The organism is Mesorhizobium sp. dw_380 (assembly GCF_018588885.1).
Taxonomy (GTDB): Bacteria; Pseudomonadota; Alphaproteobacteria; order Rhizobiales; family Rhizobiaceae; genus Mesorhizobium.
The window spans coordinates 1-56110 of the sequence record NZ_JAFFIW010000015.1 but is presented as its reverse complement, the minus strand read 5'-3'; the positions used below and the strand labels follow the sequence as shown (position 1 = coordinate 56110).

Here is a 56110-nt window from a genome sequence, read left to right as displayed (position 1 = left end):
TTGAGCAAGGAGGCCAGGCGGGCGGAAGAAATATCCATCATGCCCCCGATCGAGCGCTTTTCAGCCTGTCGTAACGCATCAGCATTGTCTGAGGCTTGTCGTATGCTTGACCCGGCCGCAGATTTGTGGCGATGAACTCTGCATGACACTCGGCACCACCGCATGATGAACCGTTTCGAAGGCCCGGGCGGCAAGGAAGCCCGCATCCGCTACCTCGATGGCGATTTCCAGGTCACCAGCCCGGGCTCGTTCGTGCGCTGCGCCGTGACCGGGGAAAGCATCCCATTGGACGAGCTGAAATACTGGAGCGTCGCCAGGCAGGAGCCCTACCTCAATGCGACCGCTTCGCTGCGCCGCGAAATCGAGGTGCATCCGGAATTACGCAAACGGGGTTAGCCCTTCAGCTTGCGCTGCCGCCAGGCATCGAGCGTTTCCTCGATGATGCGTTCGGGAACGTGGTCCAGCTCGAAAACCGTGTCGATCTCCAGCACCTGGAGACGGTCGAGAAAGTCCTGCGGGGCACCGTGGCGCAACCGGGCGGCGTCCTTGGCCGTGGTGATGAGGCCGAGGCCTTTGGCGCGCGCCGTGGTGGCCAGTTCGGCCAGTTCATCCTCGGCGTAGAAATGATGGTCCGGAAAGGGCCTGGAGAGAACCACCTCGCCGCCGGCCTCGCGCACCGTATCGAAGAACTTGTCGGGATGGCCAATGCCGGCGAAGGCCAGGAACCGCTTGCCGGTAAGCCCCGTCTTGCCGCTCGGCTCGGTGTGGGCCTCGAAGATCGGCCGGCCGGCGCGCGCGGCCTGGCGCACCACGGCGTCCGCGGCAGTGCCCTCGCCCATCTTCAACAGCCCGCTGGTGAAGACCAGTTGGTCGACGATTTTGGCCCGGAGCGGACCGCCCGGGATGACGCGGCCATTGCCGATCCCGTAGCGGGCATCCACCACGACCAGCGCATAGTCGATGTGGATTCGCGCGCTCTGAAATCCATCATCCATGATCAGGAAATCGCAGCCGTGTTTTTCAAGCAACAGCCGGGCGCCGGCGGCGCGGTTCGGCGTCACCGCCACCGGAGCGTGGTCGGCCAGCAGCAGCGGCTCGTCGCCGACATGCCTGGCGCTGTCGTGATGGGCATCGACAACATGCGGTTCGGCGAAAGAGCCGCCATGGCCCCGCGACAGGAAGCCTGGCTTCAGATGCATGCGTTTGGCCTGTTCGGCGAGCGCGATGGCCACCGGGGTCTTGCCGGTGCCGCCGACGGTGAAATTGCCGATGCACAGAACCGGTGCCTCGATCTTCTCGCGCCGGGCCCGCCGCATGCCGCGGCCGGCGACAAGCGCATAGACGGCCGACAGCGGCGACAGCGCCAGGACTTTCCAGTCCGGCTCTTCCCACCAGAATGGTGGTGCTTCGGAGGCCACGCTAGCGCCCGTTGGCGCCCTTCAGGCGCGACTTGACGACCAGCGGCTGGATATAGGGTTCAAGCGATTTCAGCGTGCGCGCCAGCGCGCCGCGCATCTCATCGACGGTCGCGACCCCTGCCGCCATCATCTCGTGGCGCGCCACTTCGTTGGTCAGGAGGAAGTTGACGGCGCCGGCCAGCATGTCGCGATCGCGCACCAGCTTGGCGCCGCCGCTGTCGATCAGGCGCTGATAGGCCTCGCGAAAATTCTGCACATTGCGCCCTGCAAGTACCGCCGTGTCGAGCATGGCCGGTTCGAGCGGATTCTGGCCGCCTTCAGAGGTCAGCGAGCGGCCGACGAAAGCGATCTCGGTCAGCCTGAGATAAAGCCCCATTTCGCCGATCGTGTCGCCGAGCAGGATATCGGTGTCGGGGGCGATACGGTCGCCCTTGCTGCGCCGCGCGACCTTCAGGCCCATACCGGAAATCTGCGCGGCAAGGGCCCCGGCGCGATCGGGATGGCGCGGAACGACGATCGTCAGCAGGCCGTGGTGACGCTTGTGCAGCATCGCGTGGACTTCCGCCGCGACCACCTCCTCGCCATCGTGGGTCGAGATCGCCGCCCAGGTCGGCCGGTCGCCGATCTGCCGCTGCAACGTGGCCAGCGCCCGTTCGTCGACCGGCGGCGGCCTGGTATCGACCTTGAGGTTACCCGACACGGTGACCGGCCTGGCACCGAGGGCGCGAAAACGCTCGCCGTCGACATCGGACTGGGCAACGACATGGGCGAGGTTCTCAAACAGCGCCTCGGCGATGTTGGCCCGCTTCTTCCACGACCTGAAAGAGCGGTCGGAAAGCCTGCCATTGACCAGCACCTGCGGCACGTGGCGCGCGCCAAGCTCGAGGATGGTCATCGGCCAGATCTCGGATTCGGCGATGATTGCCAGGTCCGGCTGCCAGTGATCGAGGAACCGGCTGACCGCCGGCTTCAGATCGAGCGGCACATATTGGTGGATGATGCGGTCGCCGAGCCGCTCGTCGGCAACCTGGGCCGATGTCACGGTGCCGGTCGTCAGCACGATGTTGACGCCATAGTCGAGAATGCTTTCGACCAGCGGCACGACGGCTATGGTCTCGCCGACGCTCGCGGCATGGATCCAGATGACAGGCCCTTCGGGGCGCGGCCGGCCGGCGACGCCATAGCGCTCCCGGCGACGGTTGCGGTCTTCCTTGCCGCGCGAGGTGCGCCAGGCGACATAGGGCCCGACCAGCGGATAGGCCGCGGCTCCCGCGAAACGATATGCCGACAGCATGGCGCGCGCCCAGCGACCGCTCATCGCCGACGGTCCACGAGACGGTAGGCCTCGGCCGTCGCGGCATTGAGGGCGGTGGTGACTTCCTGGCGTTTGCGCTCCATTTCGGCATCGTCCGCGTCAGCCGCCACAAAGATAGGCGTGCCGATGGTGACGGCGGAACGGCCGAACGGCAAGTTGATGGTGGTCTTGTCCCAGCTTTTTTTCAGCACCTTGCGGCGGCTGGTGGCGATGGCGACAGGCAGGAGCGGCCTGCCCGAGAGGCGCGCCAGGAGAACGATACCAAGGCCAGCGTCGCGCGGCGTGCCGTGCGGAATGTCCGCGATCATGGCGACGTTCTTGCCTGATGTGAGCGATTTTTTGAGCGCGATCAGCGCCTTGGCCCCGCCCTTGTCGAGATGCCTGGCATTCTCGCGCCCGCCCGAACCGCGCACGGCCTCGATGCCGAATTTCTCCAGCATCAGCGCATTGAGTTCGGCATCGGCGCTGCGCGACACCATGGCGACCAGCGGCTTGCGCTTGGGGTAATAGGCCGGCGTCAAGAGATGCTGGCCATGCCAAAGCGCGATGATACCGGGTTCGAACTCGGCGTAGGCGCCGGCCGAAAAGCGTGCCGATCCGTCAACCAGGGGGCTGGTCAGGCGAACCAGCCGCACGAATTGCGCGAGCAGGCTGGCTATGGCGTTCTTGACGAATCGCGACTGCGCGAGCGGTTCGCGTATCTTGCGCCAGAAGGTCTTGGTCGTGCGGCTGCGGCCCCTGCCCGAGGGCGCGGCCTCGCTGGCTGGCTCTTTCGCCAGATCATTCTCCATCGAAATCAACCGGCGGCCTTGCTGTCGGGATCCAGCAGACGGTGTAGATGAACGACGAAATAACGCATATGGGCATTGTCCACGCTGGCTTGCGCCTTGGCTTTCCACGCGGTGTGCGCGGATTGATAGTCCGGATAGATGCCGACAATGTCGAGCCCGTCGAGATCGCGGAACTCGGTGCCGCCAAGCTTCTTCAGTTCGCCGCCGAACACCAGATGCAAAAGCTGTTTCTTTCCGTCTTCCGCGGTCATGTCGGTCCTTCACATATCGTGAGTTTGTGACAGGTCTAGACCAAAGCCGCCGACTTTGGAACCTTCGAAAATGCTTTCACAGCCCGGCGATGACATCGACGAGCGCCGCCAGCAATTCACCGCTGCCGGCGGCGAGCGCGCCGTGACGGGTGACCTCGCCGGCATAGAGCGGCGCGCGGCCATGCGGATCGAGCAGCTGGCCGCCCGCCTCGCGCAAGATAAGATCGGCGGCGGCGATGTCCCAGTCATGCGCATTCGGCTTGACGAAGGTGGCGTCGAGCGAGCCGTTGGCGATCATCGCCAGGCGGTAGGCGAGCGAGGGACTGTAAGGCGCCCGTGTCAGCCGCTTCTGCCAGTCGGCCGGCACCAGATCGATCAACTGCTTCAGCCCGGAAATTTCAGCCGTGTCCCCAGGCTGGCGCACCGCAATGCGCTTGCCGTTGCGGAACGCGCCCTGACCGGGCAGCGCCCAGTAGGTCTCGTCCAACGCCGGACATTCGAGCACGCCGGCGAGCGTGCGGCCTTGCTCGACGACGGCGACGCTGACGCACCAGGTGCGCTGGCCTTCCAGGAAGCCGCGCGTGCCGTCGATCGGGTCGACGACGAAGGTGCGGCGCGCCGAAAGCCGCACCGGATCGTCGACCGTCTCTTCCGACAACCAGCCATAGTCGGGCCGCGCCGCCAGCAGCGTTTCGCGCAGATAGGCGTCCGCCGCGTGATCGGCTTCGCTGACCGGCGAGGTGCCCCCCTTCATCCAGACTTGCGGACTTTGGCCGAAGTAGCGCATGGCGATGAGACCCGCCTCGCGGGCGGCATCGCGCAGCAGCGGCAGATCGTCGGTGGTACCGGCAGCGGTCAGGTCAAGCTCCGGCAAGGGTCATGCCTTCGATCAGGAGTGTTGGGGCGGCGGTGCCGAAATTGCGGTCGAGGTCATCAGCCGGCACCATGTTGAGGAACATCGTCTTCAGGTTCGAGGCAATGGTGACTTCGGCGACGGGGTAGGAAAGCTCGCCATTTTCGATCCAGAAGCCGGAGGCGCCACGGCTGTACTCGCCTGTCACCATGTCGACGCCCTGGCCGAACACTTCGGTGACATAGAAGCCGGTCTTGAGCGACTTGATCAGGTCCTCCGGCGAGCGTTCGCCCGGCTCGATGGCGAGATTGGTGGAGGACGGCGAAACGGAGGAGCCGCTGCGCGATCCGCGCCCGTTGGTGACGAGCCCAAGCTCACGCGCGGCGGACGTCGACAGGAACCAATGGTTGAGGACGCCCTTTTCGACCATCAACAGCTTCTCGCCCTCGATGCCTTCACCGTCGAACGGGCGCGAGGCCTGGCCGCGCAGCCTGAGCGGTTCGTCTGTGACCGTGATCGCGGCAGCCGCCACCCGCTTGCCCATCATGTCGCGCAGGAACGAGGTCTTGCGCGCGACGGAGGCGCCATTGATGGCGCCGGCGAGATGGCCGGCGATGCCGCGCGCGACACGCGGGTCGAACACAACGTCGACCGGGCCGGTCGCCGCCTTGCGCGCGCCGATGCGGCGCACGGCGCGTTCGCCGGCCTTGCGGCCGATATCTTCCGGCGCATCGAGATCGGCAAAATGCAGGCGCGAGGAGAATTCATAGTCGCGCTCCATGCCGGTGCCCTCGCCGGCAATGACACTGGCGGAACGCGAGAAACGCGAGCCGACATAGTGGCCAAGGAATCCATGCGAGGTGGCCAGCACCAAACCGCCAAGACCGGCACCGGCGCTGGCGCCGGACGAATTGGTAACGCCCTTGACGGCGAGGGCCGCCGCTTCCGCCGCCAATGCCGCCTCTTTCAACTGATCGGCGGAAACTTCGGTGGCGTCGAACAGGTCGAGATCGCGCGTATGTTTCGCAAGCAGCGACGGATCGGCAAGGCCCTGATAAGGATCCTGCGGCGACACTTTCGCCATGGCCACGGCGCGTTCGGCGAGTGCTGTCGGGTCGGATGCTGCTGTGGCCGAGACGCTCGCCACTCTCTGGCCGACGAAGACGCGCAGCGAAACATCCTCGGCCTCCGACGATTCGGTGGCTTCGACCTTGCCGAGCCGCACCGACACGCCGGTGGAACGGCCGCGCACGGCCACTGCGTCGGCGGCATCGGCGCCGGCCTTTTTGGCGGCCTCGACCAGCGCCGCGACGCGATCGGTCAGTTTTGCAGCGTCTGCTATATCGGCCATGCCTGTGATTCCTGCTGTTGCGGCCAGCGTCTGACCGCTGCCCACCCATCTATTGTTCCAGTCCGGCTTGTGCAATGGCATAGGCCTCTATCAAAATGCAGGTTCACGGCTTCCGTCGGGAACCGAGTGAAGCAAAAAACCCTCCCGCAGCTTGCACGGAGCATCTTCGATGACGCCTTTCCATCTCGCCTTTCCGGTCCGTGATCTCGATGAAACCCGCATTTTCTATGGCGAGGTGCTGGGCTGCGCGATCGGCCGCTCCTCGGCGACCTGGGTCGATTTCGATCTCTTCGGCCACCAGATGTCGGCGCATTTGCGGCCACAAGCCGCGCCGGCCGCAAGCGACGGCAAGGTCGATGGCATTTTGGTGCCGATCCCGCATTTCGGCGCAGTGCTGTTGATGGACGACTGGCAGCGCCTGGCGGCACGGCTGGAAGCGCGCGACGACATCGACTGGCTGGAACGGCCAATGGTCCGCTTCAAGGGCGAACCCGGCGAGCAGGCGACACTGTTCATCCGCGATCCCTCGGGCAACGCCTTGGAGTTCAAGGGCTTTCGCTCGCTGGAGCAGGTTTTCGCGCATTGAGGTGGAGCGAGCCCGGACTCAAGACTAGAGCAATTCCAGGAAAAGTGTGAAACGGTTTTCCGTCCGGAATTGCGTCAAGACAAAGAGATAGAGGGTTTCACCGTTTCCGTAAAACGGTGAAACCCTCTAGGCCACCGGCGTCCAGATCACATCCTCGATCTTTTGCGCACCTGTCGCCAGCATCGCCAGCCGGTCGAAGCCGAGCGCGATGCCGCTGGCCTGCGGCATGATGGCAAGGGCAGCGAGGAAATCCTCGTCCAGCGGGTAGCGCTCGCCATAGATGCGCTCTTTCTCATCCATCTCGAGGATGAACCGCCGGCGCTGCTCGGCCGCATCGGTCAGTTCGCCAAAGCCATTAGCAAGCTCGACCCCGCAGCAATAGAGCTCGAAGCGCTCGGCGACGCGCGGGTCGCGCGGGCTCGGCCGGGCAAGTGCGGCCTCGGCGACCGGATATTCGTACAGGATTTTGGCCCGGCCGATGCCGAGATTGGGCTCGATCTTTTCCACCATCACGCGGCTGAACAGGTCGGTCCAGCTATCGTCGGGCGCCGTGCGCAGGCCGGCCTTGATCAAGAGAGCGTAGAGCGCGTCGCGGTCGGTGCTACCATCGGCGGCGACGGTGGCCAGGAGATCGATGCCGGCATGGCGGGTGAAGGCGTCGGCCACCGTCAGCCGCTCGGGCTCGGCGAACGGATCGCAGTCGCGGCCACGAAAGGCAAAACGCGTTGCCCCTGCCCTCGTCGCGGTGAGCACCAGCAGATCAGCGCAATCGCGCATCAGGCTCTCATAGGTCTCGCCCACGCGGTACCATTCGAGCATGGTGAATTCGGGATGGTGCAAGGGACCGCGCTCGCGGTTGCGCCAGACGGCGCTCAGGCTGAAAATCCTGACTTCGCCGGCGGCAAGCAGCTTCTTGCAGGCGAATTCCGGCGAAGTGTGGAGGTAAAGCGGCGAACGCGTGCCGTCCGGCCCGACCGCTTCCGTGGCGAAAGCCGCCAGATGTGCCTCATTGCCGGGCGAGACCTGCAGCGCCGCCGTTTCCACCTCGATGAAATCGTGGCGGGCGAACCAGTCACGCAAGGCCGCCGTGAGGCTGTTGCGCAGTATCAGGCGCGGGCGGCGGTCGGCGTGGACATGCGGCGTCCACCAAGGCGATGCGGCGGTCATGAGCGGATTGAGGGCATGCCGGTTCGCCCCATGTCAGTTCGCCCCATGTCAGTTGGCATTGGGGGCTGGCGGTTCGCGCCAAGATGCGCTAGGCCCCCTTCCAGCGCCGCACAAGCCGGCAAACGCCCGTCAACTCTCGCAGGATAAAAAACCGTGGTGAAAGTCATCGCCAGTTCGCTCCGCAAAGGCAATGTCGTCGACAAGGACGGCAAGCTTTATGTGATCCTCTTTGCCGAAAACATCCATCCAGGCAAGGGCACGCCGGTGACGCAGCTCGACATGCGCCGCATCGGCGACGGGGTGAAGGTTTCGGAGCGCTACCGCACCACCGAACAGGTGGAGCGCGCCTATGTCGAGGAGCGCGAGCACACCTTCCTCTACGCCGACGGCGAAGGCTACCACTTCATGAACCCGGAGACCTACGACCAGGTGGCGGTGTCGGAAGCCGTGGTTGGCGACGCAGCACCTTATCTGCAGGAAGGCATGCCGGTTCAGGTCTCGCAGTTCAACGGCATCGCGATCTCCCTTGTTCTGCCGCAGCGCGCCACCTTCGAAGTGGTCGAAACCGAACCGACGACCAAGGGCCAGACGGCCTCGTCCTCCTACAAGCCGGCAGTACTCTCCAACGGCGTGCGCACCACAGTGCCGCCGCACATCGCGCCGGGCACCCGCGTGGTGGTGATGACGGCGGATGGGGCCTATGTGGAGCGGGCGAAGGACTGAGGTATCGGGAGACGTACCGAGACAAGACTCAGACTGCGTCTCTGCTCCGTTTTGCCCTGGCTTTGGCAGCACGCGCCTCCACCACCCGCTCGACCTCCCGCTTCAGCTCATCCTTGATCGCCACCGTCTCGTTCATCAGCGCGTCGATCTTCAGGAAATCGAGCACGCGGTATTTCGATACCGTCGGGCGGACCAGGATGTGGGGCTGGGTTTGTTTCAGCTTGTTGGCGATGATCGACTGCATCATCAGCTGCGTGGCGCCGAACATCAGATCGACGGAGGTGGGGTGCTTGCGGTCGGCTTCTTCCGGCGCGCCGACCACGTCGACGCCGATGATGATGTCGGCGTCGTTCTCGATCAGGTCGAACGGCACGGGGTTATAGATGCCGCCATCGATCAGCAGCCTTCCGTCGCGCATCACCGGGCGGAACACGGCGGGAATGGCGGCCGAGGCGGCAAGTGCCGAGTGCAGGTCGCCATCGTCGAAGACGGCGAGCTTGTGGCCGAAATAGTCGGTCGCCGTCACTTTCAGCGGGATTTTGAGTTCGGCGAAGCTTTCGGGAATGGCCTCAGGCAGGAAGGCCTTGAGGATGCGCTCGACATTGAACTGGCTGACACGGATGCCGCCCTGCATGGCTTCGGCGATCGTGCCCGGGCGCGCGCGCCACATGCGGCTCGCCACTTCGGCGCGCCGGCCGAGGATCGAGCGGGCATAGTCGTGGATGTCCTTGCCGGTCATGCCGGCGGCCATGCCGGCGCCCATGATGGCGCCGATCGACGAGCCGGCGATCGCCACCGGCCGGATGCCGAGCTCGTCCAGCGCCTCGATGACATGGATATGCGCCAGCCCGCGCGCGCCGCCGCCGCCGAAGGCGATGCCGAAGCTAGGCGCCATTTTTGGTGACTCCTGGCCGCAGGGTAGTCGGCTTGAGCCAACACCCGCTTCCGAACCGCCAATCGTTGCGGTCCGCGCCGCCCCTCACCTGCCTGCCGGCGTCCTCTCCCCGTATAGAGACGGGGAGAGGGGCGCAGTCATCGCCGGCTTCGCCAGTCACCAACGTCGCAAGACAGGCGCCGCCTTCGCGATCAGCCTCCTTCTTCCCGTCACTATACGGGGAGAAGTGCCCGGCAGGGCGATGAGGGGCAGCGCCGACCTTCGGAAGTGACGTGCCGGCTCTCATCCCTTGCCGGCTCCAGCCAGCGGAGGCCCGACGACCATGATGGTCGGCTCGGCCGTCAGCAGCTTTTTCGCCGCCGCCTTGACCTGATCGAGCGTCACCGCGTTGATGTAGCCGGCGCGGCGCTGCATGTAGTCGATGCCGAGATCGTCGAGCTGCAGCTCGACCAGCGTTGCGGCGATGGAATTCGAAGAGTCCAGATTGTTGATGGCGTAGGCGCCGATCAGGTATTTCTTGGTCGCCGCCAGTTCGGCCTCGGTCGGGCCTTCTTCGGCCAGCCGCTTGGCGACGTCGCGCACGATGCCGAGCGTCTCGGCGGCGCGGTCCGAACGGGTGCCGGTGGTGACGATCAGCGCGTCGGCATGGTCCTGGTTGACCAGCGAGGAGTTGACGCTGTAGGCCAGCCCGCGTTTTTCGCGCACCTCCTGGAACAGGCGCGAGGTGAAGGTGCCGCCGCCGAGGATCTCGTTCATCAGCACGGCCGGGAAGAAATCCGCCGCGTTGCGCTTCACGCCCGGCCAGGCGAGCTGCAGCGAGGTCTGCGGCAGGTCGTAGTTGACCTCGACGTGCTGCGCGAGCTTCGGCTCGATATCGGCGACGGGGGCGAGCGCCTGGCTTTGCGGCAGGTCGCCGAACACCATGTCCAGCTTCTTCTTCAGCGTCTCGGCGTCGATGGCGCCGACCACGGCGACATGCAGGCCGCCACGCGCGAACACCGCCTTGTGCAGGGCCCTCAGATCATCCTGCGTGATGGCGGCAATGCTCTGCCTGGTGCCCTGGTCGGAGCGCGAATAGGGGTGGTCGCCATAGACGGCGCGCGCCCATCGGTTCTGCGCCACGGTGTCGGGATCGTTCTCGTTGGCGATGATGCCGGACAGCACCTGGGCGCGGATGCGGTCGATCGGCGGCTGGTCGAAGCGCGGCTCGTTGACCGCCAGCCGCAACAGGTCGAACGCCTCGTCGCGCTGTTCGGCCAGCATGCGCATGGAACCATAGATGCCGTCGCGGCTCTCTTCGAAGCTCATCTCGGCGCCGGCGTCGTCGAGCTTGATCTGGAAGGCTTCACTGTCGAGAGGACCGGCGCCCTCGTCGAACAGGCCGGTCATCAGATTGGCCACACCTTCCTTGCCCGGCGGATCCTGCGTCGAGCCGCCGCCGAAGACGAAACGAATGGAGACCACCGGCACGGAATAGTCCTCCACCAGCCAGGCGGTGATGCCCTTCGACGAGGTGACGGACTGGATCTCCATGGCACGGGCGGCAAGCGCCGGCAGGATGAGGAAGAGAACGGAGAGGAAGAGGGTGGCCAGCGGGACGGCGACGCGCGATCTTACCTTCTCCCCTTGTGGGAGAAGGTAAGGCGCTTTCGCCGCTTCGCGCATGTACATCATCATCAATTCCCCGCCTGTTGCTGCGGCAAGAGATAGCCGGTGGTCGCGCGGGCCAGCACCAGATAACGCGCGGCAACGGCCTTGACCTCGCCCGGCGTGACCTTGCGGATGCGGTCCGGCCATTGCTGCACATCCTGCACATTGCCGCCGGTGGCCAGCGTCGCGCCATAGATGTTGGCCATCGAGTCCTGCTTATCGCGGGCGAAGACCATCGACCTGACATAGCGGTCCTTGGCCTTTTCGAGTTCACCCGGCGTGACGCCGTCGCTGGCGATGAGCGCCACCTCCGCGTCGACCGCGGCTTCGATGTCGGCGAGCTTGGCGTCGCCGCGCGGCGCGCCATAGACGGTGAAATTGGTGTCGTCGAGCATGGTGCCCTGGAAATACGCGCCGGCATTGGAAGCGATGCCTTGCTTGACCACCAGCGCCTGGTAGAGCCGGCTGCGGTTGCCGCCGCCGAGGATCTCGGCCAGCAGGTCGAGTGCTTCGGCCTCGCCCGGCTTGGCCGTGTGGTATGACGGCACCACCCATTGCGTCGAAAAATTCGGGACGCTGACGCGGGCGTCGGAGAGCGTGACCGTGCGCCTGGTGTTCTGCTCGGGCTCAACCGGGCGCACGCGCGGCGGCAAGTCGGGCCCGCGCGCCACCTTGCCGTAGGTCTTCTCGGCCAGAGCCCTGACCGTATCCGGCTCGATATCGCCCGCGACGATCAGCACGGCGTTGTTGGGCCGGTAGTACGTGTTATAGAAGGCGGTGGCGTCGGTGCGGTTGAGCTGTTCCATCTCCTGCATCCAGCCGATAACCGGAATGCGATAGGGCTGATTCTGCCACAGCGTGGCGTCCACTTCCTCGTCGAGCACCGCCTGCGGATTGTTGTCGATGCGCGAGCGGCGCTCCTCCAGGATGACGTCGCGCTCGGTCTTGATGACCTCGTCGGTGAGGATGAGGTTGCGCATGCGGTCCGCCTCGAAACTCATCATCAGTTCGAGCGCCGACGGCGCCACCGTCTCATGGAATGCGGTGTAGTCGTAGGAGGTGAAGGCATTGTTGGAGCCGCCAATGTCGGAGACGGCGCGGTCGAACTCGCCGGCCGCGTGATGGGCCGTCGCCTTGAACATCAGATGCTCGAAGAAATGGGCGATGCCGGATTTGCCCGGCGTCTCGTCGGCGCTGCCGATCTTGTACCAAACCATTTGGGTGACGATCGGCGCGCGGTGGTCGGGAATGACGACCACTTCCATACCGTTGTCGAGCAGGAAATCCGTCACCTTGAACTCGGCCGGCACGGTGTCGGGCAACACAGGGCTCTCGGCCAGCACAGGGTCCGTCACAAAGAAGGCCAGTGACGTCGCCAGCAGCGTCCTGCGCAGCCATTCAACCTTGGATGTCATCAATGGCTCCGGTTTCCTCTGAACGACGATAGGCGGGGTTCATGGACGAGGCAAAGTGAATTGTTGGTCATTTTCGAGGCAGTGCGCTCAGTTCCTCGCCCTCTAAGCGGGGAGAGGTGGCTCGGCGAGCCGAGACGGAGAAGGGGAACGCGCCGACGAGCCAAAGAAAAGCTGGCCTGACCGTCTTGAGAGCCGTCGAGGCTACAGTCTCGATAACCGCCCCCTCTCCGGCCGCTTCGCGGCCACCTCTTCCCCAATAAAGGATTGGTGGGGAGGAGCAGCTAATCGCGATGGCTTCACCCAGCCTCGATGAAGCGGATGATGGTCTCGCCATAATTGCGCTCGTCAAGCACGGAAAAGCCGGGGCCAGGCTCGAATGGAACCGCCGCCGTCTCCTCGACCACGCACAGCGCGCCGGGGCGCAGCCAGCCGCCGGTCTTGGCCGACCGCAGGGCGCGCTCGCCAAGGCCGTTGCCATAGGGCGGGTCGGCGAAGACGAGGCCGAACGGCGCCAGCGTTCCGGCTTCGCCCAACGCCGTGGCATCGCGCCGAAAAATCTTGGTGCGGCCGGTCAGGCCGAAGGCCTCGACATTGTCGCGGATCAGGCCACGGCCCTCGGCCGATTCCTCGATGAAGACGCCATAGGACGCACCGCGCGACAGCGCTTCCAGACCAAGCGCGCCCGTGCCGGCAAACAGGTCGAGCACGCGCGCACCGTCCAACTGCGCCGCGAAGCGATGCGCCAGCACGTTGAAGACCGCCTCACGGGTGCGGTCAGTCGTTGGACGGATGGCGCTGCTGCGCGGCGTCGCCAGCGGACGCCCACGAAACGCACCACCAACGATCCTCATCTTGTCCGGGGACCTTTGGGGCCGCGCGGCCGCTCACCGCCACCGCCGCCGCCCGGACGCTCGCCACGCGGCTTGTCGAACGGTCTTGCGCTCCCCGGTTTGCCACCGGGCTTGCCATAGGATGGCTTGAACGCTGCCTTGCGCGCCTTGGCGTCCGCCGCCTTGGCGGCATCGGCTTCCGCCCTGCCCTTGCCGATCGGCCGGGCACCAGGCGCCATCCAGACATTGGCCTTGCGCTGGTCTGGCGGCTCGATCGGCCGCTGCTCGCGCTCGGATTTCTTGCCGCCGCCGCGCGGCTTGTCGCCGAAGCCGCCACGCGGTTTATCGCCAAAACCGCGTTCCGGCCTCGGACCGCGTTCGCCAAAGCTCTTTTCCGGCCGCGTGCTTCTGTCGGGGCTTGTCGACAGTTTGCCGAGCGCCTCGTCACGGCTGCCTTCCCGGCGCTTGCGGTTCTTGATCAGCCCACCCTCGCCGATCGGCCGGCGCTCGCCGTCGCGCGTGAATTTCGGCCGCTCGGGTTCGGCCTCGCGGATCTCGGTGCGCCGCACCGGTTTGTTGGAAAACGGCTTTGCTATCTCGGCGTCGAAATTGGCGCCGGATTCCTCCACAAGGCGCTCGCCAAGCTGGTCGCGCAGGACGCGACCCTTGATCTCCAGCACATGGCCCTCGGGAAGATCCTCGAGCTGGAAGGGCCCGTAGGAGATGCGGATCAGCCGCGTCACGTCGAGGCCGAGCGCGCCGAGGATGTTCTTGACCTCACGGTTCTTGCCTTCGCGCAGGCCGATCGTCAGCCAGGCGTTGGAGCCCTGCTCGCGGTCGAGGCTCGCCTCGATGGCGCCATAGAAAACACCGTCGACGGCAATGCCTTCGCGCAGGCCGGCGAGCGCGCTTTCCTCGACCTTGCCATGGACGCGCACGCGGTAGCGGCGCAGCCAGCCGGTGGCCGGCAGTTCGAGCACGCGCGACAGGCCGCCATCATTGGTCAGCAGCAGCAGGCCTTCGGTGTTGATGTCGAGCCGGCCAATGGTCATCAGCCGCGGCAATTCGGCCGGCAGCACGTCGAAGACGGTCTTGCGGCCCTCGGGATCGCGATTGGTGGTGACGACGCCGGCCGGCTTGTGGAACAGGAACAGGCGCGTGCGTTCGATCGGCGGGATTTCCATGCCGTCGAGATGGATGATGTCGCCAGGCATTACATTGAAAGCCGGCGAGGCCAGCACCCGGCCATTGACCTTGACGCGGCCGGCGGCAATCAGGTCCTCGGCGTCGCGGCGCGAAGCGAGGCCGGCGCGCGCCAGCCGCTTGGCGATGCGCTCGCCTGCCTCTTCCGTGGCCTCGGCAGGCCGTGGTCGCGGCTTGAAGCCGCCACCCGATGCCCCTTGCGGCCGATCACTGAAATCACGCTTGGGTCTGTCGCCTCCAAAGTCGCGCTTGGGCCTGTCGCTTCCAAAGTCTCGCTTGGGCCGGTCAGCGAAGTCACGCTTCGGACGATCGCCGAAATCACGCTTGGGCCGGTCGAAGCGCCTTTCACCGCCCTCCGCCGAGGCGGCAGCCGGGCGGTCGCCGCGTGGCGCATAGGGCTTGCGCGGTCCTTCGCGCTTCTCATAGGGCTTGCGCTCGCCTTCGGCCGCCATCGGACGGTCGCCGCGCGGTGCGTAGGGCTTGCGCGGTCCTTCGCGCTTCTCATAGGGCTTGCGCTCGCCTTCGGCCGCCATTGGACGGTCGCCGCGTGGCGCGTAGGGCTTGCGCGGTCCTTCGCGCTTCTCATAGGGCTTGCGCTCGCCACCGGCCGCCATTGGACGGTCGCCGCGTGGCGCGTAGGGCTTGCGCGGTCCTTCGCGCTTCTCGTAGGGCTTGCGCTCGCCTTCGGCCGCCATTGGACGGTCGCCGCGTGGCGCATAAGGTTTACGTGGGCCTTTGCTGTAAGGCTTGTCGCCGCCCTTGAAATCGCGCTTCGGGCGCTCGCCCTCGGCGGCCATTGGCCGCGCGCCGCGCGGCGCGTAAGGTTTCTTGGCGCCGAAGGATAGCTTACCGTCGCCTCGCGGAGCCGCAGGTTTCTTGCCCGGGCCTTTTTGGCGCGGAGATTTCTTGTCGTTGTCGTCCATGTGGCCTTTGTCCGTTTGCGCTGCTACAGCGTGGCGCATCCTTTCGGACGCGCAACGAACGCTGTAGCACTTTGATCTGGCGCATGATCTTTTCCGAAAATCGAGTCCGATTTTCGGGTTGATGCGCTCAATAACAGGATCATCAGAGTTTGTCAGGGAAAAGTGGCGACCGGTTTTTCCGGAAAGACAAACGAAAACCAAAAGCCTGGGGTGGCGAGGAGATAATCGGAATGGAAACCGCGTGAAGCGGCCGGATTTCATGGCGCTGGCGCTGAAGGAGGCCGAAGCGGCAGCCTTGCGCGGCGAAGTGCCGGTCGGAGCCGTCATCGCCACCGGCAATACGGTCGTTGCCAGAGCTGGCAACCGCACCCGCGAGCTTGCCGACCCAACAGCACATGCCGAGATGCTGGTGATCCGCGAAGCCTGCGGCAAGCTGGCGAGCGAGCGGCTAGCCGGCCACGATCTCTATGTGACGCTGGAACCCTGCGCGATGTGCGCCGGTGCCATTTCCTTCGCCAGGTTACGCCGTCTCTATTTCGGCGCCGCCGACGAAAAGGGCGGCGCCGTGGTCAACGGCGTACGCTTCTTCGCCTCGCCGACCTGCCATCATGCGCCCGACATCTATGCGGGAATGGCCGAGACCGAAGCGGGCCTGCTGCTCAAAGGATTTTTCAGGGAACGTCGCGACTAAACCGGGCGCTGTGCCCGTCCAATCAACGAAGCCGGCTGTTACAGGGACGGCAACCAGTCGAACCAGCCGCCCTTCTTGCCTTCCGCCTCTTTCTTCAGGCGGCGTTCCTTCTTGTATTCGTCCTCGCCGAGTTCACCCTGCGGGGCCGTGCCGGACGCGACACGGTAGGCCAGCGGTGGCTCGCTCAGATATTTGCGGGTGTTGGGGTCACCCTGCTTGCTGTCAGCAAGACGACGCTGGATTTCGGCGGCGCGGCCCTTATCCGAGTCCGCGGGTGTCCATGCAGGCGGATGGCTCGAGCCTGAGTCCGCCATCGCCTTCTTGACCGAGGCCGGATCGGTCTGCACATCGTCGACGATCTCCGCCTGGTAGGCCGGATCGTTCTGGTGGGCGGTGGCGTCGGCGCGCAGCCGCGCGCGGCGCTGCTCGGGCGATTCGGGCCATTGGGCGTTTGCCGTCTGGATGCTGTCCTGCGGCGCCGGCAGCGCTTCCTTCTGGCCAGGTGCCGGCTTCACCAAGGTGGGACGCGGCTTATAGTCGATCGGGTCCTTGCGCTTCGGCGCGAAGGAAACGGCGCCGGTGAGATCGCCGGCCAGCTGTTCGGCAGCGGTCTTGTCGGTGCCGTAGGTCGGAGAGCCGACGCAGCCACCCAGAGCAAGCCCCGATGCGACAAGCGGCGCCAGCAGCGCAAGGCGCGCATTATATCTCTCGGTCATGCCAAAAAGTCCCACTCTAGACAGCCTCTCGATCGCCACCGGTCCTATGTCCGGTCCCCATCGTCCAGCACTTGCGACGGAATTCCGGCGACAATTTGTCTTCCGGAGTTTCGCGTGTTTACCTCAACCGCCCGTTAAGGGCAACGCACGGGCGGATTTGCACCGCCCGGCGTGGCATTTGTGCACCGATATGCCGGGCATTCTGGCCACGCATGCCATGATCCCAAAACCGCAATGCACTTTTGGGCGACATGCATCAAAGCCGGCCGAGCGCCTTCAACTCATGCAGCACGGCGGCATCTCGCGCCGAGACATCGGGAAATTCCGGATCCTGCCCGACATCGGCCGTGTAGCGCCATGAACGCGCGCATTTGACCAGGCCGCGGTCCTCGGCCTTCTCGACAACCACGGAGACGCCCTTGACATCGTCGAGCGTGAATGCGCCTTCCGGCGCCTGGCCATGGGCAATGACGAGATCGCTGGTGATCGCCATCTCGGCCATGTCGACATCCGATATCGCCGCCTCGAGCGCTGCGTCGTTGATCGTGACCACGGGCACCGCCTCCAGCGAGGAGCCGATGACCTTCTGGGCACGCGCAATCTCGAGCGCGCCGGTGACGACGCGGCGCACCTGCCTGATCTTGCGCCATTTCTCCGCCAGCGCCTCATCCTTCCAATTCGCCGGGATGTCCGGAAACTGGTCGAGATGCACCGACACAGCATCGGGATGACGGTCGAGCCAGGCCTCTTCCATGGTGAAGGGCAGCATCGGTGCCAGCCATTTCACCAGGCAGTCGAAGAGATGGCGAACCACCTGCACCGAGGCCTTGCGCTTCACGCTCGACGGCGCGTCGCAGTAGAGCGCGTCCTTGCGGATGTCGAAATAGAAGGCCGACAGCTCGACCACCATGAAATCGAGCAGCGCGCGGGTGATGCGCTTGAACTCGAAGGCATCGTAACCCTGGCGCACCACCTCATCGAGTTCGGCCAGCCGGTGCAGCATCAGCCGTTCCAGCTCCGGCATCTCTTCCAGCGGCACCTTCTCGCCGTCATCATGGGCGAGCGTGCCCAGCATCCAGCGAATGGTGTTGCGCAGTTTGCGGTAGGCGTCGATATTGGTCTGCAGCACGTTCTTGCCGAGCCGCTGGTCTTCCCAATAGTCCGTCGTCACCACCCACAGGCGAAGGATGTCGGCGCCCGATTGCTTTATGACGTCCTGCGGCACGACAGTATTGCCGAGCGATTTCGACATCTTGCGCCCGTCCTCGTCCATGGTGAAGCCATGGGTGACGACGGTGTCGTAGGGCGCCCTGCCCCTGGTGCCGCAGCTTTCGAGCAGCGAGGAGTGGAACCAGCCGCGATGCTGGTCGGAACCTTCGAGATAGACGTCGGCCGGCCACCTCAGGTCGGGACGGTCCTCCAGGGTGAAGACGTGCGTCGAGCCCGAATCGAACCAGACGTCGAGGATGTCCATCACCTGCCTCCACCGGGAGGCATCGTGATTGCCCAGGAAACGCTCCCTGGCGTTCGCCGCGAACCAGGCGTCGGCGCCCTCTTCCTCGAAGGCATCCATGATGCGCTGGTTGACCGCCTCGTCCTTCAGCACATTGCCGTCCTCGTCGGCGAAGACGGCGATCGGCACGCCCCAGGCGCGCTGGCGCGACAGCACCCAATCGGGGCGCTCCTCGATCATGGCGCGGATGCGATTCTGGCCGGCGGCCGGCACGAAGCGCGTGTCGTCGATGGCCTTCAGAGCGCGGCTGCGCAGCGTCGAGCCGTCGCCGAGGTCCTTGTCCATGTAGACGAACCATTGCGGCGTGTTGCGGAAGATGACCGGCTTCTTCGACCGCCAGGAATGTGGGTAGCTGTGCTTCAAGCGGCCGCGCGCGAACAAAGCGTTGCGCTTGATCAGCTCATCGATGACCGCCTGATTGGCATTGCCTTTCTTGCCGTTGTCGTCGATGACGCGCGCCGCGCCACTCTCGCGGTCCGGGCCGAAGCCCGGCGCGTCCTTGGTGAAAAAGCCGGCGTCATCGACGGTGAACGGGATCGCCGGATCGATGCCGCGCTTAAGCAGCTCGGCCACCGCATCCATCCAGGCGTCGAAGTCCTCGCGGCCATGACCAGGAGCGGTGTGGACGAAACCGGTGCCCGCTTCCTCGGTGACATGGTCGCCGGCGAGCATCGGCACCGGAAATTCATAGCCGCCGCCAAGAGCTCTGAAGGGATGCGAAAGCGTAAGGCTTCCAAGCTCTTGCGCCGGAACGCTGCGGAGGCGATTCAAGATGACCTTGGCCTTCGCCGAGGCGTCTTCGGCCAGTGCATCGGCAAAGATCAGCTTTTCGCCCGGCTGCGGGCCGAAAGCATTCTCGGCCGCGGTAACCTCGTAAAGGCCGTAGCTGATACGCGGCGAATAGTTGACCGCACGGTTGCCGGGGATCGTCCAGGGGGTGGTCGTCCAGATGACGACATGGGCCTGCAACAGATCGAGCGCGCCCTCCGTCAGTTTGGCCGCACCGTCATCGATCGGGCGGACCAGGCTGGCGACAGGAAACTTCACCCAGATCGTGTCCGACTCGTAGTCCTGGTATTCGATCTCCGCCTCGGCCAGCGCGGTGCGCTCGACGACGCTCCACATCACCGGCTTCGAGCCGCGATAGAGCTGGCCCGACATGGCGAATTTCAACAGTTCGCCAGCGATGCGCGACTCGGCATGGAAAGCCATCGTCGTATAAGGGTTCTTGAAATCGCCGATGACGCCGAGCCGCTGGAACTCAGCACCCTGAACCGAGATCCAGTGCGCGGCGAATTCGCGGCATTCCTTGCGGAATTCGTTGACCGGCACTTCGTCCTTGTTCTTGCCCTTGGCGCGGTACTGCTCCTCGATCTTCCATTCGATCGGCAGGCCGTGGCAATCCCAGCCCGGCACATAGTTCGAGTCATAGCCGCGCATCTGGAACGAGCGGGTGATGACATCCTTGAGGATCTTGTTCAGCGCATGGCCGATATGGATGTTGCCGTTTGCGTAGGGCGGGCCGTCATGCAGCACATATTTCGCGCGGCCGGCGGCACTCTCGCGGAGCTTGCGGTAGAGGTCCATGTCCTGCCAGCGCTTGACCAGCACCGGCTCCTTCTCCGGCAAGCCGGCGCGCATCGGAAAATCCGTCCGCGGCAGGTAAAGCGTCTTCGAATAGTCGATCGTTGAATGGTTTTCGTCGGTCATTGGTCTGCCATGTGCGTGCCGGGCCAAGCGGCCAGCGGCGTTGAAGTCTTCGCTTTGACGCATATCGCTTCCCAAAACCGGAGCCACTTTTGGGCGATATGCATTTGATGATCTGGAAAGAGCGCGAGAGGCCGCGCGCAAGATTCCCGGCGGCTCCGACAGCCTTCAGGCTGCCAGGAACACCGGGCTGGTAATTCGTATCGTCGGCGCGTGAAGGCGCGAAAAGCTCGTCATTGCTGGGCTTTTAGCGGAGATACGCGCAGGAATAAAGCGTCTCGTTCGATTCGCCTACATCTTGAAGTCGAAGCGATAGGTGGTCGACACACCGACCATGAACTGGTTGCGGTCGCCGCGCTCCTTGACCAGGCTGGAATCGGCCGCCGGGCCCTCGAGGCGCGAATATTCGCCGAACAGGCTGGCCGTCATCGGATCTGTCACCTTCCACGTCACCGCACCGCCGAGACCGACTGATTTCAAGCCGCCACCGGGATTGTATTCGCTCAGGCCCGAAGCCACGGCTTCCCGCGCATTGACGCCATAATAGGCGTCGAAATAGTTCGCCGAGGCAAAGGACACGCGCGGGCCGCCCGAAATCCTGACGGTTGGCGTCACATCGTAGAAGGCGTCGGCGGCGATATCGGCGACAAAGCCGTTATGGGCACGGATGCCGTGGCGCAGTTCTGCGCGGGCGCGCAGCCAATCCGTCGGATAGAATTCGAAGAAGCCGCCGACCTCGCCGCCCCAGCGGACCGGATCGAGGCCCTTGAGTTCGTCGTCGCTGCTGCGCGAGAACAGGAACTTGCCGGTCAGACCGGCGCGAACGCTGCCATCGTCGACAAGCGCCAGCGAAATGTTGTCGTTGCGCGAGGTGAAGCGTGCCTGGGGACCGGCCTTGCCCAAGGAGATGATGGGCTGGGCGCTAAGCATGTATTTCTTGCCGCCCTCGAAATTCGGCGCGACAAGGCCGGTGGCGCCCACCGTCAGATACCAATCGCCGGACAGCCAGCCGAAAGCGCCGTCACCGGCCTCGGCCGCGCCTGACGTGGCCAGCATGACGGTAGCCAAGGCTGCAGAAATCTTCCCGACCGGACTCATGGCCACTCCACTAACACGATGCAACTGTCCTTCGGTGACAGCATTGAAGAGGCTTTGGTAAAATTTGATTTAAGGACGAGACATCCGGCTCGCATTGCTGGCACCGTCCGGCCCCGCCATCGGCTGGACGCGGATCGGCACAGGGGATAGCTTCGTTCAACACTGGCGGTCCTCAATGGAGGTGGTGACATGACCTTGAACGGCGACACACTGAGGAACGCGATCGGCCAGACGCGGGCAAAGTGGGGATGGTTTGTCGGTCTGGGCGTGCTGCTGCTGATCCTTGGCGGTATTGCCTTCGGCAATCTGTTCATCGCCACGGTGGCTTCAGTCTATGTCGTGGGCTGGCTGATGCTGGTGGCCGGCATCATCGAGATCATGCACGCATTCGGGGTCAAGACCTGGGGCCGCTTCTTCTACTGGCTGCTGAGCGGCCTGCTTTACGCGGTTGCCGGGTTTTTCGCGTTCGACAATCCGCTGCTGGCTTCGGCGGTGCTGACCTTCCTGCTGGCCGTTGCGCTCGTCGCCTCCGGCGCGCTCAGGGCCTGGGTCGGCTACAGTCACCGCCCGGAACGCGGCTGGGGCTGGATCGTCGCGGCGGGCGTCATCAGCGTGCTCGCGGGCCTGATCATCGCCATGGGTTGGCCAGTCAACAGCCTGTGGGTGCTCGGGCTGTTCCTGGCGATCGACCTGATCTTCCAGGGCTGGACCTTCATCGCTGTCGGCCTGGCGCTGAAAGATTAACTTAGAACGCGACGGCGGCGTCGAGCTGCGAAAGCGGCCTGACGCCGGCAAGCAGCGCCCTCGCCTCGGCTTCGTCACGCTTCATCTGCGCGACCAATGCATCGAGCCCTTCGAACTTGATCTCGCTGCGCAGGAAGCCGAAGAACGAGACTTGGCAGGTCTCGCCATAGAGATCGCCGGAAAAATCGAAAACGAAGGTTTCGAGAAGCGGTGCGCCGTTGTCGTCGACGGTCGGGCGGCGGCCGAAGCTGGCGACGCCGTCGTGCAGCGCGCCGTCGGCGCGCCGAAAGCGGACGGCATAGATCCCTTCCTTGAGGGCGGCTTCAGCGGGAAGCCTCATATTCGCGGTCGGAAAGCCGAGGGTTCGTCCGAGTTGCTGGCCGCCCACGACCTTGCTTTCCACCGTGAAGCGATAGCCGAGCAGACCGGCGGCCTCAGTCACCGCGCCATCGCAGAGCAAAACCCGGATCCGGCTTGACGAAACCACCTCGGCGCCCTCGTCCCGAAAGGCGTCGACAAGCGTGACACCGAAGCCATGGCGTTCGCCGGCCGCCATCAGATAGGCCGGTCCGCCCTGGCGGTCCTTGCCGAAATGGAAATCGAAACCGGTCACGGCGTGTGTGATGCCGAGCGTCCTCTCCAGCACGTCGGTAACGAAAGCTTCCGCCGATAGCGAGGCAAAGTCGCGCGTGAACGGCTGCTCGACGAGTGCGGCAAAGCCCAGCAACGAGAGGAGCCGCGCCTTCATCGGCGGCGGCGTCAGCACGAACAAGGGCATGTCGGGCCTGAAGACCGTTCGCGGGTGCGGTTCGAAGGTCAGCACCAGGGCCGGCACGCCACGCCGCGCAGCCTCGGCCAACGCCCGTTCGAGCACCGCCTGATGCCCACGGTGGACGCCATCGAAATTGCCGATCGCGACAACGCCGCCACGCAAATCGGCGGGCAGCGGCGCGGTTGCCGAAAGATGCTGGAAGGCTACCATCGCCACCTACTGCAATCTGGCCATGACGGCCACCGGACGATAGCCGTGCCGTTCCAGGAAGAGCGCGAGCTTTGCCGGATCGGGTCGGGACGCATCGCCGTAGTCGCGGGCATGGATGCCGCCGGAGACATAGAGAACGTCGAAACCATTGTCGGCCGCTCCCTTCACATCGGTCATCATACCGTCGCCGATGGCCAATATACTCGAACGCTCAACCGGCCGGCCAAGAACCTCGGCCACCTCCTTCACCGCGACATCGTAGATCGGCGCATAGGGTTTTCCAGCGATCAGGGTGCGGCCGCCGAGTTGGGCATAGTCGCGCGCCAGGGCGCCAGCGCACCAGATGATCCGTTCGCCGCGCTCCACCATGATATCGGGATTGGCACAGATGAACGGCAGATTCCTGGCGCGCAATCGGCGCAGCAGGTCCGTATAGTCCTCGGGCTTTTCAACCTCGTCATCGAACAGCCCGGTGCAAACGACGCCGGCGGCCTCGAATTCCTCGACGAGCTCGACATCGAGGCCATCATAGAGGGTCAGATCGCGGTCGGCGCCAATGTGGAAGACCTTGCGCGGACCCTCCGCGATCAGGTCACGGGTCACATCGCCCGAGGTCACCACACGGTCGTAGGCAGACAGGGGAACACCGATCACGCTCATCTGAGCCACGACATCAGCGCTGCGGCGAGGCGAATTGGTGATGAGAATTACGGGAATACCGGCTGCCCTTGCTCGTGCCAGCGCCGCCGCGGCCGCCGGAAAATGCCATTCGCCATTGTGCACCACGCCCCAGACATCGCAAAGGATCGCCGAATAGGCTTTCGAGGCGTCTTCGAGCGAGCCGACGATTTCAGGCGAATCCGCCATGCCGTTTCCTTCAATGTGACCGTTGCTAGTGCCGCGGCCGACGGTTCGCCGCAGCGCGTTCGAATTATCCGAACCGGTCCATGCTGTCACCAGCTTTCACCTGGTTGTCTCGCCGATCCATCATGAGCATTGGACTTGGCGACCATGAACTCCGTCCTATTCGTCCACCCCGTGGCTCAGAAACCTTGCCCCGGCAGGCCTTCTGTTTTGAACGGAGGAGGGTCGTGGCCTTTGGATGGTTAGCGGTTGGTGAACCGCCAACCAAGCAATAGAGCGGTTCCCCAAACCCGTCCTTCAGCGTTTTGTGGAAAGCTGGCGACGACCAAGAATCCGCCGGCGGGGGCCGCTGCAAGACATGCATGAAATCTGGCGTCAGTTCCGCCGCGACAGGCGCGGCAACTATGCTCTTATGACGGTCGTGGCCATGGTGCCGCTGATGGGCGGCCTGGCGATCGCGGTCGACTACACGGAAATGAACCGCGAAAAACAGACGGTGTCGAATGCGCTCGACGCCGCCAACTTCGCCACGGCGCGCCGGCTGACGGAAGGCGCGACCGACGATCAGTTGAAAGCCTATGCGCTCGACTTCTTCAACGCCAACCTGAACGATCTCGATCCCGCGAGCGCGACGCTCAACGTGATCTTGCCCAGCAACACCAGCGGTGGCGGCCTGCTCAAGATGACCGCCCGGCTCAACTACAAGCCCTATTTCTATCCTGGCTTCGCCCAGCTCGTCGGCAAATCAGCAACCGATGCGAACCAGAAGATCAGCTTCGACGTCACTTCCGAGGTGCGGCTGAAGAACACGCTGGAAGTTGCCTTGGTGCTCGACAATTCCGGATCGATGACCACGGCTGGAACAGGCTCGCAGCAGAAGCGCATCGATCTTCTCAAGAGCGCGGCCAAACAGCTGGTCGACACCCTTGCCCTGCAGGCGGCGATGATCAAGCAGGTCGACAAGCCGGTGCAGTTCGGCCTCGTGCCATTCGCCGCCTCCGTCAATGTCGGTCCTGGCAACGGCAACGCGTCGTGGATGGACACCGAGGGCCTGTCGCCGGTGTCGAACGAGAATTTCGACTGGTCGACGCTGAATGCGGCCAACAAATACGCCCAGCAGACCAACGGCATCTGGTACAAGCGCGGCACCGGCTGGGGCAGCGAGGAAGGCCAGATGCTGACCCGATTTTCGATCTACCACGACATGAAAGTCGTCACCAACCACGAGCGTGTCGTCAACAGCAAGCGGGTCGTGTGCGACGAATACAATTCGAACAACACCTGCAAACGCAACCACGACGAATATGACTATATCGATTCCTACGGCCCGTTCGCCAGCTGGCAGGGCTGCGTGGAGGCCCGGCCCTACCCCTACAATGTCAACGATGCCCCGCCGTCTGGCGGCTCGGCCAACACCGGCATCGGCGTCGGCAATCCGGCAACGATGTTCGTGCCCATGTTCGCCCCGGACGAACCCGGCAATCATTGGAAGCTCACCCAGGACCCCGACGAAGCGCCACCAGCGACCTACGGCGCGGTGAACAGCTGGTGGAATGACGATCCTTCGAGCAGCAGCGGCCAACCCCGGCTGCGCAATATGGCCAAATATTTCCAGCCGCGGCCGATCGATGCGCCGGCGCTGCCCGCCGGCAACGGTCCGAACTACAGCTGCACCACCAATCCGATCACGCCGCTGACCGATGTCAGCGTCGCCGATGGCGCCACCTCGATCAAGGCCGCGATCGAGCTGATGCAGCCGAATGGCGGCACCAATGTTCCCGAGGGCATGGCGTGGGGTTGGCGCGTGGTTTCGAGCGGCGAGCCGTTCACACAAGGGCGCCCCGAAACAGAAAAAGGCAACGACAAGGTGGTGATCGTGCTGACCGACGGCGCCAACACCTACTATACGCCATCCTCGCTAGGCTATTCAGATCCCGCCAACTCGAAATCGACCTATGCGTCCTACGGCTATCTCAACCCCGGCTACAACGGCACCTCGGTCGGCCGGATGTTCATGGGCACGTCGAACGCCATCGGTCAGTTCGACTATTCGAACGGCAACTACACGAACGCGCTCAACGAGCAGATGGCAACGCTTTGCAACAACGCCAAGGCGGCCAACATCATGGTGATGACGGTCGCGCTCGACCTGTCGACGACCAAGGCCAGCGACAAGCTGGCGATCGATGCGCTGAGATCCTGTTCGTCGGATTCGCGCTTCCGAAAGGATCCGACGGACGCGAGCAAGCCGGCGAAGCTGTTCTGGAACGCGACCGGCGCCAGCCTGTCGAACGATTTCAAGGAAATCGGCAACGAACTGTCGAACCTGCGGGTGGTCGGTTAACTCAGCCAGGACGGCTTGTCTGGCTCAATGGCTGGCGACGCCAAGCCCTTGCGGGCGCCTGCCGTGACGGGCAGATAGTGGCCGCTCGCGAGATCGCCCATCCATCGCGGCAGCTTGGGGACGAACAATGCCCGACACCGCCAATCATATCGCCTTCGCGCTGGTCTGCCTCGGCATGGTGCTGACGCCAGGCCCGAACATGATCTACCTGATCTCGCGTTCGCTGTCGCAAGGGCCGAAGGCCGGACTGATCTCGCTTAGCGGGGTTGCGGTCGGCTTCCTGTTTTATGTGCTGTCGGCGGCGTTCGGCATCACCGCACTGCTGCTCGCCGTCCCCTTCGCCTATGATGCGTTGCGCTTTGCGGGCGTGCTCTATCTCTTGTGGTTGGCATGGCAGGCCGTGAAGCCTGGCGGGCGCTCGCCATTCCAGGTGCGTGACCTGCCGAAAGACCGGCCACGCAAGCTGTTCGCCATGGGCCTGATGACCAATCTGCTCAATCCGAAGGTGGCGGTGCTCTATTTGTCGCTGCTACCGCAGTTCATCAGCATCGGCAAAGGCCATGTCCTGTCGCAGCTGCTGGTTCTGGGCGCGACGCAGATCACGATCAGCCTGACCGTCAATGCCGTCATCGCGGTGACGGCCGGCTCCATCGCCGCGTTCCTCGCAGGGCGGCCATTGTGGCTGGTCATCCAACGCTGGATGATGGGAACCGTACTGACGGCGCTGGCGCTGAAGATGGCGACCGACGCGCAGCGCTGAGAGCTTCTTCTTCCGAAAGCTCGGGTTACATCGGCCGTCTTGTCTGCTGCGCCCTCTCCGGCTCGACTACCTTGCGGTAGAGGTGCCAGGTGGCATGGCCCAGGATCGGCATCACGACGGCCAGTCCGGCAAACAGCGGGATCGAGCCGATCACCAGAAGCACGGCGACCAGCAGTCCCCACAGCGCCATCTGCAGCGGATTTGCCATCACCGCTCGAGCCGAGGTCTCGACTGCCGAGACGGCGCCGACATCACGGTCGAGCAGCAGCGGAAAGGCGATCACCGTCGTGGCCAGCACCACCACGGCAAACACCAGACCGGCCGCATTGCCGAGCAGAATCAATGTCCAACCCTTGCTGGTCGTCAGCACATCGCGGACAAAGGCGGAGATCGAAGCCGGCGGCTGATTGCCGAACAGGCCGGTGTAGATCGATTGCGCGGTGAACAGCCACAACAGGAACAACGCGAACAGCATGATGCCAATGACCGCGATCGAAGGCAGTGCCGGAGAGTGACGGACATCGAAGGCATGCCGCCAGTTGGTGTTCATGCCGAGCTCGCGGCGGCGGCTGATTTCGTAGAGCCCGATCGCCGCGAACGGTCCCACCAGAGCGAAACCCGACATCAAGGGATAGACGAGCTGGATGGCGTTGGAACCCGACGACCACCGGGCAAGGATCAGGCCGACAATCGGGTAGATCAGGCACAGGAACACGTAGTGCGACGGCTTTGCCCAGAAATCCTCGGCGCCGAGCCGCAGCGCATCCCAAAGGTCTGATATGGTGATGTGGCGCACCGTGGGCTGCACATGCATTCCACGCGCATCCGCCATGACATGAAAGCTGGCCATAAGCTTCCTCCCGTTTGTCGGGACGGTCACCACCGTGATGGCCGCCCATAGCTGCCATTAGTAGATGTGACAGCATAGCCGATTTGCCAGGGGTTGTCGCCAAATCGATGATTCCGGACAGGTCATCACGGGATTGTCATCCCAGTCCGGCGAGGCCAATTTTGCTGTTGCAGCGAGTTGATGCCGCCGCGACGCGCTGTTCCGTCCGGGTCGCAGGCTCGGCGGGCCGTTGTCGCGGCCCCCTCAGTCCTATGCTCGTCGGTCGCGCCGCATGGGCTTGACAGCCATCCTACCAGAAGGTAGACAGAGGCATGAGCAACTTGTCCACCACCTCTGACGAGATTCTGGCTTGCGCGCGTTCTCTGATCGTCGCTGGCGGCTACAACGGCTTCAGCTATGCTGACATTTCCGATGTGGTCGGGATTCGCAAGGCGAGCATCCATCACCATTTCCCAAGCAAGGTCGATTTGGTCCGAACGCTGGTTGCGCGATATCGGGAAGAAGCTGAAGCGGGGATGGCGAATCTCGAACGTCAGGTATCCGGTCCGCTCGAGCAGCTTCGGCTCTACGTCGGGTATTGGGAAGCCTGCATCACCGACGCAAGCGCTCCGTTCTGCGTCTGCGCACTGCTGGCAAGCCAGCTCCCCGTCCTGCCCGAGGAAGTTGGCCTGGAGGTCCGGGCGCATTTCCGCTCCCTGTCAGCGTGGCTGACATCCGTGCTGGAGCGCGGGGCGCGGCACGGCCAATTTCAACTGATGCGTACCCCTCGTGCCGAGGCTGAAGCGTTCATGGCGACGGTTCACGGCGCGATGCTTTCGGCGCGGGCCTATGGCGATCCAAAGATATTTGGCGTCGTGACCGGCCCGCTCTTGGAGCGGCTCGCTCCGGCTTCCCTCCAGATACGGTCCTAGGTCCCCGAACAACCATTGCGGTGCTCCCGTCACATTTGCCGAGAAACCTACCTACTAGTCGAAAGGACGATTCAATGACAATTCACAATGGCGGTCTTTCCCGCGCCAGCCAGGAGCAATGGCTCAAGTTCTATTACTTCGCCCGGACGGCGTTCTCGGCTGTCTGGGTGGCGGCCGCCTTTACGGTGGGACAGCAATCCTGGGTGATCGCTGCGGTTTTGCTGGTGGCTTATCCTGCATGGGATGCGGTCGCCAACTTCGTCGACGCATCGCGCAGCGGAGGATTGGGACAGAACCGCACGCAGGCCATCAACCTGGTGGTCAGCATGGCGGCAACGCTCGCGGTGGTTGTCGCGCTGACGATGAGCATGAATTTTGTGCTCGGGGTGTTCGGCGTGTGGGCGATCCTGTCTGGCCTGCTTCAACTCGGCACAGCCGTCCGCCGTTGGAAAAGCTATGGTGCGCAGTGGGCGATGATCCTGAGCGGAGGGCAATCAGCACTGGCAGGCACGTTCTTCGTCGTGCAGGCACGGATGCCGGCGCCGCCATCCATCACCAACGTGGCCGGCTATGCCGCGGTAGGCGCCTTCTACTTCCTGGTTTCGGCGGTGTGGCTGAGCGTGAGCCAATTGCGGCGGAAGCCTGCATAGCCTGGGGCGCCAACGCCGCTCACCGGCATCTGCGGCGGCCGCGATTGCAACGGCGGCCGCAAGACGCAATCGAGGCGGGCACCGACGAAGTTGCGTTCTCGCAATCTTCACAGCTTGCCCGCCTCGGCCCTGCGCCTCCTTGGCGACCCAGTGAGTTTCGTTTTTAGAATGCATGCATTTTAGTAATTGCTTAAATTACTCGTAGAGACCCCGAGCGTATCACCGAGCTTTACAGAGCTTGGCGAGGGGCGATGTTCGCATTGAAGGGCTTCTGGCGTTCGGAGCGCGGTAACTTTGCCATGGCGACCGCCATAGCGATGGTGCCGATAATAGCGGTCGTGGCCGGCACTATCGATCTGACGGGCACGAGCGACGACGCCGCGCAATTGCAGAACTCGCTGGACGCGGCTGGGCTTGCCGTCGGCACAAAGTACCTGCCCAGCATGGCGGCGAGCGATGTCCAGGGGCTTGGGCTGACATTCTTTACAGCCAATATGAGCGTCGCCGACCAGCAAGAATATTCAGACAGCGTCGCCGCTTTTTCGGCAACCGCCAGCGGCGACCCGAGCGCCTACTACATCTCGCTTTCCTCCAGCATCAACCATCCGAGCTTCATCAATGGCGCCGCCCCCTGGGCAGCCCATCGCACGGCCACGGTCAAGATGCATCCCGGCGCGCAGGCCTGTGTGCTGGCGCTCGATCCACATGCTTCGGCCGCCGTAAGCCTGCAGGGTTCGACCGATGTCTCGATGAGCAATTGCGTGATCGCGTCAAACTCGGACGCGTCCGATGCCGTCAGCAGAGGCGGTTCCGCGCAGGTGTCGGCGGGCTGCGTCTCGACCGTCGGCAGCACTTCCGGGCTTTTGCCGCCCAGCGCCAATCTCACCTGCGGAGCGCCGCTCGAACATCAATATGCGTCCTTCGATCCTCTGGCGGACGTCGTCCCGCCCCCCTACACATTGTGCCTGCCGGTCCCCAACGGCAAAACCTATACGCTGTCGCCCGGCACCTATTGCGACAAGACCTTGTCGGGAAACATCACGCTCAATCCAGGTGTCTATATCTTGCGCGGCACCACCATAAAGCCGGGCGGCAACGGCAGCCTGACCGGCCAGGGCGTGACCATATTCCTCATGGAGGGCGCACAGATCTACATAAATGCCAATGAAACGGTGAACCTCTCCCCGTCTGCAAGCGGTCCCTATACCGGCATCACCATTTTCGAGAACCATGGGAACACCTCGGCCTTGACCCTGAATGGCGGCGCAAATTCCGTGATCAGCGGGTTCGTCTATGCGCCTGACGCGGCCATTTCCTTTGCTGGCAACTCAGATATGAGCGGTCAGGGCGACTGCCTGAGGCTTGTTGGCCTGACCGTGCAGATGACCGGAAACTCATCCATCAAAACCGACTGCACGGCCGTATTTGGAAATCGCGATATCTACGCCGGCCGCCTCATCACGCTTGTGAAATGAGCGGGTCGTCGCCGTTTCGACCACGGATTTTCGCCGCCTGCCCGGCAAAAGCCATGATCGCGACTATCTCAGGCGGGCATGACCACTTCGGGAATCGAAAACCACCAGATGGCGAAGCTGAACAGGCGCACCTTGCTCAAGGCGGCCGGCCTGGCGGCCCTGGCCGGACTTGCCGCCTGCGGCACGGTCTCGCTGCCGACCGGGCAAGGTGCCGGGGTCTCCTCCTCCGCAACCGGCACGCTGGCGGGCCTGCGCGCCACTGCGGGGCTGGGACCGCTCGTTTCCGACGCACAGCTGGAACAGGCCGCGCTCCAGCAGGCCGGCTACATGGCGCGGCGCGGCCGCATGAGCCACACCACCGGCTGGGGCAAGGATTTCGCTTCGCGCGTCAAGGACAATGGCATTGCCGGTGCCGCGGCCGAAAACATCGCCGAGGGCCGCTTCGACCAGCAGAAGCTGTTCGACATCTGGGCGCATTCGCCCGGCCATCGCCGCAATATGCTCGATCCGGACTTCAGCCGCTTCGGTCTCGCCTATGTGCGCGACGGCCGCGACCCCAGCCTTCGCTACTGGGCGCTGGTGCTCGGCAAATAGAGCTTCCCAGCTTCCAGATTTAATCCATATGCGCGGCTGGCGCGCCGCCACCGGCTGGCGCCTGCGCCGGCTTGCGCAACAGGAAGACGAACGGGATGGCGACCAGCGTCATCACCATCAGGATTTTGAAGTCATTGACGTAGGAGATCATCATGGCCTGGAGATTGACCATGCGATCGACCTCGGACAGCGCCATCGGATCACCGCTCGCCGCGGCCGGCGAGACCGCCCAGAGATTGGGATTGAACGGGCTGATGAAGGCTGAAAGCTCGGCGTGGTTGACCTGGATGTTGCGCACCAGCAGCACCGTCACGACCGACACACCGATCGACGAGCCAAGATTGCGCACCAGGCTGAACAGGGCCGTGGCGTCGGTGCGGTAACGGGCGTCGAGCGTGGCGAAGGCAACCGTCGACAGCGGCACGAACACCATTCCCATGCCCAGGCCCTGGATCACGCCGGAGCTGATGATCAGCCAGTTGTCCATCTGCGGCGTGAAGCTGGCCATGGTGTAGAGCGACTGCGCGGTCAGGAGAAAGCCGATGACGACCAGGATCCGGGCGTCGATCCTGCCCATGAGGCGCCCGACGACGAGCATCGAAATCATCGTCCCGACGCCACGCGGACCGATGACGATGCCGATGGTGATGGTCGGATAGCCGAAGATGGTCGACAGCATCGGCGGCAGCAGCGACATGGACGCCAGTATCAGCACGCCCATGACGAAGATGAACGCCAGCCCGGTCACGAAATTGCGGTCGAGGAAAATCTTCGGATCGATGAAGGGATGTTCCGATGTCACCGTGTGAATGATGAACACCCAGAAGCCGGTGATCGAAAGACCAAGCTCGATCCAGATCTCGACCGAGGAAAACCAGTCGACCTCGCCGCCGCGATCGAGCAGCAGCTGCAGCGCGCCGACGCCGAGCGATATCATCGCAAAGCCGAAGAAATCGAAGCTGCGCACCCGCCGGGCAACGGCCGGCAGATAGGCCGCCATGCCAAGGAAGGCGACGATACCGACCGGCAGGTTGATGAAGAACACCCAGCGCCAGTTGAAATTCTCGGTCAGCCAGCCGCCCAGCGTCGGGCCGAGGATCGGCCCCAGCATGATGCCGGCGCCCCAGATGGCCATTGCCTGACCGTGACGCTCCTTGGGGTTGATGTCGAGCAGGAAAGTTTGCGACAGCGGCACGATCGCGGCGCCGAACACGCCCTGCATCAACCGGAAAAGCACTATGGTTTCCAGGCTCCACGCCAGGCCGCACAGCATGGAGAAGATGGTGAAGCCGACCACTGCCGTCAGGAACAGTTCCTTGCGGCCGAAGCGGTCAGCGAGCCAGCCGGTGACCGGCGTCATGATGGCGGCGGCGACGATGTAGGACGTCAGCACCCAGTTGATGTTATCAGGCGAGGCGCCGAGATCGCCGGTCATGGTCGGCAGCGCGACGTTGGCGATCGTGGTGTCGAGCGCCTGCATGATCGTCGCCAGCATGAGCGAAACCGTGATCAGGCCACGATGCGGCACTTCTCGAAATGGTTCTGGCGTGCTCATGATGCGGAACTTCCAGCCGGTAACAAAAACGTGTACATGGGGTTTCCGGGCGGCAAAGCCTTCCGTTGAGAGACCCTCATCGCGGTGGGACGCGATTATCGATGTGGGGGTTACATCGACCGAAAGTCTCTGTCTGGCGGATGCCTGCCGCCCGGAAACATGAGGACCGACGGGTCCGTGTCGAAAGTTTCAGAATTTCGGTCAAGCCGCGACGCGGTTCTGCCCCAAATGCTGATCCTTCCCGCCTCTCCATCAGACCAATCCTGCTACTCGCTTCCACCCGCCTGGTCGCAGCGGGCTTTGCTGTTTCTACTGCGCGGTCTCGCCTGCCGTGGCGTGGCCGAAGATCGATGGCCAGCCACGTGCCACGCCAGTGTCGACGGTGACGGCGGCGCTCATGCCGGTGCGCAGCGCCATCTTGGCGTCGGGATCGCTCAGTTCCAGGCGCACCGGAATGCGCTGCGTGACCTTGACCCAGTTGCCGGTGGCGTTCTGCGCCGGAAGCAGCGAAAACTCAGCCCCGGTGCCGGCGCCGATCGCCTTGACCATCGCCTCGAAAGTGCGGCCGGGATAGGTGTCGACCACGATCTCGGCCTTCTGGCCGGGCTTCATGTGGGTCAACTGCGTTTCCTTGAAGTTGGCATCGATCCAGGTGTCGCCCGTCTCGACCAGCGAAAACAGCGGTGTGCCGGAGCCGACAAACTGACCGACCTTGAACGACGAGGCCTGGGAGATGACGCCATCGGCGGGTGCCTTCACCGTGGTCTGCGCCAGGTCGTAGGCGGCCTTGTCGCGCGCGGCGAGCGCCGACATCACGGTCGGATGCTTATCGGTCTCGATATCGGGATTGCCGCCGAGTGCGGCCTTGGCGCTGATGATGCCCTGTTCGGCAACGGCAAGCTGCTGCTTGGCCTTGTCGAGATCGTTTCTGGCCTCGTCGAGCGAAGACTTGGCGTTGATGCCCTTCTGGGCGAGATCGGCGGCACGATCATATTGCGACTGCGCATAGGCAACTTCACTGCCGGCGGACTTCTCCTGCGCCATCGCCTGGCTGTAGGCGGCGCGCAGCTGCTCGACATTGAGGCGCGCCGCGGCAACCGCGGCGTCTGCCTGCGCGAGCGCGATCCGGTACGGCTCGGGATCGATGGCAAACAGAAGATCGCCCTGCTTCACCATTTGATTGTCGGAGATGGCGACCTTAACGATGCGGCCCGCCGTATCCGAAGCGATCGACACCTTGGCCTGCTGCAGATTGGCGTTCTCCGTCTCCTGATAGCGTCCGCCGGTCACCCAGACATAGCCGCCGCCGATGATCAATGCCGCCGGCAAGGCGAACATCAAAAGGAAGCGGCCGATGCGGCGCTTCTTCTTTGGTGCCGGGACCGGGACCTGCACCGAAGGAGCCACAGCGACTGGAGCGGCGGCCGGCTTGGCCGGCGCTTCCATCTCCATCTTGGGGACATTCTCGTCAATCTTGGCTACCGCGTTCATGCTGCTGCGCCTTCTGTATTCTTGACCTTTTCGTCGGACGACGAATCGCCGTCGCCGAGATTCCGTGCCATTGCATCGAGCGCCCTGATCAGGACGCGACGGTCCTCCGGCGAAACGCCGACCAGCGACTCTTCGTAGACTTCGCCAGCCAGGCTCTTGACCTCGGCGTAGGCGGCGCTCGCCTTGGCGGTCGGGAAGATCATGCGCACGCGGCGGTCGGCGGCGTCGGCGCGGCGTTCGATCCAGCCGCCCTCCTCCATCCGGTCGACAAGGCGCGAGACGCTGATCGGCTCGATTTCGAGCAATTCCGCGAGCCTTGCCTGGGTGACGCCCGCCTCCTTGGCGACACGAACCATAAGGCGCCATTGCGCCGACGACAGGCCGAGCCCGCTGGCGCGCGTCTCGAAGCGCTTGCGCATCAGGCGTTGCACGTCGTGGATCAAGAATCCCAGTCTGTCTATGCCATCTGAAACCATGAGCGATAGATATAATAAGCGTGCTTACTATTCAAGGTGCCATGTTGCTGCGCAAGCCCGCAAATGTGCATCTCAGGCGTGCAACGCGGTCATGGTTAGCGACAGGTGAATGCCGAGGACCTTCGAAGACGGTCGGACAAGGGAGAACCGGCCGTTTTCACAGGCGGTTCCGGACGACCATGGTGACGACGAAGAAGGCGCCGAGCGAGCTGGTGATGATGCCGATCGGCAGTTCCTGCGGCGGCAGCAAGATCCGGGCCAGAAGATCGCTTGCCAGCAGGAGCACAGCCCCCAACAGCGCGCAGCTTGCAATCAGGCGCAGATGCAAGGGCCCGGCCAGCGGCCGCGACAGGTGCGGGATCATCAGTCCGACAAAGCCGATGACGCCGGCGACCGAGACGAGAATTGCCGTCGAGAAGGCGGCGACCAGAAATATCGCCCTGCGCATCCGCGCCACCGGCACGCCAAGGCTTTCGGCGGCACTTTCACCGGCCAGGAAAGCGTCCAGCCTGCGATGGTTCCACAGCCCGTAAGCCGCGATCGTGCCAGCGCCCACCGCACCCAGCCAGACATTGTCCCAACGCGCCAGCCCGAGCCCGCCCATCGTCCAGAACAGCACCGAATGGGCCGCGCGCTGGTCTCCGGCAAAGACCAGATAGTTGGTCAACGCCGTGAACAGGAAGGAGACGGCAAGGCCGGCGAGGATCAACCGCTCCGGGCCCTGCCCCCTTACCCGCGCGACCAGCAGCAGGACGATGCAGGCGGCCAGTATGCCGCCGGTGAAGGCCGCGACCGGCAGGGTCCAGATGCCAAAACTGTCGCCAAAGACGGTGATGACGGACACCGCCCCGGCGGCGGCCCCCGACGACAGGCCAAACAGGAAGGGATCCGCAAGATCGTTGCGGGTCACCGTCTGCAGCAATGCGCCGACGATGCCCAGACCCGAGCCGACACAGATCGCCAGGATCGTGCGCGGCAACCGCAGATCCACGACGATCTTGCCGACCGGTCCCGAGACCGGGTGCTCATTCAACCCGACGGCACGGCCAAGCGCGGCAATGACATCCGTCAGAGGTATCAGTGTCGAACCGTAGGCGATCGACAGCAGCACGAGAGCGACCATCGCCACCGCGCCCGCCGCCATGGCCAGCGCGAATGCCTTGTGCCCTGAAAGCGCGCCGGATTTATGCCTAAGCGCAAGATGCATCAGAAGGCTTCCGGATGCATCGCCCGGGCGATCTTGCCGATCGCTTCGATGTTGGCCGGTCCGGGTGTCAGTTCGGCATAGCGAAGAGCCACGAAACGCTCGTTCTTGACGGCGTCGGTCTCCTTCATCGCCGGGTGCGCCTTGAGGAAATCAAGCAGCTTCCTGTAGCCGCCGCCATCCTGGTAGTCGAGCAGGATGAGGAATTGCGGATTGCGCGACGCCACCGTTTCCCAGTCCGTGTTGCCCCAGCTCGTCTCCATGTCGGCCATGATGTTGTCGCCGCCGGCCGCCGTGATCATAGCGTTGGGGATGGCGAATTTTCCGGCGGTGAACGGCTTGTCCTCGCCGGAATCGTAGAGGAACACCCGCGTCCCCTTGGCGCTGCCGACCTTGGCGATGATGTCAGCCAGCTGCGCCTTCCAGCCGGCGACAAGCTTTTCCGCTTCGGCGTCCTTGCCGAAAATCTTGCCCAGCTTTTCGACGTCGCTGTAGAGCAGGTCCATCGATGCGGCGGGCCGGTTCTTGTCGAGATGGACGCAGCTTTCCGTTAGCACCAGCGTCTTGATGCCATGCGGGGCGAGTGTGTCAGGGGTCACCTCGCCGCCCGGCTTCATGCCGTAATACCAGCCGGCGAAGAAGAAATCGGGCTCGACCGCGACAAGGTTTTCGAGCGTTGGGTATTTGGGCGCCAATTCCGGGATCGAGCCTTGCTCGGCCTTGAATTCGGGGCCGACCTTGTACCATCCGGTGATGCCGGTCAGGCCGACGATCGACGGCTGCAGCTTCAGCGCGAAGGCCATCTCGGCCATGTTGAGATCGTGGATGACGGCGCGCTTGGGCGGCGCGTCGAAGGTCAGCGGCTTGCCGCAGCTGTCGACGGTGACGGGGAAGGCGAAGGCCGTCGAAGCCAGCAGCGAGAAGACGAGCGACAAGGCAAGGCGTTTCACGGATTTTGCTCCTTGGTTGAACGGGGATAAAGGACGGGTTTGATCAGGATGGCGGCGCGGCGCGGTTCGGAACGTCGAACACCGTCAGTTCGCGGTCCTCGGTGGGGTGGCGCAGGCGAAACACGTCGACGCCGAAAATCTCGCGGATCAGCTGTTGGGTCAGCGCCTCCCGCGGTGCGGCCAGCGCATGCAGCCCGGCTTCGTTCATCACCGCGACCCTGGTGGCGAAGGGCGCCACCAGCGCCAGATCGTGCAGCACCGCGATCACCGTCATGCCGAAGCCGGCCACGAGTTCGAGCAACTCGCCGCGGGCGCGCGGGTCGAGATGGTTGGTCGGCTCGTCGAGGAACAACACTTTCGGTTGCTGAGCGATGGCGCGCGCAAGCTGGGCGCGTTGACGTTCGCCACCCGACAGCGAGCCCATGGTGCGGCCAAGCAGCGGCAGCAGGCCGGTCCGGCGCAGTGCGTCCACGACAATGTCGCGCTCCTCGCTCCTGCGCCTCAGGCCAGCATGCGGGACGCGGCCAAGCTCGACATAGTCGATCACCGCCAGTCGCGGATCAGGCTGGTCGGTCTGGCCGACGACGGCGATGTCCAGCGCCCGCTCGGCGGCCGAGATCCTGTCCAAGCGTCGTCCGCCAAGCTTCACTTCCCCGGAACTTGGCCTGAGCATGCCTGACAGCATGCGCAGCAGCGTGGTCTTGCCGGCGCCATTGGGACCGATGATGGCGAGGCGATCGCCAGCGGTCACCGAAAAGCTGACCGCTTGGACCAGATCCCGGCCATTCGCCGTCGCGCCGAGGTCGCGGGCCTCGAGAAGCGGCATCGTCATCGGCTTCCCTCCGCGGACGTGCCCGATCCCGGGATGCGGGCCAGCGTCTTGCTGGCCAGTCGCGGCGGACGTTGCCCGGAATCGCACCAGCCGTCGGCGAGCGAGGCGTAAAGGCCGGCAAACCGCACGAGATCGCCGGCATCGGCCTCGGCATCGATGGACCCGAAGAGGTAGACGGCCTTGCCCGGCGCGTGGAAGGCCACCGCGAGCGGCCGTGCGCAGCCTGCCATGCAAGCCACGCCCTCGACCGTGAAACCATGCGCCACATCAGGGTCATGATGCGCCGAGAGCCGGGAGCGCAAATCGCCGCACAGAGTTTCGCCCGACCTGATCCCTGTCGGGACGTCGCGGCAAAGCGTGCAGACGATGATGCGGTGAATGGTGGCGCCGTCCAACTTTTCCGTCTTTCTCGATAGGCGACGGAAGGATGTTGGCGAGCCGGCCGACAAGACCGACGTCCACGTCTCCTCCCGGCACACCCCGTCCGGTCAACTCATGCTGATGGCAGGTCTCCTGGCTCACGGGTCCTAGCGCAATCCTGCCTTCCCAGCCTTGCCGGCCAGTGGCATTTCGGATCTTGCTCACCGCTTACAGTTGCGGGGGCAGCCACGGCCTCGACCCCTCGGGGATCTCACCGTGTTCCCTTTTCACCCCTTGCCTTTCGGCGCGGGGACCATCACCGGCTCACCGTAGATTTCCATCGAACGCATCGCAATGAGTTTTTGCGATACCACGCCCTCTGCTCAATATGTAATAACATTACGTTTGAAGCGATGTTTCTCGATAATGTCAACCCCTGTTGTCGCGCGAGATTGTGGATGGGCTGGACCGGCTCACCAGGCAGAAGGCATGACACTCACCGCAGCCGCGGAGGAAACCGGTCTCTATAGCTTTCTAAAAAACCCAGACAGAATATTCGGACCCGTTTCGCCCGGCCGCAGCCTGATCCCGTCCTCGAAGCCGTTCAGCGTCACGCGTTCAAAGCCGTGGTGTGCCAGCAGCGCCACCAGCGAGTTCCGGTCGAAATGGTGCAGGTGCTCGTTGGGCAGACGCATGCGCCACGTCCGGAACCACGCGTCGCCATCCGCCCCGAGCTCGCGCCAGCGGCAATAAGGAACGGCGATGGCCAGGTGGCGGGCCTGGAGGCGGGCGAGGAAACCCAGGTCAGGGATGTGCTCGAGCACGTCGAACATGGCGACGAGATCCCACGCGCCGGCGAGCGCCTCATCCCAATCGACAAAGCGCACGCCCTTGGGCAGCGGAAACCTGGTGATGTCGCAGCCGGCGCAGTCCGCAACCCCGGTAATCTTCGCGGCCTCGACGAATGTACCGGTGCCATAGCCAATCTCCAGCACGGACCGAGGTATCTCACCTGATATCCCCAACACCCAGCCAAGCCGCTGATATCCGAGCTTGATGGTGCGGTCGCTCAGATCCTCGTAATAGGACATGTATTGCTTATCGTACTTGATCGGTGTGGCGTCGATCTGGTGGATCACACCAACCTGGTCGATCTCGTAGTTGGCTAGCATTGGCGTGTGACCCCGGGGACCGGATCCTAACATGGCGGAGCTGCGAGATGGAGTTCTTGTACTGCACCTACGCACACGCACCTTCTCAAGCGTCGGCTCGTACTGGGGGACAGTGCTGAGAGCCGCGCCTCGCAGCCACTTCAGGTCGTGACAAACTCCAGAAGGTCGGCGTTCAGCACATCAGCGTTCACTGTCAGCATCCCGTGCGAGAAATCGGGATAGGTCTTCAACGAACCGTTCGGCAGCAGCTTGACCGCCTTCAAAGCCGAGGCGGCGATCGGAACGACCTGGTCGTCCTCACCGTGCAGCACCAGTATCGGCACGGTGATCGCCTTGAGGTCATCGGTCTGGTCCGTTTCCGAGAAGGCCTTGATGCCGTCGTAGTGCGCCTTGGCGCTACCCATCATGCCCTGCCGCCACCAGTTCTGGATCACGCCTTCATGGACCGCCGCGCCCTCGCGGTTGAAGCCGTAGAACGGGCCTGACGGGACGTTGCGGAAGAACTGTGCACGGTTGCCGGCCAGTGCCGTTCGAAAGCCGTCGAAGACCTCCATCGGCGTGCCTTCGGGGTTGTCGTCGGTCTTCAGCATCAGCGGCGGAATGGCAGCGACTAGGACGGCCTTGGCCACCCGGCCGGCAGGTTCGCCATGTCGCGCCACGTACCGTGCCACTTCGCCACCACCGGTGGAATGGCCGATGTGAACCGCGTTCTTCAGGTCCAGCGCCTTGGCGACGGCAAACGCGTCGGCCGCGTAGTGATCGATGTCGTGGCCGTCGGCGACCTGCTCCGAGCGTCCGTGGCCGCGCCGGTCATGCGCGACGACACGATAGCCCTTCGACAGGAAGAAAAGCATCTGCGCGTCCCAGTCGTCGGAGCTGAGCGGCCAGCCATGGTGAAAAACGATGGGCTGGGCGTCCTTGGGACCCCAGTCCTTATAGAAAATCCGTACGTCGTCGTCGGTCGTGACAAAGCCCATGGTGTGTTCTCCTTCTGGAGTGTCGTGGGTGCCAGGCCCCGCGGCACGCGCGGTACCCAGTGAAAGGGCGAAACTTGCGCTGAGCGCCGAGGCCGAGATCAGGACGTCGCGGCGGTTGAGCGGCAGGCCGAGGGTGAAGGTGGGAGGCATCGAGGAGTCTCCGCGAGTTGTTCAAAAGGCGGCGGGTGGGATCACACGCAGTGGCCGCACATGAGCGGATTTGTTTCGGTAGAACGCCTCCCCGTGAGGCGAGGATGGCGAGGGCCGGCGAACGGATCGATCCCGACCCTCACCGGAATGCTCGCCATCCCGGCCCGGGTCAGCCTTTGCTCGGCACCGGCGTGTTGAGGAGCTGCTGCTCCCAAAGATACGCGATGCCGCTGCCGCCGAAGTGCTGGATGAGAATCTCGGTCAGCTCCTCGACATGCTCGGTGCGCGCCCAATCGCGTTGCCATTCGCCAGCGAGCGCCATCACGGTCATCACGTTCGCGCCGGCCGCGATCATTCGCTGGATGGCAACTTCGTGAGACTCCTTCGAAATCCCGCCCGACGCGTCGGTGATCACGGTCACGTCCCAGCCTTCGCCGGCGGCCTGGATGACAGGCATTGCGACGCAGACCTCGGTCCACAGGCCGGCGATTATCAGCTGCTTGCGTCCGGTCGCCTTGACGACGTTCACCACATTCTCGTCCTGCCAGGTGTTCACCCAGGTGCGATCGATGACTTCCTGGTCCGGAAATACGTCGGTGATCTGCTTAAAGAGAAGTCCACCGCGCGCCGCGATCACGCTGGTGAGAATGGTCGGAACATTGAAGGCTTTTGCTAGCTTCGCCAGCGCGGTCGTGTTGTTGACCACCATATGCGGATCGTGGCTGTTCAGGTTCGCGAGTTGATAAGGTTGGTGATCGATCAGAACGAGGACCGAATCTTCGGGACGAAGAAGCGAATCGAGGCCGTTACGAGGGGTCATCAAGACTTCCTTTCTCTGCCGCCATGGACGGCGATGGGTTCACGGGAGACATGCGCCGGCGGGCGACGTTGTCTGGACGCAATTTGCTGTTCCTCTTGGTGGTGCGGTAGTGCCATAGTCAGGCAAGCTGTGTCGCGAAACGAGGAACGCCGAATTGGACATCGAAGATCTGCAGACATTCGTCGCAGTGGCCGATGCAGGGGGCGTATCGGCCGCCGCGCGCCGGCTTGGCGTCTCCAAGTCAATCGTCAGTCGACGGCTCTTTCGGGTTGAAGCAGAGCTTGGCGTCCAGCTTCTTGCACGAACGACCCGCGGCGCCGCGCTCACGGAAGCGGGGATCACGTTCAGAGACCATGCGGCCCGAGCCAGCGCCGAGATCGATACGGCTAGGGAAACGATCCTCCCGACCGGCGACCTTCGCGGCCGCCTGAGGGTTGCCATGCCGCTTACTTTCGGCCCAACCCATTTCGCCCCGGTGCTCGCGGAAATGGCGCGCCAGCACCCGCAGCTTCACATTCATACCTCCTACAGCGATCGCTTCGTCGATCTCATCGCAGAGGGTTTCGATTGCGCGATCCGGGGCGCCTACCTTCAGGACTCCAACCTGATCGCGAAGCGCGTCGGGCCGATCCATGGAAAGCTTGTCGCCAGCCCGGATTATATCGAAGCGCACGGATCACCCGAAACCCTGGACGAACTCGTCACCCATCAGGCCCTCATGCAGGGAACGGAAGCCTGGCAGTTCATGGATGGCGACAAGATCGTCACGGTCCAGCCGCAGGGCAGGTTCAAGGCCGACAGCGCCACGGCGCTTGCCGCCGCGGCGGCGGCAGGTCTCGGCATCGCCTGGCTCCCTGATTGCATCACACATGCATATGTGGCCTCCGGCGCGCTGGTCCCGATCATGACACGCTATCCGGTGCCTTCGGGGGCCGCGTATGTCGTCCGCCCGCCGGGTCAGCACCCCACACGGAAAGTCCGGGTCCTCACCGAGATGCTGATCGAGTACTTCGCGCGAAATCCGGACGTTTGGGGTCTCGACCGTTAAAACACGAAGGGGCCGAAGCCTTATCAAAGAATTGCGTTCGACGGTCGCTCAACTGCGGGCCACTGAACTCGACGACATCGCCTGTGCCCTTGGCGGCAAGCAGCGCGCGCGCCGCCATCATGTCGTCGAGGCATACAGCGCCTTGATCTCGGGGCGCGCCTGCAGCATGGCGCCGGCGGCCATCATGTCCGGCACCCAGTCGCCGGGCGCGGCTCTACTGGTCCGAAAATCTCACGCTCACGCCGCGCTGCCGGAAATAGGCCTGCATCAGCTTGCGGCCCTGGCGGTTGTTCTGCGCCAACTTGGCCGGATCGAACACCGCCTGTTTTATCCCTTCTCGTGCCAGCGCCGCCTTGAGCGTCGCGATATGCGCGTCGATGTCGGCATTGTCCGCCCGGAGCGAGGCATAGATATTTTCGGTCGCCTGGGCCACGGTCGGTTCGTTCACAGATGTCGTCCTTTGGTTGATTGAGCGGCGGCTTAACACAGATTCGCGGCTCCGCCGATACCGATGAGATAGCCATAGAAGTTCGTTGCGGCTCGGATCCGACGCTTGTCTTTGCAGTCTCCAAAAAACAAGGCCCCTTCCGGGGCCTTGCGCATCAACCTCAGCACCGGGCTCTAATCGCCCTCACTTCCCCGCCAACGCCTTGGCATTCTCGGCCGTGATCGCGGTCGTTTCCACCGTCACCGTCGGCTCCACCGAGGTCGCGCAGTCGAGCAGGATTTTCTTCGACATGTCGATCGCTTCCTTGGCGCCGGTCGGGTAGGTGAAGGTCGCCGCCCAGTCACCCTTGGCGACGGCTTCGATGCCACCCGCCGGGCCCGGCAGGCCGTCGGTGCCGATGATCTTGACGTCCTTGCCGGCGCCCTTGGCGGCAAGCAGCGCGCCGGCCGCCATCATGTCGTTGGAGGCATAGAGCACCTTGATGTCGGGGTGCGCCTGCAGCATGGCGGCGAAGGCGGTCTGGGCTTTATCCGGCACCCAGTCGGCGGCCTGTTCGGCCACGACCTGGATCTTGGCATTCGCCTTCACGCCATCCTTGAAGCCGTTCAGCCGTTCGACGGCCGGCGTGGAGCTCGGCAATCCTTCCAGCACTGCCGCCTCGCCGCCGTCCGGCAGCAGGGTCTTGGCGGTGTATTTGCCCGCTTCCATGGCGATCTTGTAATTGTCGCCGCCGATGAAGGCGGTGTAGTCCTTGCCGGGATCGCCAACCGTCTTGCGGTCGAGTTCGATGACCGGAATGCCGGCATCCATGGCGCGCTTGACCGCCGGCGTCAGCGGTGCCGCCTCGAAGGGCGAGATCAGCAGGAGGTCGACCTTCTGGGTGATGAAGTTGTCGACCTGCGAGGTCTGCGTGTTGACGTTGCCGGCCCCGTCGGCGATCTGCAGCGTGAAGCCCGGCACTTCCTTGGCCGCAGCGGTCAGCTCGTCATTGACGTGCTGCCGATAGGGTTCGGCATTGTTCGCCTGCGAAAACCCGATGATGAACTGGCCGTCCTTGGCGCAGGCCTTGACCATCGGGTCGGCAGCCTGGGCGGTTCCCGCAATGCACAGGCCAGCGCCTGCCAGAAGCGCGGCCTTGAGGGCACGCCTTTTTCTTGTGGTTTCCATATTCGCTCTCCTCCTTGTCGGCCGGGGGGCCGGACCTTGGTTGACGTCCACTTACCGCCGTCTTCCTCCTAACGGCCCAAACCCTCGCGGCGGCGAACGAGGGATTGAAGCACTGCCGCCAGCACGATGATCGCGGCGGTCGCGAGCAACTGCATGGCGGGGGTGATATTGTTGAGCTGAAGGATGTTGGCGAGCGCGCCGAGCATGATGGTGCCGGCAACGGTGCCGACCATCGAGCCGGCGCCGCCGAACAGGCTGGTGCCGCCGATGACCACGGCGGCGATCGCGGTGAGCTCGTAGCCCATGCCGTCATTGGCGCTGCCGAAATTGAACTGGCCGGCATGCACGATACCGGCAAGTGCCGAGGCAAAGCCGGTGATAGCATAGACCGAGATCTTCACCATCGAGACCGGCACGCCGGAAATGCGCGCCGCGCGCTCATTGCCGCCGACGGCGAAGACGTAGCGGCCGAAACGTGTGGTGTTGAGCACCACTGTGGCGATCGCGGCGAAGGCGATGAACACGATGGTGGCCACCGGAACGGTGTTGCTGAACAGGCGTTCGCCAAGCACCGCGAACACCGGGGGCGCCAGGCCAGGCCCGTCGCCATAGGAAATGTTGATGTACTGATTGCCGGAGACGACGAGAGCGAGACCTCGCGCGGCCTGCAGGCCAGCCAGCGTGACGATGAACGGCTCGAGCCGGAAGCGGCTGGAGATGGTGCCCTGGATCGTGCCGAAAACGATGCCCATGACCAGCACGGCAAGAATGGTCGGGATGAGGCCAAAGCCGCCCGAAATCATCATCGATGCGGTCACCACGCTGGACAGGCCAAGCACGGCGCCGACCGAGAGGTCGATGCCGGCGGTGATGATAACGAAGGTCATGCCGATGGCGATGATGCCGGTCTCCGACACGGCGCGCACGATGTTGGCGATATTGTCGGGGTTGAGGAACAGGATCTCGCCATGCCGGCGCGGCGAGAAGATGATGCCGCCGATCGCCACCAGCACCAGGCCGATCAAGCTCTGGAAGCGCACGATGAGGGCCAGCGGGTCGCGATGCTTTGGTGCGGCCGCCGGCACCACCGGCGCCCCCGCGACCGAAATCTTGTCCTGCGTCATCAGGCCTCCCTGCCATTTGCCGCGGCAAGCACCGTGTGCTCGTCGACGCCGCCGATGAATTCCGCCACATTGCGCCCCTGGCGCAGCACCACGATGCGATCGCACAGGCCGATCAGCTCGGGCATCTCGCTGGAGGCGACCAGGATGCCGAGCCCTTGCGCGGCGAGCGCCCGCAGCCGCGCATAGATCTCGCCCTTTGCGCCGACATCGACGCCGCGCGTCGGCTCGTCGAGCAGCAGGAGCCGGGGATTGCCGAGGATTTCTTTCGCCAGCACCACCTTCTGCTGGTTGCCGCCCGAAAGCGCGCCGACCGCGATGTCGGGGTTTTTCGGCCTGATGTCGAACTGGCCGAAGGATTGCCTCACCGCATCCGCCTGCCGGCGCGGCGACATCAGGCCTGCCGGCGAGATGCGGCGGATCACCGACATGACGAGATTGAGGCCAACCGCCATCCGGAGCATCAGGCCGCTGCCGCGGCGGTCGTCGGTGACGAAGGCGATACCGGCCGCGCGGGCCGCTCTGATCGAATCCAGCCTCACCGGCCGGCCTGATATGGCGACCTCGCCTTCCCAACGGCCGGACAGTCCGGCGCCATAGAGAGCGCTCAGCAGTTCCGTGCGCCCTGCCCCCATGATGCCGGCCAGCCCGACGATCTCACCCTCGTTGACGTCGAGCGAGATGCCGGTCGGCGGCTGCCATCCGGCACTTTCATGGGCAAGCCTGAAGCTCGCGTCGCGCAGGCTGAGCAGCGTCTTGCCGGCCGTCCGGGCGCGTTCGGGATAAAGCTCGTCCAGCGGTCGCCCGACCAGCAGCCGAACCAGCTCCGCCTGCGGCGCGTGCGGCTCGGTGACGCCGGCGACCCGGCCGTCGCGCATCACCGTCACCCGGTCGGCGATCTGCGGCACCTCTTCGAGACGATGCGAGATATAGACGATGCCAACGCCGCTGGCGGCGAGCTTGCGCATGATGTCGAACAGCCTTTCGACCTCGCCGACCGTGAGTGCCGCCGTAGGCTCGTCCATGATCAGCACGCGCGAGGCGTAGGACAGCGCCTTGACGATCGCCACGACCTGGCGCTGGCCGATCGACAGATCGGCGACCATGCTGGCCGGATCTATGGCAAGCTCGATGGCTTCCAACCGTTTGCGGGCCTCGCTGCGCATCGCCGGCACGTCGAGGAAGCCGCCCGGTCGCAACAGTTCGCGGCCGAGGAACAAATTGGCCGCGACGTCGAGCGTCGGCACCAGGTCGAGTTCCTGGAAGATGGTTGCGATGCCGGCACCTTGCGCCTCGCGCGGATTGTTGAAGGCTACCGGCTTGCCGTCGATGAGGATGGTGCCCTCGTCTGGCGCGTAGACGCCCGATAAGAGATTCATGAGGGTCGACTTGCCGGCGCCGTTCTCGCCGAGCAGTGCGTGGATCTCGCCGGCCTTGAGGTCGAAGTCGACGCCGCGCAGCGCCTGGACACCGCCGAAGCGCTTGACTGCACCGGTGACGGAAAGCAGCGGCGCGCTCATGCCGGCCTCGCCACGGATTGCCGGGCCTGCAGCGTCGCCTGCAGCCGGACTGCCTGCGGCTCGAGACCGCTCGACGCAATGCGGGCGCAGAGCAAGGCCGCTGCCTGCCGGCCGATCTCCGTGCAGGGCTGCGCGACGAGTGTCAGTCGCGGCTCGAAGCAATCGGCCCATTCGAAATCGTCGAAACCGGCAACCGACAGATCCCCCGGTATCGAGAGGCCCCTTTCGCGGATTGCCCGCACCGCTCCGATGGTCGTCATATTGTTGCCGGTGACCAATGCCGTGGGTGGCGACGGCAGGGACAGGATGGCGTGGGTCGATGCCGTGGCGCTCGCGGTGTCGACGTTCTCGCACGAGACATAGTGCGGCAGGCATTCGAGTCCGTTCGCGGCCAGCGAAGCGCGAAAAGCCTCGATGCGCTCGCGCGTCGTCGCCAGGCCCGGCTGGCCAGCGAGATAGCCGATGCGCTTGTGACCGAAGGAGGCGACGTGGTCGATGAGCGCCCGCATCGCCGTTTCGTTCTCGACACCGATCTGGTCAAAGCGCGGGTCGGCGAAGCGGTCGATAAGCACGCAAGGCAGCTTCTTCTCGGCCAGATAGTCAATGGCGCGCTGCGGCGCGCCCGACGGCGCCAGGATAACGCCATCGACACGCCGCTGGTGGAAGGCGCGCACCACCGACAGCTCGCGGTCGGGATCCTCCTGCGTGTCGGAGAGGAACACCATGAGGCCGAGGCGCGCGCATTCGGCCTCCACCGCGCAGATGATGTCGGTGAAATAGGGGTTGGAAATCGCCGAGATCGCAAGGCCGACGCTGTTGGTCGAGGCGACTTTCAGCGACCGCGCCAGTTCGTTGGGTTGATAGCCCATCGCGGCAATCGCGTCATTGATCAGCCGCGCCTTCTCCGGCGAGACGAAGCGGGTCCGGTTGATGACATGCGAAACGGTCGAAACCGACACGCCGGCGCGGCGCGCGACCTCAGCCATTGTCGGCATGGCGACTCAATTGGAGTGCTGGCAAGCGCTCCTCCCTGATGATGCGTTTCCAGTCCGCTCTTATTGGTTCTGGCGGATTTGCGGCTACCGTAATGCCATCGAAACGTTTGCGCAATCGCTTCGACGGCCTTTTTCGACCAAATTTGCGCCCGGCGCAATTTCGATCAAACTGGCCGGGTGAAGAGGCGGCAAGATGGTTCGGCCAATGCGAGGAACACATGAACCCAACCGAGAAAGCATTGTGGTTCGTCGAGAGCCATCTGCCGGAGGCTGTTACACTCGACGACATCGCCCAGAGCAGCGGCGTGTCGCGTTTTCATGTGACACGGGCTTTCGGTGCCGCCACCGGCCGCTCCGTCATGGGTTACATGCGCTCGCGCCGGCTGACCGAGGCGGCGCGTAGGCTGGCCGGCGGGGCGCCCGACATCCTCTCGGTCGCGCTCGACGCCGGCTACAACTCGCATGAGGCTTTCACCCGGGCTTTCCGCGACCAGTTCGGCACCACGCCGGAGCTGGTGCGCGCGCAAGGCTCGACCAAGACCCTCGACCTCGTGGAGCCGATCCTGATGGACCAGTCCATTCTGACAAACCTCGAACCGCCACGCTTCGAGACCAGCCGGCCATTCCTGATCGCTGGCTTGGGCGAACGCTACAGCTGCGAAACCAGCGCCGCCATTCCAATGCAATGGCAGCGCTTCGGCCCATATATCGGCAATATCCCGGGCGAGACCGGCGACGTCGCCTATGGCGTCTGCGTCAATGGCGACGATGCCGGCAATTTCGACTACATCGCCGGCGTCGAGGTATCAGACTTTTCCGACCTCCCCAGGGAACTCAGCCGCGTGCGGATACCGGCGCAGAAATATGCCGTGTTTTCGCATCGGGAACACATCTCGACCATCCGCCGCACCGTCAACACGATCTGGAACAAGTGGCTGCCAGCCTCCGGGCACGAGATAGCGGACGCGCCCGAATTCGAGCGCTATGGTCCGGAGTTCGATCCGCGCAGCGGCAATGGCGGGCTGGAGATCTGGATACCGATCAAGGCTTGATCAGCGACAGGTCAAGATCCCAGTTCTGGCCGACCAAATCCTTGCCGAAGGAATGGTGGGGCTCTTCCTCGATGAGTTTGAAACCGGCGGCCTGATAGATGTGCCGGGCGGCGGTCAGGATGTCGTTGGTCCACAAGGTCAGCGTCTTGTAGCCCTTGGCGCGGGCAAAGCCGATGCACTCCTCGACCAGCCGTTTGCCGATGCCGAAGCCGCGCGCCGAAGGTTCGACATAGAGAAGGCGCAGCTTCGCCACCTGATCGGATTTGCGCACCACAAAGACCGAGCCGACGACCTCGCCTTCCCGCTCGGCGATCCAGCTGCGCTCCCATTTCGGGTCGAAGGATTTTACGAACGCCGCGAGGATTTCGGCGACCAGCGCTTCATAGGTTTCGTCCCAGCCATAGTCCTGCGCGTAGATCATCCCTTGCCGCCGGATGATCCAGCCGATGTCGCCGACCTGCAGCGGCCGCAACAGATAAGGGATCTTGGGCTCGGCGCTGTCGCCGAGCAGATGCTGCACCGTCCGCATGGATTTCACCAGCCGGTCCTGCTCCCATGCAGGCAGCCGACCGAGCAAAGCCGCGACCTGGTCGTGCGAATCCTTGTTCAGCGGGGCGAAGGCATTCCTGCCCGCCGGCGTCAGCGCAATCGACGATTGCCTGGCGTCCGTGGCCAGCGTCGACCTCGAGATGAGGTGAAGCCGTTCGAACTTCTTCAGCAAACGGCTGACATAGCCGGCATCGAGACCGAGATCGCGTCCAAGGTCGGTCGCGGTCAGACCGTCACGGTGCGCCAGTTCGTAGAGCACGCGCGCCTCGGTCAGTGAGAAGGCACTTTTCAGCAGCCCTTCGTCGAGCAGCCCGATCTGGCGGGTGTAGAAGCGGTTGAACGCCCGTACTGCATCGATCAGCTGTTTGTTGGGCGCATCGTTGCTGGGCTGATGGTGAATCGTCATGGGCATCTCCTGGTGTTCGCAGGATCGACCATTTACTTGACTTAGTCAACTATTCTGCTGATCACATCATCGGCAACACCGGCCAGCGATCAACAATCTTGCCACCAGAAAACACCGCGATCGGCCCGAATTGCTGCAGCACGGCCTCGCTCTGCGTCGGGCGCAGGAACGCGTAATCGCCGGGCCGGGCAACGGCGTCGGCGGGCAGGCCCATGAATTGCTGGTTGGAGGACAGGCCGAGCAGGCCGTTCGCTTTCATGTCTTCGGGAAATACCGGTTCGGCCATCCATTTGCCGCCATAGAGGTAGCAGCCCTTGCGGGGAAACCAGCCGAGCGCCTGCAGCAGGCGGGAAACAGCCGGCGGGCCGGGCAGCATCGGCTCGACCACTTTCAGGATCGGCGTCGCGATGAAGGCTGCCGGCTGGAAGCCGTTGAGGCCTAGCGTATCGAAATCGCTGGGCAGCACGAAGGCCGAGCCCATCGACACTTCGTTGGTGACGCTGCCACGATGAAGCAGCGCGGTCTTGCTGCCGCCGATGTTCAGGATGCGACGCTGGTCCGCTCCAAGGCACGCAACGAAAGCGGCGGCCCGGTGCGAGGCCCGCGCCAACGCCTTGGCCGGCCCGCCGAACAGGCCAGGAATGTGCGGCGCATGCGCCTCATAGGCCATGACGCCTTCGCAGCGCAGCTCCTTGTGAGCCGACAGCACCTTCAACGCCCGCGACAGGGCCTCCGGTTCGGCGAAACCGCCGCGATGCAGCCCGACATCGATCTCGAAGGCGATGCGAAGCTCGATGCCGAGCTCGGCCGCGAGGGCGGCGTATTCCGCCAGTCGCTCCTGCGTGTCGATCAGCCAGCAGACACGCGACCAGGCTGCGTCGCCTCTGGAAAGCACCGGCCTTGCCGCCCCGACCGGCATCGGTTTGCCGTACAGCAGATCCGCATCCGGAAACGCTTGCAGCACCGCCTCGCTGATCGGCGGATGGAAAGTCATGAGGCGATCGGTTCCAAGCGCGTTGCCGATGTGCGAAAGCAGCGGCAGGCAAGCGAGCGACTTGTCGACCAGCCGCACGGCAAGGCTGGGGTCAAGCCTCTCCTTCACCAGGGCGATGTTACGGTCCAGCCGATCAAGGTCGAGCAGCAGGCACGGCTGGAAGATGCCGGCCTGCTTCAGTGCCTCCGAAAGCGTGGCGAAATAAGCGCTCATTATTCGATGCCGAACAGGCCGGCCATGTAGGGCGAAACGAAGCGGTTTTGCGGATCGATGTCGCGGCGCACCGCCATCGCATCATCCCAGCGCGGATAGAGCTTTTTCAGGTCCGCCGCCTTCAGGCTGTGCATCTTGCCCCAATGCGGCCTGCCGCCATATCTGCGGAAGATCGGCTCGGCCGCCTGCATGAATGGCAATGGATCGCTCGCCGCGTCATGGTGGATGGCGATCGAACAGGTCGGCCTGTCGTAGAATGGCGAGAGCCAGAACCGATCGGGCGCGACGCTGCGCACCTCCATCGGGAAGTATACCGAGGGAAAGCGCTTTTCGGTGAGGTCGATGATTTCGGCCAGCGCCTTCGGCCCCTCCTCAAAAGGAAGGTGATATTCCATCTCGTTGAATTTGGTCTGCCGGTCGCTGGCATAGACGTTGAGCCAGTCCTGCACATAATCCTCGGCCGAAACCTTGGCGACGGCGTCACGGATCAGCCGGCGGCGCAGCGACGGCAGCCAGGCAAGTCCGGTGCGCAGCCGGCGCAACGTCCTCAACGAGCCCTCGTCATCCTCGGTCGGGCGCGCAGTGGTCGCCTCGGTGCTGAAGTCACTGGCGATGAACTGCGCATAGCCTGAGAACGGAATGTAGTAGAATTCGGCCGACCGGTGCGCGGTCATCATCTTCTCGAAATCGCACAACATGTCGGCGATCGGCAGCACCCATTTGCGGCGGCGCAGCCGGTAGGACGGGATGTTGTTCAGTGTCACTTCGCTCAAGACACCGAAAGCACCGAGCGCGACGCCGATGGCGTGGATCGTCTCCTGATCCCCTTCCCGCTTGAATTCGCGAACCTTGCCAAGCCCGTCGACGATCTGCACCGTTTCCAGCTGCGTGTGATAGGCGCCGAGCGTCGGCCCCGAGCCATGGGTGGCGGTTCCCAGCGCGCCGCCTATCGCCTGGCAGTCGATGTCGCCCATATTGGGCAAGCCCTGGCCGATGCCTTGCAGGATGTGCATCAGCGATCCAAGCCGCGTGCCTGCCCGCACTCGTGCCTGAACCTTTTGCGCGTCATGCGAGACCAGGCCTTCGAGCTTCTCCAGCGAGAGGATCGTGCCCTGCGATTTCACCAGCGGCGTGAAGGAATGGCCGGCGCCGACGACGCGCACCGGGCCGGGCGCGGTGCGAATGAGATCACCGAGTTCACCGGCATCAGCGGGGCTGGCAATCAGCCGCGGCTCGGCGGTTACAAAACCGGACCAGTTGCTCCAGTTGTTCGGCATGGCGCTCACGCAACAACCCGGCGACGCCGCACCACGATGACAAACAGTCCGAGCAGCGCCACGCTGGCGACAGCGCTGGCGGCGGCGAATTCCGGAACCGGGCGAAAATCCTTGCCGTCGATGAGCAGGGACGCCGCCACCGGCCCGATCGCCAGGCCAAAGAGCTGGGCGGCCGGCACCAGCAGCACGGCGGTGCGCGTCTCGTCAGCGGTGATCGCCAGCCGGATCTGGTAGGGCACGATGAACAGGAGGATAAAACCCATGACCAGGGCGGCGACCCAGAAGATCGTGAGGCCAGGTCCGCTGGCCAGCACGAGCGAAGCGACAAGCGCGACAGTGCCAATGGCCGCGATGGCAAGGCGATAATCGATGCGCGCCTCGAACACGGTCGCCGTCATCGCGCCAAGGACCTGCACCGCGAGGCTGGCCGAAACAATCAGCCCGACCGTGCGGCCATCGATGCCGAACTGGGCGCCAAGCGGCTCCAGAAAGGCCCAGACCGAACCGAAGAACATGAAGTAGCAAAAGACGCACGACAGCGCTGTCAACGAAGGAACCGTCAGCACATTGGCGAGGTTCTCCTCCTTCGGCAGGTCGGCATAGTCAGCCGGGACGGTGAAGGCGACCGCCAGCGACGCCACGCAGACGACGGCGAGAACGAGGAAGCCGCCATCCGATCCGGTGGCGGGGATGACGTAGAGTGCCAGCAGCAGGGCAAGCGCGCATTGCGCCAGCGTCTGCATGGTGACGAAATAGCCGCCGATGCGTTCGGCACGGCGCGAACGGGCAATCAGTTCGGTGGCGACCGCGACAAGGCCACCTTCGGCAAGACCGGCCAAAGCACGCGCCGCCATCAGCATGTTGGCGGAGGCAGCGTAAGCCGTCCAAACGTTCGCCAGTGCCAGCAGGAGCAGCAGGGCCGCACTTTTCCAGCGCATCCTGTGGGCCGAGAGCAGCATCGCCACGATCGCAGAGCCGATCGCGATGGCGATCATCTCGGCGGTGGCGACCAGCGCCAGTTCATCGCCGCTGACATGGCCCTCGGTGTAGAGCGCGCCGAGCAAGACGGGCTGCAGACCGAGAATGAGCAGGCCGACCGACCCGATCCACAAGGCCGAGGCAAGCTGTCCGCCGGTCGGATTGCCGACCAGCCAATCGCCGCTTCCGGTATGCGCGTCACCAGATGCCAAAGCCGCCTCCCAACGTCCCTTGCCGGATCGCAAAAAAGCTGACAACCTGTCAGCATTTCAGAAGCTGATACTTGATCATATTTCTTGTCAACCAGAATTTGGGAACGCGCGCGAAAGATCGGTGCATGGCGGAAGCAAAGCGAACGGCGACCGAACCGAGGCGCAAGCCCAAGCAGGAGCGCAGCCGCGAGCGCATCGACGCGATCCTGTCGACAACCATGCGGCTGATCGGCGAGAAGGGCATCGACGCCGTCACCATGAAGGAGGTCGGCGCGCTGGCGGGCGGGCCGATCGCCACCGTCTATCACTACTTCCCCAACAAGTCGGCTATCCTGGCGATGCTCTATGAGCGGTTCTCAGAAGTCAGCCGCGCGCGATTGACTGACATCATCGCCGACGTCCGCGAAGCGACTGATATCATCGCCGCGGCCGATCGGTTGCTTGACGACTACCTCAGCCGCGTCGCCGGCGATCCGGCCATCCAGGACCTGCAGAACGCCATCCAAGCCGACAAGGCGCTCAAGAATCTCGACATCGCCGAAACGCGGCATCAAGCCAAGATGTTCTGCGATCATGTCATCGCCCTGCTCGAACCGGAGAAACACGAGCAGTTCGAACGCATGGTTCTGCTGATCTTCCAGCTCGCCGGCGGCGTGGTGCGCCTGGCGCTGGCGCAGGGCGAAGCGGAAAGCCGCCGGACCATTGAGGATTACAGGTCGATCATCCACACCCAGCTGCGGCTGTTTCTTTAAAGCGGCGCGACGCGATCTCGGCGAGGCCTATCTCGCCCGATGGATGAGCCCTTCGAAGCCGTCGGCAAGATCGGCAGCGCCGGCCGCGAACATCTTCACGAGATTTTGGGGACGGCCGGGAGTCTTGTTGGCGTCGAGGAGGACGGCCCTGCCCTCATGCATGACGAAATCGAATTTCCCGTAGTCGAAGCCGAGTTCACGCCGCCGCTCGCGCAATTCGTTGGGAACCGGGACGGGCTCACGCCGGATCGTTTCCGATGCCTTGACAAGGCTGTTTGGCGAGACATAGCGGGTGCAGCGCTCGCGCTCTCCGCAAAACACCCAGAAACGCAGTGCAAAACCGTCGGGTTCTCTTTCCGGAATGAACTTTTCCACGACCAGATCATCGCGCTCGAAGATGCCGGCTGGAAGCTCGCCAAGAGATCCATGGACCTCATAGGGCTGAAGGCCTGGCAGATGCGGAAAAGGCGGCGGCTTGCCCGCACGCTTTGATCGCCGATTGAGGCGCGTCTCCGGAAAGCCCTGATTGTTGAGATTGGTCTTGACGATGACCGGACCTTGCCAGGCGTCGCGTTCTGATATCAGCGCTCCGCTGATCCGCCGTTTGGATATGTCTGTTGCCCCGACATTGAGGCAGAATGGAAAACGCCTGGCATAGTCGACATGGTCCGCAGGTGTTGTCGTCGCGTCGACATGCAGAACCGCGATATCGCCCTCGTATGTCTTTGACAGGCCTTGTTGAATCCGGACCGAATGGCCGCGCCTTTTCAATTCCTCCAGAACATCGAAAAGCAAATAGCGGCTGCCCCGGCGCAACATAAGATTGCGCTTGCCCAGGAACCGGTCATGTTCATGCGTTATGACAACGACGCGCGACACAGCTATCCCCCTTGGCTTGCATGCCCGCTTCTATTAAGCGGCTCTAATCGGTCGATGCCAGACTTTCCTGGGCTCCAACGGGTTTGAATGACAAATCATTGGGATAATTATCATCGGCACTGGAAGCTCCTGGATGCTCCGCTGCGGCCAACCGCGGAAACCGTTGGCATATTCGATCGCGAACTTGATCTCGGAAATGCCAATGTCCTTCTGCTCGGCGTGACCCCCGAACTGGCAATCCTGGGGAGATCGATGTTGGCGGTCGATCAGTCGGCAACCATGATTTCCGGCGTCTGGGCCGGCGACAACGCTTCGCGAAGGGCGCTGGCCGGAAACTGGCTTGATCTGCCCGTGGAGCGGGCAAGTTTCGATGCTATCATCGGCGACGGCTGCCTGTCCGCGGTCGATTCCAAGGCCGCCCGCCATGCGCTGTTCGGCGAAATCGCAAGGGTGCTGAAGCCTGGCAGGCGTGCGGCGATCCGCGTTTTTGCGCGGCCCGAAAAGACGGATGATCTGCGTGGCATCGAAGCTCTGGTCCTGGCCGGCGGGGTCGAGAATTTCCACGCGCTCAAATGGCGCATCGCGATGGCGTGCACGACCGACGACTGCGACAATACCGTCAATGTGCAGGCAATCCGCTACACCTTCGAGGGCCTGTTCCCGGACCGCGAAGTTCTTGCGGCAAAGACAGGATGGAGCATGGCGTCCATCAACACGATCGACGTCTATGCAGGTTCCGAAACGAAGTACAGTTTCGCGACGCTGGCCATGCTGGTGGATGAGGCGAGCGACTGGTTTGAGCAGGTGCGTGTCACGCCAAGTGGCAGCTATCCGCTGGCGGAGCGTTGCCCGCTTCTAGTGCTCGGCTCAGCCAAGCTCCGATAAGTTCGGCATCATGGTGCCAACAGGCGCTCCGTGCGCCTTGACTCTCGCAAGCCGCCAGCCTATTTCAGCGCCACGTTAGCACTCGCCCTTAGCGAGTGCTAACTATGTGTCCGGCGCCGCCGGACGGAGGAACTGTTTCTCACCGTTCTCATCGAGGAAGAAAAAATGGCAAAGTCGAAGTTCCGCCCGCTTCATGACCGCGTGGTCGTTCGCCGGGTCGAATCCGAATCCAAGACCGCCGGCGGGATCATCATCCCGGATACCGCGAAGGAAAAGCCGCAGGAAGGCGAGATCATCGCCGTCGGTTCCGGCGCCCGCGACGAAGCTGGCAAGCTCGTGCCCCTGGACGTCAAGGCT

The 56110-nt window shown here is 63.9% G+C and carries 55 protein-coding genes and 1 riboswitch (1 of these 56 cut by a window edge); of the genes, 16 read left to right on the top strand and 39 right to left on the bottom strand.

Going from position 1 to position 56110, the window contains the following annotated elements:
• Nucleotides 1-8: the 5' portion of a hypothetical protein gene (locus JT360_RS16800; RefSeq protein WP_250888851.1), read on the bottom strand. It extends 550 nt beyond the left edge of the window; 8 of the gene's 558 nt are visible here — the first part of the coding sequence; it begins with the start codon at nt 6-8; its stop codon lies off the left edge, out of view.
• A 154-nt stretch (nt 9-162) separates the two neighbouring features.
• Between JT360_RS16800 and JT360_RS16795 the strand changes: the two genes are divergently transcribed.
• On the top strand, nt 163-396 hold the full coding sequence (locus JT360_RS16795; RefSeq protein ID WP_214472774.1) for a DUF2093 domain-containing protein: 234 nt from the start codon (nt 163-165) through the stop codon (nt 394-396).
• Here JT360_RS16795 and lpxK read toward each other — a convergent pair.
• The 6 genes from lpxK to JT360_RS16765 all read right to left on the bottom strand — a co-directional run bounded on the left by lpxK (nt 393) and on the right by JT360_RS16765 (nt 5979).
• Entirely contained in the window at nt 393-1418 is a 1026-nt protein-coding gene (gene lpxK / locus JT360_RS16790; RefSeq protein ID WP_214472773.1) for a tetraacyldisaccharide 4'-kinase, read from the bottom strand. The two genes, JT360_RS16795 and lpxK, sit on opposite strands and share 4 nt — an antisense overlap.
• 1 nt (nt 1419) lies before the next feature.
• Complete coding sequence (gene waaA, locus JT360_RS16785) at nt 1420-2736, bottom strand: lipid IV(A) 3-deoxy-D-manno-octulosonic acid transferase (RefSeq protein WP_214472772.1); 1317 nt, start codon at nt 2734-2736, stop codon at nt 1420-1422.
• Nucleotides 2733-3524 (bottom strand): lysophospholipid acyltransferase family protein, encoded by a 792-nt coding sequence (locus JT360_RS16780; RefSeq protein ID WP_214472771.1) that lies wholly within the window; start codon nt 3522-3524, stop codon nt 2733-2735. The genes waaA and JT360_RS16780 overlap by 4 nt, the downstream gene beginning before the upstream one ends.
• A gap of 5 nt (nt 3525-3529) precedes the next feature.
• A complete protein-coding gene (locus JT360_RS16775; protein ID WP_214472770.1) occupies nt 3530-3775 on the bottom strand; it encodes a DUF4170 domain-containing protein in 246 nt (81 codons plus the stop codon).
• A gap of 76 nt (nt 3776-3851) precedes the next feature.
• Nucleotides 3852-4649, bottom strand: coding sequence for a 3'(2'),5'-bisphosphate nucleotidase CysQ (locus JT360_RS16770; RefSeq protein ID WP_214472769.1), 798 nt, complete (start codon nt 4647-4649; stop codon nt 3852-3854).
• Nucleotides 4636-5979 (bottom strand): TldD/PmbA family protein, encoded by a 1344-nt coding sequence (locus JT360_RS16765; RefSeq protein WP_214472768.1) that lies wholly within the window; start codon nt 5977-5979, stop codon nt 4636-4638. Before JT360_RS16765 ends, JT360_RS16770 begins: the two co-directional genes overlap by 14 nt.
• A 169-nt stretch (nt 5980-6148) precedes the next feature.
• Here JT360_RS16765 and JT360_RS16760 point away from each other — a divergent pair, with 169 nt between their 5' ends.
• On the top strand, nt 6149-6565 hold the full coding sequence (locus JT360_RS16760) for a VOC family protein (RefSeq protein WP_214472767.1): 417 nt from the start codon (nt 6149-6151) through the stop codon (nt 6563-6565).
• 126 nt (nt 6566-6691) lie between these two features.
• Here the strand turns inward: JT360_RS16760 and epmA are convergent, their stop codons facing one another.
• Nucleotides 6692-7732 (bottom strand): EF-P lysine aminoacylase EpmA, encoded by a 1041-nt coding sequence (gene epmA / locus JT360_RS16755; RefSeq protein ID WP_214472766.1) that lies wholly within the window; start codon nt 7730-7732, stop codon nt 6692-6694.
• A gap of 153 nt (nt 7733-7885) precedes the next feature.
• Here epmA and efp point away from each other — a divergent pair, with 153 nt between their 5' ends.
• On the top strand, nt 7886-8455 hold the full coding sequence (gene efp / locus JT360_RS16750) for an elongation factor P (protein WP_214472765.1): 570 nt from the start codon (nt 7886-7888) through the stop codon (nt 8453-8455).
• A 28-nt stretch (nt 8456-8483) separates the two neighbouring features.
• Here efp and JT360_RS16745 read toward each other — a convergent pair whose 3' ends face one another.
• From JT360_RS16745 to JT360_RS16725, 5 genes are all read right to left on the bottom strand, one after another.
• Nucleotides 8484-9350 (bottom strand): patatin-like phospholipase family protein, encoded by an 867-nt coding sequence (locus tag JT360_RS16745; protein WP_214472764.1) that lies wholly within the window; start codon nt 9348-9350, stop codon nt 8484-8486.
• Nucleotides 9351-9632: 282 nt separating this feature from the next.
• Nucleotides 9633-11027 (bottom strand): M16 family metallopeptidase, encoded by a 1395-nt coding sequence (locus JT360_RS16740; protein WP_352127637.1) that lies wholly within the window; start codon nt 11025-11027, stop codon nt 9633-9635.
• A complete protein-coding gene (locus JT360_RS16735; protein ID WP_214472763.1) occupies nt 11027-12415 on the bottom strand; it encodes a M16 family metallopeptidase in 1389 nt (462 codons plus the stop codon). Before JT360_RS16735 ends, JT360_RS16740 begins: the two co-directional genes overlap by 1 nt.
• Nucleotides 12416-12711: 296 nt before the next feature.
• Nucleotides 12712-13266 (bottom strand): 16S rRNA (guanine(966)-N(2))-methyltransferase RsmD, encoded by a 555-nt coding sequence (gene rsmD, locus JT360_RS16730; protein ID WP_214472762.1) that lies wholly within the window; start codon nt 13264-13266, stop codon nt 12712-12714.
• Nucleotides 13263-15371 carry a pseudouridine synthase gene (locus tag JT360_RS16725; RefSeq protein WP_214472761.1) on the bottom strand — a complete coding sequence of 703 codons (2109 nt, stop codon included), beginning with the start codon at nt 15369-15371 and terminating at the stop codon, nt 13263-13265. Before JT360_RS16725 ends, rsmD begins: the two co-directional genes overlap by 4 nt.
• A 241-nt stretch (nt 15372-15612) precedes the next feature.
• Here JT360_RS16725 and JT360_RS16720 point away from each other — a divergent pair, with 241 nt between their 5' ends.
• Nucleotides 15613-16062, top strand: a complete 450-nt coding sequence (locus JT360_RS16720; RefSeq protein ID WP_214472760.1) for a nucleoside deaminase — start codon at nt 15613-15615, stop codon at nt 16060-16062.
• A gap of 38 nt (nt 16063-16100) precedes the next feature.
• Here JT360_RS16720 and JT360_RS16715 read toward each other — a convergent pair whose 3' ends face one another.
• The 3 genes from JT360_RS16715 to JT360_RS16705 all read right to left on the bottom strand — a co-directional run bounded on the left by JT360_RS16715 (nt 16101) and on the right by JT360_RS16705 (nt 21096).
• Entirely contained in the window at nt 16101-16778 is a 678-nt protein-coding gene (locus JT360_RS16715) for a hypothetical protein (protein WP_214472759.1), read from the bottom strand.
• 256 nt (nt 16779-17034) lie between these two features.
• Nucleotides 17035-20001 carry an isoleucine--tRNA ligase gene (gene ileS, locus JT360_RS16710; protein WP_214472758.1) on the bottom strand — a complete coding sequence of 989 codons (2967 nt, stop codon included), beginning with the start codon at nt 19999-20001 and terminating at the stop codon, nt 17035-17037.
• Nucleotides 20002-20289: 288 nt separating this feature from the next.
• Nucleotides 20290-21096, bottom strand: a complete 807-nt coding sequence (locus tag JT360_RS16705; RefSeq protein ID WP_214472757.1) for a MipA/OmpV family protein — start codon at nt 21094-21096, stop codon at nt 20290-20292.
• A gap of 189 nt (nt 21097-21285) precedes the next feature.
• On the opposite strand from JT360_RS16705, the gene JT360_RS16700 reads away from it, so the two are divergent.
• Entirely contained in the window at nt 21286-21840 is a 555-nt protein-coding gene (locus tag JT360_RS16700; RefSeq protein WP_214472756.1) for an HdeD family acid-resistance protein, read from the top strand.
• A 1-nt stretch (nt 21841) separates the two neighbouring features.
• On the opposite strand, the gene JT360_RS16695 is transcribed toward JT360_RS16700, so the two are convergent.
• The gene (locus JT360_RS16695) at nt 21842-22822 is read right to left on the bottom strand and encodes a bifunctional riboflavin kinase/FAD synthetase (protein ID WP_214472824.1); all 981 of its coding nucleotides are present in this window, start codon (nt 22820-22822) and stop codon (nt 21842-21844) included.
• A 6-nt stretch (nt 22823-22828) separates the two neighbouring features.
• Entirely contained in the window at nt 22829-23689 is an 861-nt protein-coding gene (locus tag JT360_RS16690) for a TIGR01459 family HAD-type hydrolase (protein WP_214472755.1), read from the bottom strand.
• Between the two features lie 355 nt (nt 23690-24044).
• Here JT360_RS16690 and JT360_RS16685 point away from each other — a divergent pair, with 355 nt between their 5' ends.
• Together JT360_RS16685 and JT360_RS16680 are read left to right on the top strand one after the other, a co-directional pair.
• Nucleotides 24045-26030, top strand: coding sequence for a TadE/TadG family type IV pilus assembly protein (locus JT360_RS16685; protein WP_214472754.1), 1986 nt, complete (start codon nt 24045-24047; stop codon nt 26028-26030).
• Nucleotides 26031-26157: 127 nt separating this feature from the next.
• Entirely contained in the window at nt 26158-26790 is a 633-nt protein-coding gene (locus JT360_RS16680) for a LysE family translocator (RefSeq protein ID WP_214472753.1), read from the top strand.
• A gap of 25 nt (nt 26791-26815) precedes the next feature.
• Here JT360_RS16680 and JT360_RS16675 read toward each other — a convergent pair whose 3' ends face one another.
• Nucleotides 26816-27640, bottom strand: coding sequence for a DUF2189 domain-containing protein (locus JT360_RS16675; protein WP_214472752.1), 825 nt, complete (start codon nt 27638-27640; stop codon nt 26816-26818).
• Nucleotides 27641-27951: 311 nt separating this feature from the next.
• Between JT360_RS16675 and JT360_RS16670 the strand changes: the two genes are divergently transcribed.
• The 4 genes from JT360_RS16670 (at nt 27952) to JT360_RS16655 (ending at nt 31270) form a co-directional block, all read left to right on the top strand.
• Nucleotides 27952-28551, top strand: a complete 600-nt coding sequence (locus tag JT360_RS16670; protein ID WP_214472751.1) for a TetR/AcrR family transcriptional regulator — start codon at nt 27952-27954, stop codon at nt 28549-28551.
• A 74-nt stretch (nt 28552-28625) separates the two neighbouring features.
• Entirely contained in the window at nt 28626-29201 is a 576-nt protein-coding gene (locus JT360_RS16665; protein WP_214472750.1) for a DUF308 domain-containing protein, read from the top strand.
• 251 nt (nt 29202-29452) lie between these two features.
• Nucleotides 29453-30676, top strand: a complete 1224-nt coding sequence (locus JT360_RS16660) for a TadE/TadG family type IV pilus assembly protein (RefSeq protein WP_214472749.1) — start codon at nt 29453-29455, stop codon at nt 30674-30676.
• 78 nt (nt 30677-30754) lie between these two features.
• Nucleotides 30755-31270, top strand: a complete 516-nt coding sequence (locus tag JT360_RS16655) for a CAP domain-containing protein (RefSeq protein WP_214472748.1) — start codon at nt 30755-30757, stop codon at nt 31268-31270.
• Nucleotides 31271-31289: 19 nt separating this feature from the next.
• Here the strand turns inward: JT360_RS16655 and JT360_RS16650 are convergent, their stop codons facing one another.
• The 10 genes from JT360_RS16650 to JT360_RS16605 all read right to left on the bottom strand — a co-directional run bounded on the left by JT360_RS16650 (nt 31290) and on the right by JT360_RS16605 (nt 41257).
• Nucleotides 31290-32825, bottom strand: coding sequence for a DHA2 family efflux MFS transporter permease subunit (locus tag JT360_RS16650; protein ID WP_214472747.1), 1536 nt, complete (start codon nt 32823-32825; stop codon nt 31290-31292).
• Nucleotides 32826-33134: 309 nt separating this feature from the next.
• Nucleotides 33135-34316: an HlyD family secretion protein gene (locus JT360_RS16645; protein WP_214472746.1), complete on the bottom strand. Its 1182-nt coding sequence runs from the start codon at nt 34314-34316 to the stop codon at nt 33135-33137.
• Nucleotides 34313-34792: a MarR family winged helix-turn-helix transcriptional regulator gene (locus tag JT360_RS16640; RefSeq protein ID WP_214472745.1), complete on the bottom strand. Its 480-nt coding sequence runs from the start codon at nt 34790-34792 to the stop codon at nt 34313-34315. Before JT360_RS16640 ends, JT360_RS16645 begins: the two co-directional genes overlap by 4 nt.
• A 157-nt stretch (nt 34793-34949) precedes the next feature.
• Nucleotides 34950-35999, bottom strand: coding sequence for a FecCD family ABC transporter permease (locus tag JT360_RS16635; protein WP_214472744.1), 1050 nt, complete (start codon nt 35997-35999; stop codon nt 34950-34952).
• Nucleotides 35999-36946, bottom strand: coding sequence for an ABC transporter substrate-binding protein (locus JT360_RS16630; RefSeq protein WP_214472743.1), 948 nt, complete (start codon nt 36944-36946; stop codon nt 35999-36001). Before JT360_RS16630 ends, JT360_RS16635 begins: the two co-directional genes overlap by 1 nt.
• 43 nt (nt 36947-36989) lie before the next feature.
• Entirely contained in the window at nt 36990-37778 is a 789-nt protein-coding gene (locus JT360_RS16625; protein WP_214472742.1) for an ABC transporter ATP-binding protein, read from the bottom strand.
• The gene (locus JT360_RS16620; protein WP_214472741.1) at nt 37775-38173 is read right to left on the bottom strand and encodes a DUF1636 family protein; all 399 of its coding nucleotides are present in this window, start codon (nt 38171-38173) and stop codon (nt 37775-37777) included. The genes JT360_RS16625 and JT360_RS16620 overlap by 4 nt, the downstream gene beginning before the upstream one ends.
• Nucleotides 38174-38264: 91 nt before the next feature.
• Nucleotides 38265-38471: riboswitch (cobalamin riboswitch) on the bottom strand.
• A 191-nt stretch (nt 38472-38662) separates the two neighbouring features.
• Complete coding sequence (locus JT360_RS16615) at nt 38663-39310, bottom strand: class I SAM-dependent methyltransferase (RefSeq protein ID WP_214472740.1); 648 nt, start codon at nt 39308-39310, stop codon at nt 38663-38665.
• Between the two features lie 140 nt (nt 39311-39450).
• On the bottom strand, nt 39451-40287 hold the full coding sequence (locus JT360_RS16610) for an alpha/beta fold hydrolase (protein ID WP_352127662.1): 837 nt from the start codon (nt 40285-40287) through the stop codon (nt 39451-39453).
• A 319-nt stretch (nt 40288-40606) separates the two neighbouring features.
• Entirely contained in the window at nt 40607-41257 is a 651-nt protein-coding gene (locus JT360_RS16605; protein ID WP_095484149.1) for a hydrolase, read from the bottom strand.
• A 154-nt stretch (nt 41258-41411) separates the two neighbouring features.
• Here JT360_RS16605 and JT360_RS16600 point away from each other — a divergent pair, with 154 nt between their 5' ends.
• Complete coding sequence (locus tag JT360_RS16600; protein ID WP_214472738.1) at nt 41412-42305, top strand: LysR family transcriptional regulator; 894 nt, start codon at nt 41412-41414, stop codon at nt 42303-42305.
• A 214-nt stretch (nt 42306-42519) separates the two neighbouring features.
• Here the strand turns inward: JT360_RS16600 and JT360_RS16595 are convergent, their stop codons facing one another.
• The 5 genes from JT360_RS16595 to JT360_RS16575 all read right to left on the bottom strand — a co-directional run bounded on the left by JT360_RS16595 (nt 42520) and on the right by JT360_RS16575 (nt 47556).
• Nucleotides 42520-42753: a hypothetical protein gene (locus JT360_RS16595; RefSeq protein WP_214472737.1), complete on the bottom strand. Its 234-nt coding sequence runs from the start codon at nt 42751-42753 to the stop codon at nt 42520-42522.
• A 183-nt stretch (nt 42754-42936) separates the two neighbouring features.
• On the bottom strand, nt 42937-43920 hold the full coding sequence (locus JT360_RS16590) for a substrate-binding domain-containing protein (protein WP_214472736.1): 984 nt from the start codon (nt 43918-43920) through the stop codon (nt 42937-42939).
• A 68-nt stretch (nt 43921-43988) separates the two neighbouring features.
• Nucleotides 43989-45044 carry an ABC transporter permease gene (locus JT360_RS16585; RefSeq protein WP_214472735.1) on the bottom strand — a complete coding sequence of 352 codons (1056 nt, stop codon included), beginning with the start codon at nt 45042-45044 and terminating at the stop codon, nt 43989-43991.
• Nucleotides 45044-46561: a sugar ABC transporter ATP-binding protein gene (locus tag JT360_RS16580; protein WP_214472734.1), complete on the bottom strand. Its 1518-nt coding sequence runs from the start codon at nt 46559-46561 to the stop codon at nt 45044-45046. Before JT360_RS16580 ends, JT360_RS16585 begins: the two co-directional genes overlap by 1 nt.
• Complete coding sequence (locus tag JT360_RS16575; RefSeq protein WP_214472733.1) at nt 46558-47556, bottom strand: LacI family DNA-binding transcriptional regulator; 999 nt, start codon at nt 47554-47556, stop codon at nt 46558-46560. Before JT360_RS16575 ends, JT360_RS16580 begins: the two co-directional genes overlap by 4 nt.
• Nucleotides 47557-47774: 218 nt before the next feature.
• On the opposite strand from JT360_RS16575, the gene JT360_RS16570 reads away from it, so the two are divergent.
• Nucleotides 47775-48608, top strand: a complete 834-nt coding sequence (locus JT360_RS16570) for an AraC family transcriptional regulator (RefSeq protein WP_214472732.1) — start codon at nt 47775-47777, stop codon at nt 48606-48608.
• Here the strand turns inward: JT360_RS16570 and JT360_RS16565 are convergent.
• The 4 genes from JT360_RS16565 to JT360_RS16550 all read right to left on the bottom strand — a co-directional run bounded on the left by JT360_RS16565 (nt 48598) and on the right by JT360_RS16550 (nt 53237).
• Nucleotides 48598-49563, bottom strand: coding sequence for a bifunctional helix-turn-helix transcriptional regulator/GNAT family N-acetyltransferase (locus JT360_RS16565; RefSeq protein ID WP_214472731.1), 966 nt, complete (start codon nt 49561-49563; stop codon nt 48598-48600). The two genes, JT360_RS16570 and JT360_RS16565, sit on opposite strands and share 11 nt — an antisense overlap.
• 61 nt (nt 49564-49624) lie before the next feature.
• On the bottom strand, nt 49625-50770 hold the full coding sequence (locus JT360_RS16560; RefSeq protein WP_214472730.1) for an alanine racemase: 1146 nt from the start codon (nt 50768-50770) through the stop codon (nt 49625-49627).
• A complete protein-coding gene (locus tag JT360_RS16555) occupies nt 50770-52047 on the bottom strand; it encodes a D-arabinono-1,4-lactone oxidase (RefSeq protein WP_214472823.1) in 1278 nt (425 codons plus the stop codon). The genes JT360_RS16560 and JT360_RS16555 overlap by 1 nt, the downstream gene beginning before the upstream one ends.
• A 5-nt stretch (nt 52048-52052) precedes the next feature.
• Nucleotides 52053-53237 carry an MFS transporter gene (locus JT360_RS16550; RefSeq protein ID WP_214472729.1) on the bottom strand — a complete coding sequence of 395 codons (1185 nt, stop codon included), beginning with the start codon at nt 53235-53237 and terminating at the stop codon, nt 52053-52055.
• Between the two features lie 125 nt (nt 53238-53362).
• Here JT360_RS16550 and JT360_RS16545 point away from each other — a divergent pair, with 125 nt between their 5' ends.
• Complete coding sequence (locus tag JT360_RS16545; protein ID WP_214472728.1) at nt 53363-53989, top strand: TetR/AcrR family transcriptional regulator; 627 nt, start codon at nt 53363-53365, stop codon at nt 53987-53989.
• A gap of 27 nt (nt 53990-54016) precedes the next feature.
• On the opposite strand, the gene JT360_RS16540 is transcribed toward JT360_RS16545, so the two are convergent.
• Nucleotides 54017-54868 (bottom strand): ATP-grasp domain-containing protein, encoded by an 852-nt coding sequence (locus tag JT360_RS16540; RefSeq protein ID WP_214472727.1) that lies wholly within the window; start codon nt 54866-54868, stop codon nt 54017-54019.
• 87 nt (nt 54869-54955) lie between these two features.
• On the opposite strand from JT360_RS16540, the gene JT360_RS16535 reads away from it, so the two are divergent.
• Together JT360_RS16535 and JT360_RS16530 are read left to right on the top strand one after the other, a co-directional pair.
• On the top strand, nt 54956-55753 hold the full coding sequence (locus JT360_RS16535) for a class I SAM-dependent methyltransferase (protein WP_214472726.1): 798 nt from the start codon (nt 54956-54958) through the stop codon (nt 55751-55753).
• A 165-nt stretch (nt 55754-55918) separates the two neighbouring features.
• Nucleotides 55919-56110: co-chaperone GroES (locus tag JT360_RS16530; RefSeq protein WP_111545899.1), on the top strand; the 192-nt coding region annotated here is incomplete at its 3' end.

Bases quoted from the DNA above. Each gene is read 5' to 3' on its own strand.
- JT360_RS16725 (WP_214472761.1), bottom strand. From the start codon at position 15,371: ATGGACGACAACGACAAGAAATCTCCGCGCCAAAAAGGCCCGGGCAAG.
- JT360_RS16670 (WP_214472751.1), top strand. From the start codon at position 27,952: ATGAGCAACTTGTCCACCACCTCTGACGAGATTCTGGCTTGCGCGCGT.
- rsmD (WP_214472762.1), bottom strand. From the start codon at position 13,266: ATGAGGATCGTTGGTGGTGCGTTTCGTGGGCGTCCGCTGGCGACGCCG.
- JT360_RS16675 (WP_214472752.1), bottom strand. From the start codon at position 27,640: ATGGCCAGCTTTCATGTCATGGCGGATGCGCGTGGAATGCATGTGCAG.
- JT360_RS16660 (WP_214472749.1), top strand. From the start codon at position 29,453: ATGTTCGCATTGAAGGGCTTCTGGCGTTCGGAGCGCGGTAACTTTGCC.
- waaA (WP_214472772.1), bottom strand. From the start codon at position 2,736: ATGAGCGGTCGCTGGGCGCGCGCCATGCTGTCGGCATATCGTTTCGCG.
- JT360_RS16695 (WP_214472824.1), bottom strand. From the start codon at position 22,822: ATGGTAGCCTTCCAGCATCTTTCGGCAACCGCGCCGCTGCCCGCCGAT.
- JT360_RS16685 (WP_214472754.1), top strand. From the start codon at position 24,045: ATGCATGAAATCTGGCGTCAGTTCCGCCGCGACAGGCGCGGCAACTAT.
- JT360_RS16715 (WP_214472759.1), bottom strand. From the start codon at position 16,778: ATGACCGAGAGATATAATGCGCGCCTTGCGCTGCTGGCGCCGCTTGTC.
- JT360_RS16745 (WP_214472764.1), bottom strand. From the start codon at position 9,350: ATGGCGCCTAGCTTCGGCATCGCCTTCGGCGGCGGCGGCGCGCGCGGG.
- JT360_RS16565 (WP_214472731.1), bottom strand. From the start codon at position 49,563: ATGACGATTCACCATCAGCCCAGCAACGATGCGCCCAACAAACAGCTG.
- JT360_RS16590 (WP_214472736.1), bottom strand. From the start codon at position 43,920: ATGGAAACCACAAGAAAAAGGCGTGCCCTCAAGGCCGCGCTTCTGGCA.
- JT360_RS16740 (WP_352127637.1), bottom strand. From the start codon at position 11,027: ATGATGATGTACATGCGCGAAGCGGCGAAAGCGCCTTACCTTCTCCCA.
- JT360_RS16765 (WP_214472768.1), bottom strand. From the start codon at position 5,979: ATGGCCGATATAGCAGACGCTGCAAAACTGACCGATCGCGTCGCGGCG.
- JT360_RS16580 (WP_214472734.1), bottom strand. From the start codon at position 46,561: ATGAGCGCGCCGCTGCTTTCCGTCACCGGTGCAGTCAAGCGCTTCGGC.
- epmA (WP_214472766.1), bottom strand. From the start codon at position 7,732: ATGACCGCCGCATCGCCTTGGTGGACGCCGCATGTCCACGCCGACCGC.
- JT360_RS16535 (WP_214472726.1), top strand. From the start codon at position 54,956: ATGACAAATCATTGGGATAATTATCATCGGCACTGGAAGCTCCTGGAT.
- JT360_RS16635 (WP_214472744.1), bottom strand. From the start codon at position 35,999: ATGCATCTTGCGCTTAGGCATAAATCCGGCGCGCTTTCAGGGCACAAG.
- JT360_RS16775 (WP_214472770.1), bottom strand. From the start codon at position 3,775: ATGACCGCGGAAGACGGAAAGAAACAGCTTTTGCATCTGGTGTTCGGC.
- JT360_RS16555 (WP_214472823.1), bottom strand. From the start codon at position 52,047: ATGCCGAACAACTGGAGCAACTGGTCCGGTTTTGTAACCGCCGAGCCG.
- JT360_RS16705 (WP_214472757.1), bottom strand. From the start codon at position 21,096: ATGAGTCCGGTCGGGAAGATTTCTGCAGCCTTGGCTACCGTCATGCTG.
- JT360_RS16560 (WP_214472730.1), bottom strand. From the start codon at position 50,770: ATGAGCGCTTATTTCGCCACGCTTTCGGAGGCACTGAAGCAGGCCGGC.
- ileS (WP_214472758.1), bottom strand. From the start codon at position 20,001: ATGACCGACGAAAACCATTCAACGATCGACTATTCGAAGACGCTTTAC.
- JT360_RS16690 (WP_214472755.1), bottom strand. From the start codon at position 23,689: ATGGCGGATTCGCCTGAAATCGTCGGCTCGCTCGAAGACGCCTCGAAA.
- JT360_RS16780 (WP_214472771.1), bottom strand. From the start codon at position 3,524: ATGGAGAATGATCTGGCGAAAGAGCCAGCCAGCGAGGCCGCGCCCTCG.
- JT360_RS16665 (WP_214472750.1), top strand. From the start codon at position 28,626: ATGACAATTCACAATGGCGGTCTTTCCCGCGCCAGCCAGGAGCAATGG.
- JT360_RS16680 (WP_214472753.1), top strand. From the start codon at position 26,158: ATGCCCGACACCGCCAATCATATCGCCTTCGCGCTGGTCTGCCTCGGC.
- JT360_RS16575 (WP_214472733.1), bottom strand. From the start codon at position 47,556: ATGCCGACAATGGCTGAGGTCGCGCGCCGCGCCGGCGTGTCGGTTTCG.
- JT360_RS16570 (WP_214472732.1), top strand. From the start codon at position 47,775: ATGAACCCAACCGAGAAAGCATTGTGGTTCGTCGAGAGCCATCTGCCG.
- JT360_RS16655 (WP_214472748.1), top strand. From the start codon at position 30,755: ATGACCACTTCGGGAATCGAAAACCACCAGATGGCGAAGCTGAACAGG.
- JT360_RS16625 (WP_214472742.1), bottom strand. From the start codon at position 37,778: ATGACGATGCCGCTTCTCGAGGCCCGCGACCTCGGCGCGACGGCGAAT.
- JT360_RS16760 (WP_214472767.1), top strand. From the start codon at position 6,149: ATGACGCCTTTCCATCTCGCCTTTCCGGTCCGTGATCTCGATGAAACC.
- JT360_RS16615 (WP_214472740.1), bottom strand. From the start codon at position 39,310: ATGCTAGCCAACTACGAGATCGACCAGGTTGGTGTGATCCACCAGATC.
- JT360_RS16545 (WP_214472728.1), top strand. From the start codon at position 53,363: ATGGCGGAAGCAAAGCGAACGGCGACCGAACCGAGGCGCAAGCCCAAG.
- JT360_RS16610 (WP_352127662.1), bottom strand. From the start codon at position 40,287: ATGGGCTTTGTCACGACCGACGACGACGTACGGATTTTCTATAAGGAC.
- JT360_RS16795 (WP_214472774.1), top strand. From the start codon at position 163: ATGATGAACCGTTTCGAAGGCCCGGGCGGCAAGGAAGCCCGCATCCGC.
- JT360_RS16650 (WP_214472747.1), bottom strand. From the start codon at position 32,825: ATGAGCACGCCAGAACCATTTCGAGAAGTGCCGCATCGTGGCCTGATC.
- JT360_RS16585 (WP_214472735.1), bottom strand. From the start codon at position 45,044: ATGACGCAGGACAAGATTTCGGTCGCGGGGGCGCCGGTGGTGCCGGCG.
- JT360_RS16605 (WP_095484149.1), bottom strand. From the start codon at position 41,257: ATGACCCCTCGTAACGGCCTCGATTCGCTTCTTCGTCCCGAAGATTCG.
- JT360_RS16640 (WP_214472745.1), bottom strand. From the start codon at position 34,792: ATGGTTTCAGATGGCATAGACAGACTGGGATTCTTGATCCACGACGTG.
- JT360_RS16700 (WP_214472756.1), top strand. From the start codon at position 21,286: ATGACCTTGAACGGCGACACACTGAGGAACGCGATCGGCCAGACGCGG.
- JT360_RS16735 (WP_214472763.1), bottom strand. From the start codon at position 12,415: ATGACATCCAAGGTTGAATGGCTGCGCAGGACGCTGCTGGCGACGTCA.
- JT360_RS16645 (WP_214472746.1), bottom strand. From the start codon at position 34,316: ATGAACGCGGTAGCCAAGATTGACGAGAATGTCCCCAAGATGGAGATG.